This window comes from Marivita sp. (genome assembly GCF_965656765.1).
GTDB lineage: Bacteria > Pseudomonadota > Alphaproteobacteria > Rhodobacterales > Rhodobacteraceae > Marivita.
Genome location: NZ_CBFHLV010000018.1, coordinates 1 through 48,544 on the forward strand (window position 1 = coordinate 1; position 48,544 = coordinate 48,544).

Genomic DNA, 48,544 nt, shown 5'->3' on the forward strand with positions numbered 1-48,544 from the left:
TAGAAGGTGGCCAATTGCAGGCTTTCGAACCAGTTCCAGGCAAAGCCAAAAAGCCATGCGAGGGTCGGGATCAGAAGCGTGATGGCGATGGTCGGCAGCAGCAATTTCGCGTGTTCTCGAAACAGGTCGCGCCACGCTGACATCGGCATCAACCAAAGTGCGCCGCCGATCATCGCGCAAAGTCCACCAACGGCCAGAGTGGCAAGAAATACCGGTGCGTAAAGCACAAGCTCATCGGCCGACAGAGATACGTTCGGGGCGGCGATCAGCGCCAAGCCTGCAAAGTGGACAGCGCCCCAGAGCTTGGTTTGGTGCGCCGTGTTCGACGAATGTGCGACAAAATCCGCGCGCAGGGCTGGTCGAAAGAACAGCAAAAGTGCAATCCCGGTCGCAAGGCACAAGCCCAACACCATACCAAGGCGCAGCCCACGGCACAGAAAGAACAGGTCGGTCTGCCGGCATTCAAATGTGCTGAACACCTGATAAATCGCGACAATCGCGATGGCCTCGACCAGAAAGATGACAAGAGAAAAGCTAAGCCGGGACATGATCACATTTTGCACTTCACGTATGGAACGGCGCAATCAGTGATTGTTTTAGGAGGCGGTTTTGTGACCGCGCTGTGAAAAAACGCGGCCTTTCTGGGTCAGGCGGCTTCTTCTTCCTGCATTTGCCGGTTCCAAAGCGTCGCATAACGTCCGTGGCTGGCCAGAAGGTCATCATGTGTGCCCTCTTCGACGACAAGCCCGTTCTCCAGCACGACAATCCGATCCGCATCAGCGATGGTCGATAGACGGTGTGCGATGGTGATCACCGTGCGCCCTTCGCCTGCCATTTTCAGCGCGTCCTGAATAGATGCCTCGGTTTCGGAGTCCAGCGCCGATGTTGCCTCATCCAGAATAAGGATTGGTGGGTTCTTGAGAAGAGTACGCGCGATGCCAACACGTTGTTTTTCGCCACCCGACAGTTTGAGCCCGCGTTCACCGACCATCGTGTCATACCCTTCGGGCAAGGACAGAATAAAGTCGTGGATCTGGGCCGAACGTGCCGCGGCGATGATGTCTTCCTCGGTAGCGTTGGCGCGCCCGTAAGCGATGTTGTAACGGATGGAGTCGTTGAACAGCACAGTGTCCTGCGGCACCACACCGATGGCATCATGCAGGCTGTCTTGCGTCACATCGCGCACGTCTTGCCCATCAATCCTGATTGATCCATCCACCACATCATAAAAGCGGAACAGCAGCCGTCCGATGGTAGATTTGCCCGACCCCGACGGGCCGACCAGAGCCACGTTTTCACCAGACCGGACCTCAAGAGAAACGCCCTTGAGGATCGGACGTGCCGGATCATAACCGAATTTCACCTGATCGAAATGAACCGCACCTTTAGAGACCTGGAGATCGGGCGCCCCGGGTTTGTCCGATACCTCTTGTGGTTGCTCAAGCAGATCGAACATTTCGCCCATGTCCACAAGCGATTGACGGATTTCGCGGTAAACAGTTCCAAGGAAGTTCAATGGCATGGTGATCTGGATCATATATGCATTCACCATGACGAAATCGCCGACGGACAACGTGCCGTTTTGCACGCCAAGCGCTGCCATCACCATAACAGTGACCAGGCCACCTGTAATGATAAGGCTCTGCCCAAAATTGAGCATGGCAAGCGACGTCGCGGTTTTTACTGCCGCACCTTCATAGGCTTGCATAGAAGTGTCATAGCGATCAGCCTCTCGGCTTTCCGCCCCGAAGTACTTTACCGTCTCAAAATTGAGCAGGCTGTCTATCGCCTTTTGGTTCGCGTCCGTGTCCTGATCGTTCATCTCGCGCCGCAGACGAACACGCCATTCCGTGACCTTGAACGTGAACCAAACGTAAATCACGATGGTCACCATGACCACGCCCATGTAGCGCACATCAAGAAGAAACCACAGAAAGCCCATCACCAACAGCAGTTCAAGGATCAGTGGACCAACGCTGAACAACATAAAGCGCAACAGGAAATCGACGCCTTTGACCCCACGTTCGATTATTCGGCTCAGCCCACCTGTCTTACGCGTGATGTGATAGCGCATCGATAGACGGTGAATATGGGTAAACGTCTCAAGCGCCAATGTCCGAAGTGCTCTTTGACCAACTTTGGCAAAGACGCCATCACGCAACTGCTGGAAACCCACGTTCATCAATCGCGCCATGCCATAGGCAAGCGTCAGGCCAATGCCGCCCAACAATAGATCAGACGCCTCACCGCTCAGCGCGTCTACTGCGCTGCCGAAAAGATACGGGGCCAGCACGTTGACGATCTTGGCGGTGATCAAACAGGCAATCGCAATAACGACACGCCGTTTGACCCAAGGCTTGTCATCAGGCCATAGGTACGGGCCCACTTTGCGGATCGTGCGCACGCCCGAGCGGCGTTCGTCCGCTGCGATGTCGGCGTCTGTTTTTGTATCGGTGGGCATGGGTCGGCTTTCGTTCTGACTTGATCCGGACACTTAGCCCGCGCGCCCCGAAAGGACCAGTGCTCAGCGCGCTTTGAAGAGACCACCAAGAATACCGCGCACGATGCGGCGACCGGTTGTGCCTTTCAATTCCTTGACCACGACACTGGCGATCGCCTCACCCAAGCTTTCGGTTTTCCGAGATTTACGTGTCGGCTTCGAGGTCGATCGCCCCACTCGCGTGCCTGTGTAACGACGCCCGGCTTTGTATTCCCGCATCGCTGCGTCAAGATCTGCCTCGTTCTTTTCGGCCTCTTCTGCAGCCTCTGCCGCGTCTTTGGTACGTTGCGCCAGAATTTCATAGGCCGATTGCCGGTCAAGCCGTTGGGTGTACTTCGCCCCCAGATCGCTGGCGCCCATGACACCACCGCGTTCGGCAGGTGTGATCGGGCCAAGCTGTGATGACGGCGGGCGGATCAAAGTGCGCTCGACCACGCCAGGGATGCCCTTGCGCTCCAGCATTGACGTCACGGCTTCGCCAACGCCGACCTCTCGGATTGCCTGCTCTGTGTCAAAGGCTGGATTTTCCCGATAAGTCTCAGCTGCCATGCGCAACGCCTTGCGGTCACGGGCCGTAAAGGCGCGCAGCGCGTGCTGTACCCGGTTGCCCAGCTGGCCAAGGATGTCTTCGGGAATATCGTCGGGGTTCTGAGTGATAAAATACACTCCAACCCCTTTCGACCGGATCAGGCGTGCGACTTGTTCGACCTTATCCACCAACGCCTTGGGCGCATCATCGAACAGCAGGTGTGCCTCATCAAAGAAGAAAACCAGCCTGGGTTTGTCGGGGTCGCCCACCTCGGGCAGTTCTTCAAAGAGTTCGGATAAGAGCCACAAAAGGAACGTCGCATAAAGGCGCGGAGATCCCATCAACTTGTCAGCGGCAAGAATGTTGATCTGGCCCTGTCCGTTGGCGTCGGTGCGCATCAGATCACGAAGTTCAAGTGCGGGTTCCCCAAAGAAATCCGCCGCACCCTGATTTTCAAGCACCAACAGGCGCCGTTGGATCGCACCAACCGATTGCACAGCTATATTGCCATAGCGCAGCGATACTGTATCGCGATTTTCGCCCAGCCAAACCAGCATGGATTGCAAGTCTTTGAGGTCTAGCAACGGAAGACCTTCTTCGTCGGCCACCCGGAACGCAATATTGAGGATACCTTCCTGCGCCTCGGACAATTCCAAAAGGCGCGAAATCAGAAGTGGCCCCATTTCCGCGACAGTCGTGCGGATCGGGTGACCCTGATCCCCGAACAGATCCCAGAAAGTAACGGGAAAGGAAGAGTAAGCATAATCGTCAAAGCCGATGGTTTGCGCCCGATCCGTGAAAGGTTGGTGAAGTTTAAAATCAGCGCTTCCGGGTTTCGACAGGCCCGACAGATCGCCTTTGACATCAGCCATGAAAACCGGAACGCCGTGTGCCGAAAATCCTTCTGCAAGGATTTGAAGTGTCACGGTTTTCCCGGTGCCTGTTGCTCCTGCCACCAGCCCGTGCCTGTTGGCGTAATCCAGTCGCAACCATTGCTTGACGCTGTAGCCTTCACCACCGCCACCGACAAAGACACCGTTTTCCATACGTTTTCCCCAACACATTTTTCAGAGACCGAACATACAAACTTAACCTTTTGCCGCCAGCCTGTTTTTGCTCGACCCGTTTTGATCCTCCTGACGGTTCCGGCAATCTTCCCTGTTGGACTGGCCGCGTCGTTGGGCGCGGCCTTTTTTGTGATTTGAGGATTGAATTTTGCCTGTTGACGCTTCTGATTTCATTTCGTAGCGTTCGGGCAATAATAGTCGGCCGGTCCGACAGGGAGCACAAGAGGGGAGATGTGGTGACACATCTTCCCTTTGTATTTCAGGGGCTTCTCGCACAACCTTCGCTCATCGCATTAAGATAGTGATCGTAAGTACCCCTTTCCAAAAGGCGCAAGAATCCGCCGCTTTGCTGGTCAACTTTTTGCGTTTTGGCCTGACACTGTTGCCAGCCCATGATAACGCACCACCAAATATGACAGATGCTTCGGAGAGGACTTTATGACCAAACCCCTTTTTCTTCTGACCACGATTGCTGGCCTTGCCTTGGGCGGCTTTGCGATGGCGCAAGAGAATACCGCAACCGAAGAGGCTGAGGCCCCAACCGGTAATGCGGATCTGTCAGTTCTGGATACCGGCGAGCCGGTCAACGACGCCGCGGCAGACGACAATACATATGTCAAAACCACTCATGGCGATTGGGCCGTGCAGTGTCTGCGCGTACAGGAAGGGCCCGAACCTTGCCAGATGTATCAGCTTCTCAAGGACGACAACGGTGGGAATGTGGCTGAGGTCAGCATCTTTCGTCTGACCAATGGCGGTCAGGTTGAGGCAGGCGGTACATTTGTTGTGCCATTGGAAACGCTGCTCACGGAGAAACTGAACGTCCGCGTCGATTCTGGTCAGGCCAAGCGGTACGACTTTTCGTTCTGCACCACAGTCGGGTGTTATGCCCGCGTTGGCTTCACGGCCGAAGACGTGGCATCTTTCCGGCGTGGCAATGCGGCAAACGTGACAATCGTTCCGGCGCTTGCGCCGGACCAGCGTGTCAACGTGATCATGTCCCTATCCGGGTTTACTGCGGCGTACGACGAAATCACCGCTTTGGAACAACAGCGCTAATCGGCAACGTAGCCAATCTGGGAAACGGGGGCGACCTAACTGGGTTAGCCCCCGTTTTCGTTCACCCCATCCAGAACCGCCAAAGCCGCGCGTTCTCCGGGGGCCAAGCCACCCTGCCCCAACCGCTCCATCGTTAACGCCATTGCGGCGATCTGTTTGTCAGGAGCCGCCAGAGTACCAAGAACCGCCTCTGCAATCGGTTTTGGCTGGCAATCATCTCCAATGCATTCCGGCACAACCCGCGTATCGGCCACCAAGTTGACCAAAGTCACCGTGTCGATCAGCAACATCCGTCCGATGATCTGCCGCGACAACCAATTCATGTCATATGCAATCACCATTGGCGTGCCCGACGCTGCAAGCTCAAGCGACACGGTTCCGGACGCAGCAATCGCGACATCAGCGGCCCCAAACGCGGCTTGTTTGGTCTCTGCACCGTCCTCTGCCGGGTTTATGACAATCGGCTTCACCGACCACGTTGCAATCGCGTCATGAACCAACGCCGCCACGTTCGGCGCAGCAGGCAGGACGAACTTAAGATCGGGTCGCTTGAGCTCCAGTTCTGCAACCACGTCCTTAAAGATTGGCAGAAGGCGCGACACCTCACTCCGGCGGGATCCCGGTAGAATCAGGGCAAACGGTGCCCCGTTGATCCGGTAGGTTTTGCGGAATTTGGCCATATCGTCCTGCGATGCAACCGGGTCGGTCACCACAGGATGCCCCACGAAGTCACAGCGCATGCCAGCGGCTTCCATGTACGGCGGCTCAAACGGCAAGAGAGCCAAGACTTGATCAATGTGGCGCGCCATCTTCTTGGCCCGTCCCGGACGCCAGGCCCAGACTGTTGGGGCCACATAGTGCACCGTGCGAATTTCGCTGCGCTCTTTGACCAGTTTGGCGACACGCAAGCCGAATTCAGGAAGGTCGATTGTGATCAACACATCGGGTTTGGCTGCCAGCACTGCATCAGCTGTTTCGCGGATACGCGCCTTGAGGTGCCAATACTGCGACAGAATCTCGGTGATCCCCATGATCGAGATCTCATCCATCGGAAACAGACTCTGAAGCCCTTGTGCAATCATCCGATCGCCACCAATCCCCTCAAACTGCACGTCTGATATATGAGTACGCAGACCCGCCATCAGAGCCGCGCCCAGTTTATCCCCGGACGCTTCACCAGCGACGACAAAGACCCGCATCAGATGCCCTTTTCCCGAACCCAGAGGAATAAGCCAAGCGTATCACATCGCACGACGGTCTTTGCGCGATCAAGAATCATCACGCCCCCCGCCTCGATCACGATCCCAGCCAAGCCCGCGGCAGCGACTGAATCCGGTGTGCTTGCGCCGATCACCGGCAGGTCCGCACGACGGTCTTGGCCCGGTTTGGGCGCTTTGAACAGGATGCCGCCTTCTGAGGCAGATTCACCACCCGTCAACCAGTCGGTCGCATCTCCGAGCAAACCGCCAAACATGTCACTGGCCGTGTTGATCGGGTTGGTCAGGAAATCGCCATTGCCTGTGGCCGCGTCGCGCGCCAAGCGTCTGAGCATCGCATCGGTGCCGGCGGCGTCTTCGCGGGCCAACACGCTGTCACCACGCACCACACAGGCTTGCCCCGCATCGCGCACCCCCATCGCGGCAACGGTACGTTCGCCAAGCCGCGCCTCAACTGTGTTTTGAGGAGCATAGGTTTTAAGCGATAACACACCTTCGACTGGCACTAAATCGGGGACGAGATCGTCCACAGAGGCAATCGACAACCCAGCTTCGTGGAACAGGTCCATTACGATCCGTAACGCGCCATCATCGCCAGAGGTCAACGCAGCTTGCAGACGTGGAACCAAGGGTGCGGTTTTTGCATCAAGTCGCGCCGGGTCAATCGGTGGGCGGCGAATGGCGCCGCACAAACATACCCGAGTGACGCCGCGCGCCTTGAGCGTTTCGAGCAATGTCCCAAGGGTTTCAAGGTGGAAGGTAAGATCAGCTGTCAGACCATCGGGCTCAAACCCATTCAGCACGCAGATCAAAGGCCGCTGGTCCTGAGCATCGGCCACGATACGCGGCAGACGCCCCTGACCACAGATCAGAGCAAGCGTCATCGCTTAACCCGGTGTGAGGAACGACCGATCCGTGTCGCCCAGAATGAAATCGACGATGTGGTGCACGTATTCACTGTCGGTTTCGTCGCCCAACCGCTTTGCCCGTTCTTGAAACGCGCCCTCGCCCTGTGCCAGCATCTGGAACGCAGCCCGGAGTGCCGTGATGTCCGAACGGCTTACGCCTTTGCGCTTGAGCCCGACAAGGTTCAATCCGTCCAACCGCCCGCGATCCGCCTGCACAAGACCATAAGGGATCACGTCATTGGTCACCATTGTGACCGCACCAATGATGGCGCCGCGGCCAATTCTTACAAACTGGTGCACCCCAGAAAGGCCACCGACGATCACATCGTCTTCGAGCACACAATGACCAGCCAAAGCAGCGCTGTTGACTACAATCACACGGTTGCCGACCTGTACGTCATGCGCGACGTGACAGCCTGCCATAAACAGATTGTCGTCACCAACGCGAGTGACGCCACCCCCACCTTTGGTGCCCGTGTTCATCGTTACATGTTCGCGGATTCGATTGCGCGCACCGATGACAAGCTTGGTTTTTTCCCCATCGAACTTGAGGTCTTGCGGAATCTCTCCGATCACTGAAAAGGAATACACCTCGGTGCTATCCCCGATCGACGTATGCCCTGTAATCACCACATGGCTTTTCAGCACCACGTTATCGGCCAAAGTGACCTCTGGGCCAACATGGCAAAACGGCCCGATGACGCAACCATCACCGATCTGCGCCCCGTCTTCGATCACAGCACTGGGGTGGATCTGCGCTGTCACGCGGGCAGGTCCATCATGGCCGAAAATTCACATTCTGCTGCCATTTCACCGTCGACCGTTGCCACACCCCCAAATTTCCAAACCTTGCCGCCCGGCTTGCCGCGCAAGGTGGTCAACCGCATCTCAAGCTGATCACCGGGGATCACCTTGCGGCGAAATTTGCATTTGTCGATGGCCATGAAGTAAATCAGCATTTCCTTGTCCGCGAGATCGAGCGCGGTGCCCACCATCACCGCTGCTGTCTGTGCCATCGCCTCGATGATCGTGACGCCAGGCATGATCGGCGTGCCGGGAAAATGGCCCTGAAAGTGCGGCTCGTTCATGGTGACGTTCTTAATGCCAAGCGCCGATTGCGTGCCGTTAATCTCTTCCACGCGGTCCACAAGCAGGAACGGATAGCGGTGTGGCAGGATGCGCTGGATCAGCTGGATGTCTGCACGAAGAAGCGTGTCGCTCATGGGGCGTCCTTTTTGATCTTGTTGGGCTGTGAGTACCAATCCCGATGCCGGGGGGCAAGGTTTCAGGGGCGCAGCGGCAGGATCTCTGCACCTTCACCGAATTCTGTATTGACCCGAAGGATGGCCTGTTCGGTGATATCGACCGAGTCCACACTGAGCAGAACCACACGGCGGTCTAGAACAGCGACAGCCCCGCTTTCGACCATCAACTGAAGCAGAACCGGCTGCGCTGCGGTCAATAGTGCGCGGCGCGCCTCTTCGCTGCGGGCACCGAGAGCACGAGCCTTTTCGTCTTGTTCACGACGTAGACGTTGGACTTTTTCGTCAAAAGCTTCTGCTCGCGCGCGGAAATCGGCGGGCGGCAAGCTTTCCCGCAATTCGGTCAGTTCGCGTTCTTCGGCAGTCAGGTCTGCCTCGATGCGGCGGTTGTCAGCAGCGATTTCAAGACTTTCCGCTTCGATTTCACGAGAAATCCGTTTGCCAAATTCGCTTTGCGTATAAAGCGCCTCAGGCGCGACTGTCAGGATCAGACTTTGCACCACGCCGACATTTGACAAACCACCATCTTGCTGTGCTTGGGTGGACGTCGGCCCCGAAACCAAGCAAAGAAGCGCTCCGAAGAGCGCTCCTGTCCATGTGCGACAATGATCCGACATTTAGAACTGCGTTGAGATTGTCAGATCGAAGGATTGCACTTCGTCGAACTGTTCCTTGCTCAGCGCTTCACTGAAGTTAAAGCGCAGCGGACCAAGCGGCGTGGTCCAGAAGACCGATACACCGACCACGTGACGGGCGGTGAAGTCGTCGTACAGGACATTTGCATTTGTTTCCTCTAGGCCCCAAAGGCTACCAACGTCATAAAACACGCCGCCAGAGATGCCGTATTCTTCGGGCAAGGGCAGCGGGAATTCGGCCTCGAACCGGGCCACTGCGAAGTAGTTGCCCCCCAACGGATCATTCACATCGCCTGGCCCAACTTCACGTGGACCAATGCCGCCGCCTTCGAAGCCCCGCATTAGGTTCGATCCCAAAGAAAAACGGTCAGTGACGCGCGACGAACCTTCGGAATAGCTCAGGGCACCAGCTTGCAACGTGGCGCGCAATGTCACGTCATCGTTCAGGATTTTGGTCTGAGCCACTGCACGGAGGTTGGATTCCACATAGGTGCTATCACCCCCGAGGCCGCCAAAATCCTGACCGAATTCAAAAAGCACACCGGCATTCGGGTTCAACCCTGTCCGGCGCGTGTCATAGCTGTAGCGATACCCGACAAAGCTGTCCCATACCTCACCGCGGGCCGCTTCAGCATTGATGATCGACCCAACCGAGGCGTTCAGATTGGTAATCTCGGAATAACGTGCGCCGTAACGCAGATTCAGGCGACCATTTTCGGACACAGGGAACGTAAACCCGGTAGAGAAATTGCCGATCGCCGTGTCATATTCAGCCGATGCGTTGTCCGTCTCAAGGTAGTTGACGCTGAAGTTATACGCGACATCACGGCCCAAGAACGCAGGTTCGGTGAACGAGAAACTGTAGTTCGACGAATCCACGCCCGTCGTCACGCCCAAGGCAAGCTGCTGACCGCGACCCAGGAAGTTTCGTTCGCTAAATGTGATCGCCGCGCCAAACCCGCTGCTGGTCGAGTATGACCCACCAAAGCTAAGCGCGCCAGTTGGGCGTTCTTCGACATCAACGTCGATCACGACCTGCTGAGGTGTGGAACCTTCGCGCGCCTCAACATTGGATTCGTTAAAGAAACCAAGCGCGCGAACACGTTCGGCACTCTCGCGAATTTCACGCGGATTGAAAGGGTCGCCTTCGACAATGCGAAACTGACGACGAACAACACGGTCCAATGTGGTCGTGTTGCCTTCGATGTCGATGCGTTCCACAAACACCCGCTCGCCCCGGGTCAGTAGAAATTCAACATCCAGCGTAAGGTCTCGATCATTACGTGTGACGCGCGGTTCTACGCGCACAAAGTTCAGGCCCTCGCGGATCGCAAGGCGTTCCAGGCGCGCAATCTCGGTCTCAACCGCTGTTGGCGAATATGTGCGACCACTGCGCAAACGGATCGCCCTCTGGAAGACGTCAGGGTCTACTTCGGCCAGATCAGATGTGGCAGTGACTTCGCCAAAATTGAACTGCTGACCCTCTTCGACATTGAACGTGATGAAATAGGCGTCACGCTCTTCGCTGAGTTCGGCATTCACGCCGGTGGTGCGGAAATCGACATAGCCGCGAGATTGGTAGAAATCACGCAGAACCTGACGGTCGAATTCGATCCGGTCTTCGATAAAGGTGTCTGATTGGACAAGGGCACGAAACAGACCGGCTTGTTTGGTTTCAAGAACACGGCGCAGACGGCGGTCGCTGAACACTTGGTTGCCGGCAAAACCGATACGCTCAACCTCTGATACACCGCCTTCGAAAACTTCGAACACCAGATCAATACGGTTATCAGACCGGCGAATGACCTTGGGCTGAACCCGGGCAGCAATCCGGCCCTGCTGAGAATAGGCTTCGGTGATACGTGCCGCGTCTGCCTCGGCGGTAGAGGGGCTGAACACACGGCGCGATTCCGACTGGACGATGCTTGACAGTGTTTCGTCGTCGACGCGTGCGTTCCCTTCGAATGTGATGCGGTTCACAGTCGGATATTCAACGACCCGTACAACAAGCGTGTTTCCACGTGGTTCAATCTCGACGCTCTCAAAGAGGCCAGAGGCAAGAACCCGCTGATAACCGTCATTCAGTTCAGCAGCTGATACGGTTTCGCCGCGCGCAACTCCTAGAAAGCTTGCAATTGTGCCTGCCTCGATCCGTTGATTGCCTTCAACCGAAATCGCGTTGAAGCGGAAATCCTGCGCCATCGCCATATCCGGCGTGGACAGAACACCAACGCCAAGCGCGACCGATGCAGCAATAAGAAATGGACGGACCGACGATTTACGCGATGATTTCCGCGTTACCTGCTCGCCTGTTTTTTGTGTCATTGTTGGCAACCTACTCAGACATCCCTTTTAGGACGTGAGTACCCAGATTGCCTTAGCTTGTCAAAAGCGCAGAGGCCGTGTCGATCAATAGCGGACCGGGTGTGTCATCACGTCAATCATGAGCGAACCAAGATAGGCGCCCAGAAACAACGATGCCGCAATCGCAAAGACGTAAATCAGCCGGTCCCAATTGATGGAAAGCAGTAGGCTAAAGGAGCGGTAGCTGTCTTGGATCGTTTGCATGGCAGACCTCGGATACGTAATTGCAGGTCTGGAAATGCCGGTAGAATGTGTCAGCAATCAGGCACAAAGGGGGACGATTCTGTGAAATCGTTCCCCTTTGTGGCGGCTGTCCTGTGATGAGTTTCAGCCGGTATCAGGGGCAAAACAGATCGTTTGAGAGGGCGAACAACATCAGCGACAGCAACATGGTCAAGCCGATGGCCATCAACACGCGCAAGGCCTTGTCGCTGGGCGGACGGCCCGTGACGGCCTCGTAGGCGTGAAACACCAAGTGACCACCGTCCAAAACGGGAATCGGGAACAGGTTCAAAAGGCCAACTGCAGTGCTCAGAACCGCGATGAACCAGATAAAGCTTGTCGTTCCTTGCGACGCCATTGATCCGGATGTTTCCGCAATTCCAATCGGTCCGGACAGATTACACGTGCTAATCGCGCCGGTGATCATCGACCACAGCCCCGTCAGCGACCCGTCGACGATCCGGCCGGTTTGCTGGATACCCGACACAAACGCGTCGATAGCACCCCGCATCTCGGTCGCAGGCTCAAAAAACATGCCGCCCACAATTCCGATACGATAATTGGTTTCGAATGTCCCGTCGCGCTGCGGTTCGTCTGTGCTGCGCGGGGTGAGTTGCAAATCGCGAATGTCGCCGCCGCGCCAAACCTCAAGATTTAGAGTGGCCCCTTCCGACCCCTCAACCGCTTCGCGCAATTGCTCGAACGCATAAATGTTCGATCCATCAACAGAAATGATGATGTCGCCCGCCTGGAACCCAGCATCGTCCGCAGCCGAGCGCGGAATAATCTGCGTGGCAACGGGCGGATACACATAGGGCCCCTGCACCACCAGTTGGTCATCGCCGCGTTGCACGGTGTAGTCCAGATGTTCTTGCTGCGGCAGGTCATCAAGGAATGACTGAAAGCTGGAGGATTCGCTGTAGGCAGGCAGGTCGACACCTTCGATTTCGATCAGAACATCACCAACTTGAAGCTCGTTCTGGGCCGGAACTGCACGTAACTCACCAACTTTGACCGGGTCGGTCACATCGCCACGCAGCATGAATATGCCTGTGAAAATCAGAATCGACAGGGCGAAATTAAACACGGGGCCGGCCGCGACAGTGGCAGCCCGCGCCCACAAAGGTGCGCCATTCATTGTGCGCCGACGTTCGCTTTCCGATAGCACGGCCATGGCCTCGTCGTCTTTGCCACCAGAGGCGTTGCTATCGCCTTTGAATTTGACATAGCCGCCCAAAGGCAGCAGCGCGAATTGCCATTTCGTGCCGCGTTTATCCACCCGCGAAAACAGGACTGGACCAAAGCCCAGCGAGAAAACATCGGCATCAATTCCAGACCAACGGCCAACGATGTAATGCCCGTATTCGTGAATTGCCACGATCACCGACAGGGCGATCACAAAGGCAAGGAGGGTCCAAATCAAACTACCAAACTGCGGCAGCAGCGCTGCTATATCCAAAGCTCAACCCTCTAATTCGTTCATGATTTCATCTGCCCGTACACGTGCGAGATGGTCTAACTGGTCGACGTTATCAAGGGTGATGGCGGCATCAATATGTCCCGGATGAGCCGATATTCTGGACAAGGTCTCTTCGACAACCAACGCAATCTGTTGAAATCCGATGCGTTTCGCGATGAACCCATCCAGCGCGCGTTCCTTAGCCGCATTAAACACAGCGCCTGACAAACCGCCCGTCGCCATCACCTCGCGCGCCAGCCGAAGCGCGGGCCAACGCGTTTCATCTGCGGGTCGAAACGTCAACTGCCCCAGCTTGACCAAATCAAGCCTTTCAACCGGCAATGCCTTGCGATCCGGGTAATTCAAGGCAAAACCGATAGCGTGACGCATATCCGGCGGGCCAACATGCGCCATCAACGCACCATCATTAAAGCCGACAAGCGCGTGGATCATCGATTCCGGATGAACTACTGCTTCGATTTGCGACGGATCAATCTGGAAAAACTCACGTGTTTCAATTAGTTCCAGAGCTTTGTTGAACATCGATGCGCTATCGATCGTAATGCGTTGTCCCATGTCCCAATTCGGGTGCTGCGCAGCTTGCTCCGGGGTGGCTTTCGCCAAGTCTTCTATCGGCCAGTCTCGGAATGCGCCGCCAGATGCGGTGATGATCACACGTTCCACTGCACTGAGGTCCTCGCCGATGAGTGCCTGAAACACAGCCGAATGTTCGCTATCCACGGGCAAGATCGACGCGCCATGCGCTTTCGCCGTCGACAGCATCAGAGGGCCCGCGCAAACCATGCTTTCCTTGTTCGCAAGAGCAAGGCTTGCCCCCTGTTCGAGCGCACGTAGGCCCGGTGCCAACCCAGCCGATCCGACGATGGATGACATAACCCAATCGGCGGGACGGCTTGCCGCCTCGATCAAAGCTGCAGGACCAGCCGCCGCTTCGATACCTGTGCCAGACAGCGCCGCGCGCAGGTCGTTCAAACGCGTGGGATCGGCAGTGATCGCAATTTCCGCATCAAACAGAATAGCATCCCCGGCCAGCTGGGCGATGTTCTGATCCCCGGTCAGGGCAACCACCTGATAGGCGTCGCGCTCTCGCGCGATCAAATCAAGCGTGTTCTGCCCGATCGAGCCTGTAGCCCCGAAAATCGTTATGCGCCTCATGGAGACCCCGGTGGAAAACCGACAAGTTGTCCGGCGATCACGATAAACAACGCAGCGCCCAGCATGCCGTCAAACCGATCAAGCAAACCACCGTGGCCTGGGATCAGGTGTGAACTGTCTTTGACCCCTGCCCGACGTTTGATCGCGCTTTCTGCGATATCCCCGATCTGGCTTGCCATGCTGACCGCGATGCTGACACCGATCAACCCAATACCGGCTGTTGTTCCGCTTGCAAACAAAAGCGCAACCACAGCCGATCCGGCCCAACCGGCCACGGTCCCGGACCATGTTTTCTTGGGACTGACCCGCGGCCAAAGCTTGGGCCCGCCAATCAGGCGCCCTGCAAAATACCCTGCGATGTCGGTAACAACGACAACCAATAAAAGCCAAACCATCCATGTCAGGCCGAAGTCGTCGCGCAACGTCATCAGACCGTAGCCCGCCAGCAAGATGAAAGCGGTAAAGACCGCGTAGGTCACGCCGCCCCGCTCCATCCGACCAAGGCCGAGCATCGACGGCATCAACAGTAATGGCAGCGCAAAAGATGCTGGAATTTCAACGGCGATCATTGACACAAGGGCCGATACGACTGCTAGGATCAAAGGCGATTTGCTGCGGGCGGTGTCCAGCATGGTCACCAATTCCCAGACCATCAGTCCAACGACAATTGAGATCAGACCGTGAAACCAAAGGCCACCCAACCAAACACCGAGTGCGCCAATAGCCACCATCGCCACGGCGGAAAACAGCCGCGGTGCAAGGTCGTCCCACTTGCCTGAGCTCATGCCACCACTGCGCCGAAACGGCGTTCACGGGAACCGAAACCACCGACAACCTTTTGGAATTCCCCAGCGGTGAAGTCTGGCCAGAGCGTGTCGATGAATTCGTATTCCGAGTATGCACTTTGCCATAACAGAAAATTTGAGATCCGCGCTTCGCCACTTGTTCGTATCACCAAATCAGGATCCGGCAAAACACATGTATCTAAATACTTTGGAAGCGTTTCTTCATCCACTGCATTAGGATCAAGTTTGCCACTCGCAACATCTTGAGCAAGGCGTTTGGTCGCGCGGGCGACCTCGTCCCGGCCACCATAATTAATGGCGATGGTCAGGTTCACGGTCTGACAATTGGCCGTCAACGCCTCAAGCTCGTCCATCATCGCGACCAGCTTTTTGTCCAGCCGAACCCGGTCACCAATAAACCGCACGCAGACATCATTGTCTTTGAGCGCCTTGGCCTCGCGGGTAATGTAGCGGCGAAATAGACTCATGAGCCCGGCAACTTCGGATTGCGTCCGCTTCCAGTTTTCGGTCGAGAACGCAAAAACCGTCAGGTAATCGACCCCAAGGTCAGGGCACGCTTCGACAATTTCGCGCACGCGACGTGCACCGGCCTGATGCCCAAACAGACGTGGACGGCCCTGCTGAGTCGCCCAGCGACCGTTGCCATCCATGATGATCGCCACATGGCGTGGACCGTCATCTTTTGTTGTGGGCCTAGCCTGAGCCATGGTGCCGAGATCCTTTCTTTGCAGTCTCAGACCTGCATGATCTCTTCTTGCTTTGTTTCCAAAGCAGCGTCGATCTTTTTGATGTAGGCGTCAGTCATTTCCTGCACCTCGGCCTCCCAGAACTTCTGGTCGTCCTCAGACAGGCCGTCCGACTTGGCCTTTTTGATCTGGTCCATCCCGTCGCGGCGAATGTTGCGGACCGAAACACGTGCGTGTTCAGCATATTGTCCGGCAACCTTGCCCAATTCGCGGCGGCGCTCTTCGTTCAATTCAGGGATCGGCAACATGATAATCGTGCCATTCAACTGCGGATTGATGCCCAAGCCGCTTTCCCGGATCGCTTTTTCAACCTTACCGACCAGACCTTTGTCCCACACGTTGACGGTGACCATACGAGGTTCTGGCACGTTGACGGTGCCGACCTGGTTGATCGGGGTCATGCTGCCATAGGCGTCCACCATAACCGGTTCCAGCATCGATGCACTGGCACGCCCGGTGCGCAACGACGCGAATTCGGTCCGCAAGTTGGTCATCGCGCCATCCATACGGCGGGTAAGATCATCGGTATCTAGTAGAAAATCGTCTGCCATGTGGCCCTCAAGAGCGGTTTTTGTGCTTTGATTTGGGTTCTAAGCGACACGTGCCCGAAAGTATAGCACCTTGCGTCGCCCTGCCGATTTCGAAACTCGGTTTGTGACGCTTTGGTACGAGAGCGTCGCCCTAACCCGACTTGGTGCTGCCACCATATACCTTGGTGTATGTGCCTTTACCTGCCAGAATTCCGCGGAAGCCACCGGGTTCATCCAGTGGGAACACGATAATTGGCAGATTGTTGTCACGAGCCAGCGCGATGGCCGATGCATCCATGACCTTTAGGTTCTTTTGCAGCACCTCATCATAGCTGACGGCGTCATAGCGTTTGGCATCTGCATGTTCGCGAGGGTCTTTGTCGTAGATGCCGTCGACCCCATTCTTGCCCATAAAGATTGCTTCGCAGTTCATTTCGTTGGCGCGAAGCGCAGCGGCCGTATCGGTGGTGAAATACGGGTTGCCTGTGCCGCCCGCGAATACGCAGACACGCTTTTTTTCAAGATGGCGCACGGCGCGGCGTCGAATATACGGTTCAGCCACTTCGTCCATGCGGATGGCAGAAATCACCCGCGTGAAAACGTTTTGTTCTTCGAGCGCCGATTGCATCGCCAAAGCATTCATCACCGTGGCCAGCATACCCATGTAGTCTGCGGTTGTCCGCTCCATGCCTTGCGCACTGCCCTGAAGGCCACGGAACACATTACCGCCGCCGATGACCATGCAAATCTCAACACCAAGATCGTGCACCGACTTCACTTCTTGTGCGATGCGCTGCACGGTTGGCGGGTGAAGTCCGAACCCCTGATCCCCCATCAACGCCTCGCCCGATATCTTGAGCATGACGCGTTTGTATTTCGGATTAGGGGTTTGAGTGTCCGCCATGTTGCGCTCCGTTTCAACGAGAGTCTAAAGTTGCGTGCAACCTGTCGGAAATCCCGGCTAGGAGCAAGGCGAAGTCGCGATGCGCGGTTAACAGGTCGCAGCAACAGAAAACCTCAAGGGAGCTACCCGCGTGGCGCAAAGCCTCTCAGAACGGATCGCGGCGCTTGATCCGCACAAACCTGTCTTGATTGCTGGCCCAACAGCGAGCGGGAAATCTGAATTGGCATTGCGGGTTGCCGAAACTCAGGGCGGCGTTGTGATCAATGCCGATGCGATACAAGTCTATTCTGACTGGCGTGTTTTGACCGCGCGCCCGTCGCCCGAAGACGAGGAGCGCGCCCCGCATGCGCTATATGGGCATATACCGGGGGATGTGCCGTACTCTGTCGGGGATTGGCTACGCAATCTGGAACCGTATCTGTCAAGCGATCTGCGCCCAATTATCGTGGGCGGCACAGGCCTTTATTTTACAGCGCTAACTGAAGGATTGGCGCAGATCCCGGCGACGCCGGATGACATCCGCGCAACAGCGATAGAGCGGATTGAAACTGAGGGTCATGTCGCGCTGGTCGCCGAGTTGGACAGCGAGACGCGCAACCGGATCGACACAGCCAATCCGATGCGAGTGCAGCGCGCGTGGGAGGTTTTGACAAACACTGGGACAGGGCTGGCCGCGTGGCAAGACGCGACTGATCCGCCACGCCTGCCCCTCTCGGATGCTGCTGCTTGGGTGGTCCATGCTGACAAGGACTGGCTGACACCCCGGATTGAGACGCGCTTTGACATGATGCTTCAAACCGGCGCTATGGAAGAAGCATTAGCCAACCACCCGACATGGTCCCCTGATCTGCCATCTGCCAAGGCCATCGGCGCGACCGAGTTGATGGCAGTGATTGACGGTACAATGACACTGGAGGCCGCCTGCGACCGGGCAACAGTCCTGACCCGCCAATTTGCCAAGAGACAGCGCACTTGGTTCCGGGCCCGAATGCGCAACTGGGAATTGATTGACCTAGCGGCACCCTGAAAGAAAACTGCAGATAGACATATCGCAGCGGAACTAAATGTCGCAATGTGACAAGCCAAGTGTCGCAATCAAACCTCAAAAGGTCTAGTCTGGCAATTGACGATGCCTTGGCGATCGGGCGCAATGTCGCAAAACACTGCACGCCGCCGAAACATCAGGGCAAAACCGCCATATAACGGCGCAAAAAATAACGTGTCACAGGGAGAAACAGATGACGCAAACCACTCAGACCGAAACACTGCATCCAGCGGCCAAGCTTTATGCAAAGGAATACAAAGCGGGCCAGATGGACCGTCGCGAATTCCTGACACGGGCCACAGGACTTGGTGTCAGCGCAGCTGCCGCATACGGCATGATCGGCCTGTCCCAGCCCGCAATGGCGCAGACAGAGAATATCCAGGAAGGCGGGACGCTGCGCATCCAAACGCTTGTCAAAGCCATGAAAGACCCACGCGCCTATGATTGGGGCGAAGTCGGCAACCAGTCCCGTGGCTTCCTCGAATATCTTGTTGAATACCAGCATGATGGCACCTTCCGCGGCATGCTGCTTGAAAGCTGGGAAGTGAATGACGACGCAACGGTCTACACTTTGAATGTCCGTCCGGGTGTGACCTGGAACAACGGTGATGCATTCACTGCCGAAGACGTGGCGCGCAACATCACTGGCTGGTGCGAATCAGCCATGGAAGGCAACTCGATGTCCGCACGCATGGGCGGCCTGATTGATCCGGAAACCGGCATTGCCCGCGACGGTGCCATCGAAGTTGTTGATGATCTGACCGTTCGCCTTAACCTGTCGGCCCCTGACATCGCCATCGTTGCAAACATGTCGGATTACCCGGCAGCGATCGTACATTCCAGCTATGACGGTGGGGACGTATACGAGCACGGTATCGGTACGGGCCCGTTCCGTCCCGTTTCCATTGAGGTCGGCGTGAAGGCCGTTATCGAGCGGGCTCCTGACCACACGTGGTGGGGCACCGAGGCTTGGGGCGGACCGTACCTGGACCGGATCGAGTTTATTGACTACGGCAGCGACCCTGCGTCTTGGCTGTCGGCCGCCGAATCTGGCGAAGTCGATATGCTATACGAGTCGGTTGGTGATTTCATCGATATCCTCGATGCCATCGGCTGGACCAAGACCGAGACAGTTACGGCGGCAACCCTGGTTCTTCGCTTCAACCAGCAGACAGATGTCGACAGCGTCGTACCATATGCCGGCCGCGACGTGCGCAAAGCGTTGACGATGATGGTCGACAACTCGGTCTGTCTTGAGCTGGGCTATAACGGCCGTGGGCGGGTTGCTGAAAACCACCACGTATGTCCGATCCACCCCGCCTATGCGGATATCGGGCCAGCAGAATTTGATCCAGCAGCCGGTAAGGCCATGCTGGATGCGACCGAGTTCGCAGATTACGAGCACGAGTTGATCACGGTTGATGATGACTGGGAACGCAACACCGGGGCATCCGTTGCAGCACAAATCTCGGATGCTGGTGTGAACATCAAACACACCGTTCTGCCCGGATCGACCTTCTGGAACGACTGGACGAAGTATCCGTTCAGCGCCACGGCATGGAACCATCGCCCTCTCGAAGTTCAGGTTCTGTCCTTGGCCTACCGCTCTGGCGAAGCCTGGAATGAAAGTGCGTATGCCAATCCGGAATTCGATGCCCTGATGGCCGAAGCCCTGTCGATGGCCGATGCGGACACGCGGCGCGAAGTGATGGCCAAGGTCGAAACAACGCTGCGCGATGATGGCGTCATTATCCAGCCGTACTGGAGGTCGCTCTACAACCACCACAACGGCAACGTGGTGAATGCAGAAAAGCACCCGTCGCACGAGTTCCGGCTCTACAAATTAGGCTTCGCAGCCTGATCAAGACAACTGGTTCCGTCCCTTGCCACAGCATGGGGGCGGAGCCATCGCCAAGACTCCACGCTCTGCGCGCTTGGGCGCGGACATGACGAGGGAGACCCATCCGACATGGCTTTGTTCCTGCTTCGCCGCATCTTCACGATGCTGCTCACTGCGCTTTGCCTCACGTTTATCGTTTTCTGGCTGACCAACCTCGCGCCCAACCTCGAAAAGCTTGCAAAGACCCAAGGCAGTGTCCGCATGAGCGACGAGCAGGTCGACAGCTATCTGCGCGACCGTGGCTATACACAGGCCCTGCCTCTCAAATACGCCCAATGGCTTGGCGTCGCCCCCGGTTGGGTGATTGAAGGGCGTGACGGCACAACCCGTTCGCGCTGCAATGGTGTGCTTGAAGACGGTGTTTTTCCTGAAGACGGACGTAGTTTCTGCGGGGTGCTTCAGGGCGATTGGGGGCATTCGACAGTTTTCAAAGATGATGTCGGTTCAATCATTGCTACAAGGCTTGGCCTGACCGGCAAGCTGATGTTCTGGGTCATGATGGTTATGGTGCCCGGCGCGCTTATCATCGGCGTGCTTGCGGGCATGCGCGAAGGCAGCCGCACCGACAGGTCTTTGTCGACAGTTTCGATCATCACCACAGCGACACCGGAATACGTATCTGGCGTGGTATTTATCGCCGTCTTTGCATCAACCGCCTTTGGCCTACGCTGGTTCAACGGATCAGCTACCAGTGCGATGGAAGACGCCACGTTTGAGAACTTTACCCTGCCTGTGATGACCATCGCGCTTTATGGCATGGGGTATATTGCCCGTATGACCCGCGCCTCCATGGCCGAAGTCATGACCGCGCAATATATCCGCACCGCGCGACTGAAGGGTGTCAGTTTCCCGAACATCGTTCTGAAACACGCGTTGCGAAACGCTTTGATCGCGCCTTTCACAGTGATCATGCTGCAATTCCCATGGCTGCTGAACGGTGTCGTCATTGTCGAGACCCTGTTCAACTACAAAGGCTTTGGCTGGACGCTGGTGCAGGCGGCGGGGAACAACGACATCGAATTGCTGCTTGGTGTGTCGGTTGTATCAGTCTTTGTGGTCCTGATCACTCAGCTGATCTCGGACATTGGCTACGTTTATCTTAACCCACGCATCAGCGTGTCCTGAGCGGAAGGAAAAGCACTATGGAACCGCTCGGTTGGTTTGACATCATCACCCGCGTTTTGATCCAGTTTATGCCTGTCTGGGTGTGCCTGATCGCGCTATTCACCCTGTCCATCGTCTATAAACGCAGGCTGGGTCTTTACGGAAAACTGTTCGACAGCACGATTGGCATGGTCGGCTTTGCTCTTGTGATGTTCTGGGTTTTCACCGGTATCTTTGGGGCGTTCGACCTGATCATAACGCATGATCCGCTCGCTCAGGTATCCAGTATGAAGAACAAGCCCCCCGGAACGCCAATCGCGGGCGCAGAGGATGGGCAATACGCCTATTACCTCTTCGGTGGTGACAACCTGGCCCGAGACGTGTTCAGCCGGATGGTCAAAGGCGCATGGGTCGTGGTGCAGATTGCGCCATTGGCAACGCTATTCGCGTTCATGGTCGGGATCACGCTCGGCCTGCCCGCTGGGTACTATGGCGGACGGCTCGATACGTTCCTTAGCTTTCTGGCAAACCTCATCCTCGCCTTCCCGGTGATCTTGTTGTTCTACCTGCTGGTCACCCCGGAAATCGTGGATACTGGCATCCCGAACTATATGGCGATGGTCCTGTTCATTTTCCCCATTATCTTTGTCGCTGTCCTTTTGAATTCACGCTACCGGACTCAGCCAAAGGTCCGCACACCGATGTTGATTGCGGTCCTTGGCGTCATGGGATGGTTGTACCTGTCTCTGATCTCGCAACCGGGAACGCCAATGGTGGTCCTGCCCGATGCAATTGACCTCTTCAACCTGCAAGGCGGTATTTTGGTGGTGTTCGTGTCGGTGGTATTCGTCAATTCGCCCACCGTCTTCAGGATCGTTCGCGGACTGGCGATGGACATCAAAACCCGTGACTACGTGGCCGCCGCACAGACCCGTGGTGAACGCCCGTGGTATATTATGCTATGGGAGATCCTTCCCAACGCACGCGGACCGTTGATTGTCGATTTCTGTCTGCGCATTGGTTACACCACAATCCTTTTGGGCACCTTGGGCTTCTTCGGCCTTGGACTGCCGCCCGAAAGCCCGGATTGGGGCACGACCATCAATGACGGGCGGCGTTTGCTGCAAATCTACCTGCACCCTGCGATGGTGCCGGCCTTCGCGCTTCTCAGCATGGTGCTGGGGCTGAATTTGTTGGCCGATGGATTGAGAGAAGAAAGCTTGCGCGATTGATTGAGGGCGGAACTGGGGGCCAGCCCCCAGACCCCCGGAGTTTACTTGGCAAGATGAAGAGGGACGCAAGTCTCCAGCTCCGACAGGGAGAGACGACATGAAAGACAGCTACGACGGCCCGATCCTCGAAATCGACACGCTATCGATTTCCTTTTTTACGCGTTTGCGGGAAATCCCGGCGGTTATGGATTTTTCGGTCAATGTCATGCCCGGCGAAGCGGTTGGCCTGGTGGGCGAGTCCGGGTGCGGAAAATCCACAGTGGCGCTTGGCGTGATGCAAGACCTGGGTAAAAATGGAGAAATCGTTGGCGGGTCGATCAAGTTCAAGGGTCAGGATCTGGGCGCGATGAGCCAGGACGAGCTGCGCAAGATCCGCGGCTCTGAGATCGCGATGATTTATCAGGAACCGATGGCGTCGCTCAATCCGGCAATGAAGATCGGCAAACAATTGATGGAAGTGCCAATGATCCATCGTGGCGCATCCGAAAAAGAGGCCTATGACCGCGCGCTTCAGGTGGTGACGGATGTCAAATTACCCGACCCCAAACGCATTCTGGACGCCTATCCGCACCAGCTTTCGGGTGGACAACAGCAACGCATCGTAATCGCGATGGCGCTCATGGCTGAACCATCCCTTCTCATTCTCGACGAGCCGACAACTGCGCTGGATGTGACTGTCGAGGCCGCAGTGGTCGAACTGGTCAAGGAACTGGGCAAGAAATACGGCACCTCTATGTTGTTCATCAGCCACAACCTGGGTCTGGTCCTGGAGACCTGCGACCGCATCTGCGTGATGTATTCCGGCGAAGCAGTGGAACGCGGGTCAATTAAAGACGTGTTCGACGAGATGCAGCACCCATACACACAGGCGCTGTTCCGGTCGATCCCACTGCCCGGTGCCGACAAGAACGCCCGCCCGTTGCGCGCGATCCCGGGTAATTTCCCCCTGCCCCATGAGCGTCCGCAGGGCTGTAACTTTGGCCCACGCTGCGATTATTTCCAGGCCGGTCGCTGTGATGCACAAGATATCAAAATGGCCGATGTGCCGGGCAACGAACGCCACGCCACGCGGTGTCTGCGGTTTCAGGAAATCGACTGGCATGCGCCGATGGAACTTGGCGACAGCACGCAAAAATCTGAACCCGGTCGCGTCGTGCTCAAGATGGACAACCTCAAGAAATACTACGAGGTGGCCGCAAATGCGCTGTTTGGCAAACGCGGCGACACCAAGGTGGTCAAAGCCAATGAAACTCTGAGTTTTGAAGCCCGCGAATCCGAGACGTTGGCCATCGTGGGCGAATCCGGCTGTGGCAAATCCACCTTTGCCAAGGTTCTGATGGGTTTGGAGACCGCGACGGACGGGCAAATCTTACTCGACAATCACAATATCGAAGCCACCCCAATTGAGTCGCGCGATACACAGACCATCGCTGATGTGCAGATGGTGTTCCAAAACCCGTTCGATACGCTGAACCCTTCAATGACAGTGGGACGGCAAATCATCCGCGCGCTTGAAGTGTTCGGCATCGGCACCAATGACGGCGAACGCCGTGAAAGGATGTTGCAACTGCTGGATTTGGTAAAGCTGCCACGCGCCTTTGCCGACCGAATGCCGCGTCAGTTGTCAGGCGGTCAGAAACAGCGCGTCGGCATTGCCCGCGCCTTTGCGGGGAACGCCCGGATCGTGGTTGCAGATGAACCTGTATCCGCGCTCGATGTGTCGGTTCAAGCGGCAGTCACGGACCTTTTGATGGAGATTCAGCGTGAACAGAAAACAACGCTTCTCTTCATCAGTCATGACTTGAGTATCGTCCGCTATCTGTCTGATCGTGTTATGGTAATGTACCTTGGGCATGTGGTTGAGCTGGGCACAACCGATCAGGTCTTCGCACCGCCTTACCACCCCTACACAGAGGCATTGCTGTCGGCGGTCCCAATTGCGGATACGAGCGTGACAAAGAAGAACATCGTGCTTGAAGGTGACATCCCTTCAGCCATGAACCCACCGTCGGGCTGCCCTTTCCAGACGCGCTGCCGTTGGAAATCGCAGGTGCCTGGTGGTCTGTGCGAAAAAGAGGTGCCACCGATGCGTCAGCTGGGAGACGGTCATCAGGTCAAATGTCATCTGTCAGATGCGCAATTGGCTGAGATGGATCCTGTCATTCAGATCGCGGCCGAGTGAACGGCCGCAGATCACAGTTTCATTCCGAAATCACCTCCGTCCCATTTGCACCCAAAACTTGGATCGCATGGGCAGTGTGACGGAGCCGATGACATCAGTTTGTTAGAAAGTCCTCTGCGGTCAGCACGGCCGCACCAGTTGCGTTGGTCACCGCTTGGGTGTTCTCAGCCAGAGCCGCATAGGTCAGCACTGCCATTCCGACAACTGCTGCTGTCAGAACCACCCAATCGACGGTTACCGCACCGTCTTCGTCGGCTCGAAAGCTCTTGATGAAGTCAATCATGCCACTCTCCAATCTTCGAGGATCAATCGCTTTGGTTCAGTTTCCTGAACCCTAAGCACACGATCTCAATACCATTTGTTTGTTTCGCTACGGTTGGTTTTGGTCGCAGATTGGGGCAGTAGTTTGACGGGAATATAGCAGATTTAAAATCAATAACGAAAAGAAAGTGGCGGACAAAGCCACAGGATCGGAATGTTCGACCGCATTTTTACACGTCGGAACGCGGTACACCAAACCATTGGAAAGCAACGCTTTAGCGGCCCCAGATCTTTTTCACATAGTTGCGTGTTTCGCGGTAGGGCGGGATGCCTTTGTGTTTTTCGACGGCACCCGGGCCTGCGTTATAGGCCGCCAAGGCCAACGGCCATTGCCCGAACTTGTGGTACTGTTCTTTGAGGTAGCGCGCGCCCCCTTCAAGGTTTTCGGCCGGATCGTTTGGGTTCACGCGCAAGTATTGCGCCGTGCCAGGCATCAACTGCGCCAAACCAATCGCACCTTTGTGTGACCGCGCGTTGGGATTGAAGTTCGATTCCTGCTGAACCAATCGCAAGAACAGGTCTTCAGGGATACCATGGCGTCTGGCCGCATCTCGGGCCATACCAGCGTAGACACCCGAATATCTGCCACGGTATTTTGCAACTGTGCCGTCTGCGCCCGCGTCGCCCCACTTGGTTGGGGTCACAACTTTGGGGGGCTGCAATCGCACCGAATTTTTGTATTGCTGCGCCGCGCGCGAGTCCAAGACCTTGGTTTTGCTCGAAAAGAGCGCCACACGGCTCTTGGTGGATAACACCTCTGCGCTGACCGCGCCTGAACTCATCATTGCGGCAACACTCAGCACCGCAACAAATCTCTGTCTTGTTGTTCGCATCACTGCTCACGCCCCACGCTGAGATTTTGCAGAGGTATAGTCCGGATTCGCATTCCATACCAGCCTTGGTTGCTCACCATTTGTTAACCACAAGCTGATGGAATGGCGCGGACGGCTTTTGCCAATCGCTGATGGCAATCCGGCCGAACGCTGGTGTAGGGTCAAACAAACGGCGCGCGGCGTCATAGATTCGAATTCAAGATGGGGGAAACATGGCCGGTTCAGTTAATAAGGTCATCATCGTCGGCAATCTCGGCCGCGATCCGGAAGTGCGAACTTTCCAGAACGGCGGCAAGGTCTGCAACCTGCGGATCGCTACGTCAGAGAACTGGAAAGACCGCAACACTGGTGAACGCAAGGAACGGACCGAATGGCACAGTGTCGCCATTTTCAACGAAAATCTTGCGCGCTTGGCCGAGCAATATCTGCGCAAAGGCTCCAAGGTGTATATCGAAGGCAAGCTGGAAACCCGCAAATGGCAGGACCAGTCCGGTCAGGACCGGTATAGCACAGAAGTTGTGTTGCGGCCGTACGCGGGTGAACTGACATTCCTCGACAGCCGTGATGGTGCTGGCGGTGGCGGCGGTGGTTACGGCGGCGGAAGCAGCGGCGGTGATTATGGTGGCGACTACGGCGGTGGCGGTGATTACGGCGGATCGAGCGGCGGAGGTGGCGGCCCTGCCCGTGCGCCCGCCCGGGACATAGACGACGAAATCCCATTCTAAATTGAAAAGGCGCCCTTTGAGGCGCCTTTTTCTATCTCTCTGACAACGCATCCTGCAAAAGCTGCAGCACCCTGTCCGATGGCACGTCTGAGGTCACAAACGCGTCACCAATGCCACGCGCCAGAATAAAGCGAAGTTGACCGTCGATGACCTTTTTGTCTTGTCCCATCAGGTCAAGCAGCGCCTGAGCGTCCGGCAAATCGCCGTCGATATCGGCTAAGCTCACCTTCATGCCCATTTCGGACAGCATCTGACTCACGCGGCTTGGGTCTTCTTGTGAACATAGGCCGAGGCGCGCGGACAGATCGAATCCAAGTGCACAGCCAATTGCAACACCTTCGCCGTGCAACAGCCGATCCGAATAGCCCGTTGCCGCCTCGAGGGCATGGCAGAACGTATGGCCAAGATTCAGAAGCGCGCGATCCCCTTGCTCGGTCTCGTCCCGAACAACAATCTCGGCCTTCATCTCTACCGAACGTTTGACCGCATAGGCCAGCGCGTCAGGGTCGCGTTCGCTGATGCGACCCGCGTTCTGTTCTTGCCAATCGAAAAACGCGGCGTCCCCCAGTAGTCCGTACTTGACGACCTCGCCATAGCCAGCAAGGAAATCCCGCTTGGGCAGCGAATTGAGAACCGATATATCCGCAAGCACCAACGCAGGCTGATGAAATGCGCCGATCAGGTTCTTGCCCTGCGGTGCGTTGATCCCGGTTTTGCCGCCGACCGAACTGTCGACCTGCGCCAAAAGCGATGTGGGGATCTGGACGAACCGAACACCACGACGCAACACAGCGGCAGCAAAGCCCACCAGATCGCCGATCACCCCACCGCCAAGAGCGATGACCACATCACGGCGTTCGATCTTCTGATCAAGCAACCATTCAACAGTGCGCTCAAACTGAGGCCATCCCTTGGTGGACTCCCCAGCGGGCAAGGTCAGGCTGACCGACGTAATCCCTTCGGCAGACAGCGCAGTTTCCAAAGCCTCAAGATGAATGTCTGCCACATGCGTGTCCGTGACGATCGCCACACGCGGACGTTTGAGCAGAGGTGTAATCTCGACCCCTGCACGGGAAAGCAGGTCTGGTCCGATGCGCACGTCGTAGGCGCGGCCCTCGAGCGGGACGTGAACGGTTTCAATCACTCTTGAACCTCCAATACATCAGGGCGGGTCTTGAGTGCTTCGACCACGCGTGATGCCATATCATCTATCGAAAGCCCCGGTTCGGACCGGACGGCCAGATCGGCTTTGGCATAAATCGGAACCCGTTCATTGTAGAGCTTTGACAACGCGCCGTGCGGATCGGGCACCCGCAACAAGGGCCGCGTGTCTTTGTGTTTCACCCGGCTCCACAACAGGTCAAGGTCAGCATTCAGCCAAACCGCGACCCCTTTTTCCGAAATGATCTCACGGTTTTCAGTGGACATGTAAGCGCCGCCGCCAGTCGATAAGATACCCTGTTGCCGGTCGAGCAGGCGCGAGATCACCTGACGTTCCTTCAAGCGAAAGAATGGCTCTCCGTCGCGTTCGAAAATCTCGGGGATGGTCATATTGGCGGCTTTTTCGATCTCAGCGTCCGAATCGAGAAAAGGCGCGCGCAGCATTGCAGAGACCGCTTTGCCAACTGCGGTTTTACCGGCACCCATCATGCCGACCAATACCACCGTTTTCTTGAGTCTTGCCTGCATTGTCCCCGACGCTGCCCTTGTATCTCGGCCAAGTGCCGCCAATTTTTTGACATCGGACGCTGAATGACGTGATCTTAGGCAAAAGGCCAGTTATAACTTGGAAAAAATCATCGAGGCAGGGCAAGGATCGTCATGGGACGTATCATAAAATGGCTGATCTATTTGGTGATCATCGGTGCTGTGGCGCTGGTGGCATATGCCTATGTGGGCCCTTTTTTCGGCGCTGATTTTTCGCCACCACAAACTGAAGTCAGACAACCAGTGACGCTGGATGCAGATTAAACGACCTCTTTTGATCTTAGCCTGCGCCGCTTTGCCTGCTTGGGCGCAGGAAGCGCCGCTATCGGCCATTGATTGGCTGGCCGTTCAGCGAAACGCGCCGTCCGTTGTCACCGTACCGCCAGAAAGCCCCGTCGCCCAAAGTGCAGCTGTGCCCGATGTCGAGGTGCAGTCGCTGGACGCACCAAGCGTTGGAGGCGTAGGCCTGTTGCCGACATCTGTAACTGGCCTGCCCCCAACGCTCTGGAAAGGCAGTTCCGAGGCTGATCTGATTGCAGCCATCAACCGTTACCAAGCCCGGCGTCCGTCGATACCCGCCCTCAACGCGTTGCTTCATATTCTGATGCTGGCTGAAGCAGAGACGCCGAGCGCCAGCAAAGGTGAGGCGCTTTTACACGCACGGGCCGCGCTTTTGTCTCGTCATGGTATGGTCTTGCCGGCCGAAGCATTGATGGAGCGAGTGGGCGATCTGACGCCGCAGTTGTTTGATCTGTCCTTCGACCTGGCTTTGCTGACCGGAACTGACGAAGCGCTCTGTCGGGTACTGGACGACACTCCGAGCCTGAGCAACGACTTACCGACCCGCATCTGGTGCGCCACACGGAGCGGTGACTTCCCGCGCGCCATGACGATTTACCAGACAGCTTCGGCGCTTGGCCAACTGTCGGACCTGGACGAAGCTTTGTTGCTGCGCTTTCTTGATCCAGAATACGCAGAAAACGCCACGCCACTCAGACCACTTGTCAGACCAACTCCGTTGCAATTCCGCTTGTTCGAAGCCATCGGAGAGGCATTGCCGACAACACCTTTGCCCCTTCCGTTCGCAGTGGTTGAACTGTCCGGTGATTCCGGCTGGCGGGCGCAATTGCAAGCGGCAGAACGGTTGGCGCGCGCAGGTGCTATAGACGGCAACCAGCTTTTGGGCGTCTACACCACACAAAAGCGCGCAGCCTCCGGCGGGATCTGGGACCGGGTCGAGGCGTTGCAACGCTTTGACACGGCATTGACCACGCGTGACCCTGGTGCGGTGTCATCCGCATTGGAAAAAGTCTGGCCCCAGATGCGCAGTGCCGGGCTTTTGGTGCCGTTTTCCAATCTCTTCGCTACGCAGCTTGATGGCCTACCCTTGTCGGCAAGATCCAAAGACATTGCTGCGCTTGCTGGATTGCTGTCCGACGATTACGAAACCACAGCGGCGGCCCTTTCCGATAGCAGCGATCCCCAGCACAAATTCCTTGCCTCCATCGCAATGGGACAGGCTCCGAGTGCCATCCCGTCGGATGTTCCTCACGCCGCTGCCTTGGCTGCCCCTTGGTCGTCCCCAACCCAAGCACCAAATGAACTGGCAAACCTGCCCGGCCAAAACCGTTTGGGCGAAGCATTGCTGTCGGCCATCGATAGGTTCGAAAGCGGCGCTAATGGCAATGATGATGTTGCGGAAGCACTTAGCACCCTGCGCGCCTTTGGACTGGAAGACACTGCCCGCCGCGCAGCGCTGCAACTGGCGATACTTGAAATGGAAGGCGCACGGCGATGAGTGACCGGCACTGGATCGCGGCATTTCTGGATGCTCAAGCCGCCGAACGCGGGGCCGCTACCAACACGCAGTTGGCCTATGCCCGCGACCTGGCGGACTTTACCGACTGGCTGAGCAGTCAAGGGTCGTCCTTGACCGACGCACGAAAAGTGGACGTCGAGAACTACCTGATCCATTGCGACACACAAGGCTTGGCGAAATCCACGCGCGCACGGCGATTGTCTGCCATCAAACAGCTGTACCGCTTTTGCTTTGAAGAAGGATTTCGGGCCGACAATCCAGCAGTGCAGATCAGTGGACCGGGCCGCGACAAACGCCTGCCCAAGACACTATCCACCGAAGAGGTGGACCGCCTGCTTGACGCCGCCACAGCGCATGGGCGCAGTCCAGCGGAAAAGGAACGCAACACCTGCCTGATGCAACTGCTATACGCGACAGGCATGCGGGTCAGCGAACTGGTCTCGCTGCCGCTCTCGTCTGCCAAGGGTGATCCGCGTATGCTCTTGATCCGTGGCAAAGGCGACAAGGAACGCATGGTGCCGCTGTCACCACCTGCCCGCGCAGCCTTGCGTGATTGGTTGAAAACCCGCGAAGAAATGGAGGACGCCGCCCGCACCGATGGCAAGCCCGCGTCGGCCTTTTTGTTCCCATCGCGTGGCAAGTCGGGGCATCTGACGCGGCATGCGTTCTACATCCTAATCAAGGAACTGGCTGTCGAAGGCGGCGTATCACCATCCAAGGTCACGCCCCATACGCTGCGCCACGCCTTTGCCACACATCTTCTGGCCAATGGCGCCGATCTGCGGGCGATCCAGACGTTTCTGGGCCATGCCGATGTCTCTACCACCGAAATCTACACCCATGTTCTGGAAGAACGTCTGAAAGAGTTGGTGCTGGATCACCACCCAATGGCGCGCGACTAGACCACGGCTCTTGAACGCGCCGGACGCTGACCCCATAACCTTGTCAAGTTTTCAAAACGTTGGATCTCATGGAACCCGCAATACCCGCGGCTGACGCCGCTTTCTGGATCACGTCCTCGGCCATCATTGGCTTGCTTGTGCTGTCGGCTTTCTTCAGCGGCTCGGAAACCGCATTGACCGCCGCATCGCGTGGCAAGTTGCGGTCAATGTCCGACAAAGGCTCCAAAGGGGCGGACCGCGCGCTTGATATCACCGAAGACAACGAACGGCTTATTGGGTCGGTCCTGCTGGGCAACAACCTTGTCAACATCCTCGCCACATCGCTGGCCACCGCGTTATTCACCCGACTTTTTGGCGAATCCGGCGTGGCGCTTGCCACGTTGGTGATGACTGTGCTGGTGCTGGTCTTTGCCGAAGTGCTGCCCAAAACCTATGCCATCACAAACCCCGAAACCGCCGCGAGCCGCGTATCACCGGTGATTGCCTTGGTGATCAAGGTCTTTTCCCCAATCGTTGGCGCGGTCCGGGTGTTGGTGCGCGGTGTACTGAGTGTCTTTGGGGTCAAGACCGACCCCGACAGCCATATCCTGGCCGTGCGCGAAGAGATCGCGGGCGCACTGCAATTGGGCCATTCCGAAGGAGTTGTCGAAAAAGAGGACCGAGACCGCATCCTGGGCGCGCTTGATCTGAGCGATCGCACGGTCGAAGAGATCATGTTGCACCGTTCAGGCATCGAGATGATCGACGCTGACAACGATCCACAGGACATTTTGCGCCAGTGCCTTGAATCAAATCACACCCGCCTGCCCGTCTTTCGCGGTGATCCCGAGAACATCATCGGTGTGGTGCACGCCAAAGACCTGTTCCGCGCGATGTATCAGTTCATGCAGGAAAGCGACAAACCAGCCGAAGCGATGAGCAGCTTCAAATTCGCGGATGTGTCGATGAAGCCGTACTTCATCCCTGACAGCACCTCACTTGACGATCAGATGCGTCAATTCCTGCGTCGTCGCACCCACTTTGCTTTGGTTGTGGATGAATACGGTGCGTTGCAGGGATTGATCACACTTGAGGATATACTTGAAGAGATCGTCGGCGAGATCACCGATGAATTTGACCCCGATGGCGATCACGCAGTCAAGCGCGGTGAAGACGGGAATTACTGGATCGACGGCGCAATGACGATCCGCGATCTCAACCGGGCACTTGACTGGTCCTTGCCCGACGAAGAGGCCAACACTGTCGCCGGTCTGGTGATCCACGAGGCGCAAATGATCCCGACCACAGGTCAGTGTTTCAGCTTCCACGGGTTCCGCTTTGAAGTCGTCTCACGGGATAACAACCGTATCACCGCGCTCAAGATCCGACCGTTGGCGGCCGAGTGATCAAGCAGCGGGCACACCGACACTTATGCACGTAGGCGTGTACCATCGGGGTCAAATGGCGGCTTACCAAGGATCGTCGCTCGGTGCGGACGGCCCAGCACCATAACCTCGACCTCATCACCGGCTTGGGCGTTTTTGATATATCCCAGCGCCAAAGACAGCCCGACATGGTAGCCGTAGGCACCCGAACTGACCCGTCCGATACCGATACCGTCTTTGAAAATCGGTTCTCCACCCGTGGCATCTGCGTTTGACGCATTTGCATCATCGCGATTCAGCGCAAGCAGCACCATCCGTTCACGCGGTGGTTTTTCCATGTTGGCCAACACTGCATCACGGTTCAAATACGGCTTGTCGGTTCGGCACAACCGGTCGAGCCCACATTCCTGCGGCCAGTATTCCGGGCTGTATTCCCGGCCCCATGATCCGTAACCCTTTTCTATACGCAGGCTCATGAGCGCACGGCTGCCCACCGGTACAGCTCCGACTTCTTTCCCAGCCTCTAAAAGCGCTGTGTAAAGCGCCACCTGATCCTCAGCGCGGCAATGCAGTTCCCACCCCAGATCTCCGGTGAAGGACACGCGCAGGGCCATTACATCAACACCCGCGATGTCGATCCATTTGGAGCGCATGAAGGGCCAATCAGATGTGTCGAGCGAAGTGTTGGTTAGCCGTTGCAACAGTACACGGGACTGCGGCCCGGCCACGTTGAAGCCGCACCACGTGGTGGTGAGCGACTCGAATGTCGTGCCGTCTGGCAACGGCACCGCATCGTAGAAACGTTTCTGATATCGCTCGGCCATGCCTGAACTCACGATCCAGAATTCATCCTTGGCCAACCGCGTGACCGTTGCATCGCCGGCAATGCCACCACGCTTGCCAATCAGCGGCGTCAGGCAGGACCGCCCAACCTCGCTTGGCATGCGGTTGGCGAAAACGGCGTTCAGCCAATCTTCGGCCCCCGGCCCTGTCACGCGGTATTTGGCAAAGTTTGAGATGTCGATGATGCCGGCAGCATCGCGTAAGGTGCAGGCCTCATGACCAACAACGTCCCACCACGGCTGACGGGTGAAACCCGCAGTCTCGGACACATCGCTAGAGAAATAGAGCGGATGTTCCCATCCGTAGTTCAGACCAAAGACCGCTCCCATGTCTTTTTGCATCTCGTAGACCGGGCGTGTGCGCACGGGGCGACCTGCCTCGCGTTCCTCATTGGGGAAATGAATCTTGAAACGATGGGCGTATTGGTCGCCAACCCGCGCTTTGGTGAATGCTGCATCTGCCCAGTCCCCGAACCGCGCCACGTCCCAGGCGAACATGTCGTACTGCATCTCACCTTCGATGATCCATTGCGCCACCATCAAGCCCATACCGCCGGATTGCGAAAAGCCGGGAATGATGCCGTTGCAGCAGAAATAGCCCTGTTTCTCGGGCACCGGCCCAAGCAGTACGTTGCTGTCAGGTGACCAGATCATCGGGCCGTTGATCACACGTTTGATTCCAGCCTCGCCCACTGCAGGCACGCGGTCGATGGCACGCATCATGTTGTCTTCAATGCGTTCAAGATCATCGGCGAAAAGCTCGTGGCCAAATCCTTGCGGCGTGCCGTCTTCGGCCCAGAAGCGCACGTCTTTTTCATAAGCACCGACCAGCAGGCCTTTGCCCTCTTGTCGTAGATAGTATTCGCCATCTCTGTCGGCGACCGACGGCAGGCGGCGATCCATCGCGTCAATCTCGGCAATGGTCTCGGTCACGAAGTACTGGTGCTCAGTTGGCAGCAGCGGCAGTTTGATCCCCGCCAAGGCCGCCACCTCGCGCCCCCAAAGGCCGGCGGCATTGACCACCCATTGGGTGTGTATATCGCCATTTGGAGTACGCACAATCCATGTGCCATCGGGTTGTTGGTCGGTTGCCGTCACAGGTGTGAAGCGATGGATCTCGGCCCCTTTTTGTCGCGCACCTGCAGCGTAGGCCGCTGTCACGCCAGATGGGTCAACATTACCGCCATCGGGTTCATACATGATGCAGCGAATGCCGTCGAAATTCACCAATGGATGGAGAACCTCAGCCTCGGCGCGGCTGACTTCGTGGAAGTTCATGCCATACAGCTTGGCCTTGGCCGCCTGCAGACGAAGCTGATGTTCGCGGGCTTCGGTTTGTGCAAGATAAAGCGACCCGGGCTGAAACACGCCGCAGCTTTGGCCGGTCTCGGCCTCGAGCTGGTTGTAGAGGTTCATCGTGTAATGCTGGATGCGGCTGATATTGGTGCTGTCGTGAAGGCCGTGGATATTGGCCGCAGCGTGCCATGTTGACCCGCTGGTAAGCTCGTCGCGTTCCAAAAGGACAACATCGGTCCAGCCCAATTTTACCAAATGGTATAGAATCGAACAGCCGATAACACCGCCTCCGATGACAACAGCTTGGGCGTGAGTTTTCATGGCTGGCGACTCCGTTCGATTTGGCCCCACACTTGCGATCCGAAGAGATAAGTGGTTGCCACAAGCCGACACGGGATGTCGTTTTCCGGCAGGACGCAACAGGAAACGCGGCCACAAGGTCGGCACAGAAGATCAGGGAGAGATCGCATGAAAACGCAGGCACGGGTGGTGGTTATTGGCGGCGGCGTCGTCGGTGTGTCGGTACTTTATCACCTGACCAAGCTTGGCTGGTCGGACGTGATGCTGGTCGAACGCTCGGAACTGACCAGCGGCTCGACCTGGCACGCGGCAGGTGGGTTTCATACGCTGAATGGCGACACAAATATGGCCGCCCTGCAGGGCTACACGATCCGGCTTTACAAGGAACTCGAAGAGATCACGGGCATGTCCTGCGGGCTGCACCATGTGGGTGGCATTACGCTTGCCGACAACCGCGACAGGTTCGATATGCTTTTAGCGGAACGCGCTAAGCATCGTTACATGGGGCTGGACACACAGATCGTCGGACCCGAAGAGATCGCCAAAATCGCGCCAATCACCAACACCGAAGGCATCCTTGGTGCGCTGTACGACCCATTGGACGGGCACCTTGATCCATCGGGCACCACCCATGCCTATGCCAAAGCGGCCCGGATGGGCGGGGCCACGATTGAAACCCATGTGATGGTGCAAGAAACCATGCAGCGGCCTGATGGGACGTGGAACGTAGTAACTGACAAAGGCACGATCCACGCGGAACATGTGGTTAACGCAGGTGGTCTTTGGGCACGAGAAGTCGGCGCGATGGCAGGGGTTTACCTGCCGCTGCACCCGATGGAACATCAGTATATCGTCACGGATGAAACCCCCGAGATCTACGAACGTGAGACCGAGCACCCGCATGTGATGGACCCGGCAGGCGAAAGCTATCTGCGGCAGGAAGGGCGCGGGCTGTGTATCGGTTTCTACGAACAGCCCTGCCGCCCTTGGGCCGTCAATGGAACACCGTGGACTTTTGGGCATGAACTTTTGCCAGATGACTTTGACAAGATCGAGGAAAGCATTGAATTCGCTTACAAACGCTTTCCTGTCTTGGAACGCGCGGGCGTCAAATCGGTGATTCATGGACCCTTTACCTTTGCACCCGACGGCAACCCGCTGGTCGGCCCGGTACCAGGCTTGCGCAACTACTGGTCAGCCTGTGGCGTGATGGCCGGGTTCAGTCAGGGCGGCGGTGTTGGTCTGATGCTGGCGCAATGGATGATCGAGGGCGAATGCGAACGGGATGTATCAGCGATGGACGTCGCCCGGTATGGCCGCTGGATCACGCCGGGTTACACGCTGCCCAAAGTGATTGAGAACTACCAAAAACGCTTTTCCGTTAGCTACCCAAATGAAGAACTACCCGCCGCGCGGCCCCTGCGCATGACACCGATGTATGATGTTTTTGACAACATGGGCGCGGTTTGGGGCGCGCAATATGGATTGGAGGTCGTGAACTATTTCGCAGCGCCCGATGAGCCGCGCTATGAGACCCCCAGTTTCCGCCGATCCAACGCGTGGGTTGCGACCGCGCGCGAGGTGAAAGCCGTCCGCGAAGCTGTTGGAATCAATGAAGTTCAGAACTTTGGCAAGTATGACGTACAAGGCCCCGGCGCGCGCTCTTGGCTGGATCGGATTATGGCAGGCCGGATACCGCAAAATGGTCGTATCTCATTGACGCCGATGCTGTCCCCACAGGGACGTCTGATCGGGGACTTCACCGTATCATGCCTCTCAGCAGAACACTTCCAGATCACCGGGTCCTACGGCGCGCAAGCCTACCACATGCGCTGGTTCCAGTCGCACCCTCCCCACGAGGCCGAAGGCGATGTAACAGTCGACAATATCTCAGACCCGCGCACAGGGTTTCAGATCGCAGGGCCCCGAGCACGGAATCTGCTACAGGCCGTGGCCCGTGAAGATATCTCGGACATGCGTTTTCTTGACGTGCGGCAGCTGACCATCGGCCTGTCCACCGCCATCGTGCAACGGGTCAGTTATACCGGTGGTCTAGGATACGAGATCTATGTCGATGCCATGGAACAGCGCGCGCTTTGGGATGTTTTGTGGCAAGCAGGGCAGCCGATGGGGATAACGCCTTTCGGGATGCGCGCGATGATGTCACTCCGGCTGGATAAGTTCTTTGGCTCGTGGCTGTCCGAGTTTTCACCAGACTATACCCCTGCAGAAACAGGCATGGACCGGTTCATTGCGTGGTCCAAGAACACCGATTTCATTGGACGCGCCGCGGCAGAGGCAGAACGCGCCACGCCCCCTGACCGAATTCTGTGCGCATTCGACGTTGCGGCGAAAGACGCCGATGTGCAGGCTTACGAGCCGATATGGATCGACGGTGCTGTACAAGGCTTCTGCACCTCGGGCGGCTTTTCGCATCATGCCGGTAAATCCATTGCACTTGGCCTGATCCCGCGCACCCACGCGCAGGAGGGCCAAAAGGCGCAAATCGAGATTTTGGGCGAGATGTGTGATGCCACGCTGATCACAACACCGCTCTACGACGCAGACGGGGAGCAGATGCGCAGCTAAACTTTGGTATGAGCCAAATATCCATCGTGATTCCCGCCGCCGGGGCCAGTCGTCGGATGGGCGACCGGGACAAGTTGCTTGAGCTTGTGGACGGGGTGCCCCTGCTACGGAGCGTAGCGGAACGTGCCTTGACGGTGAGCAACACTGTGGTGGTCACCCTACCCGTTGAGGCCATGGCACGCGCTGAAACCCTGGTCGATCTGCCGGTACTTCAAGTTCCGGTGCCGGATGCCGCTGACGGGATGTCCGCCTCATTGCGGCGTGCAGCGCAGGCAGTGCCAAAGACTTGTGACGGAATGATGATCCTACCTGCGGATATGCCCGACCTGACAACAGATGATCTGCGCCAAATTGTAAGTGCGTTTGACGATGCCAGCGGCGAGTTTCTGGTCCAGGCAACCAGCTCGGCCGGACATCCGGGGCATCCAGTCATTTTTCCGCGGGATCTGATCTCGCAATTTCGGACTCTGACAGGTGACGCAGGGGCCAAGACAATTCTGCAGGCCAATCGCTCTCGTATTATTCGGGTCCCCCTGCCCGCCGAACACGCGCTGACCGATCTCGACACGCCAGACGCATGGACATTGTGGCGGGCCAACAACCCCGACAGGTAAATGTGGATAAGTTTGCGGATAAAAAAATGGGACGGCTCTCCCCTACCGTCCCATTTCCTTTCGATTGCTGCCTCAAAAGGGCGCAATCGACTGTATAACTGCTGCGACTTTCGTCGGTAGCGGATACACTACTCAAGAAACACTTCAAAGCAAGACAAAAATGCCTGTTTTGTGATCAGGTCCATCTTTGAAATCAAGAAAAGTGACCCTACGGAACGCGCCACTCTCCGGCCCAGCCCGCAGAAGCCTTAAAAACAGCGCGCCTGTGCGGATCGACGAGCTGCATCAGCTCAATCGATTCGATTCGGCAGGTCAGGACAGTGAACCAATCAAGGCTGGCAAGCTTGGTGTACGAAGCGGCAGATGGAATCGGTGTTCCCGGCTTTGGCGATGCACCATAGGCGATGCGCGAACCGTCCGGCACGTTTTGCCATCGGTCGACAACGGCGTTGCCGTGCGAGATGTCAACGGATGTGGACAACCTGATTTGCAACTTGGCCTTTTCATCCCAAATCATCAGTTGCGCCAGCGGGTTGGCGCGCAGAGACATGACCTTGTCCGACCCGCCATCAGTATGCACCTCGACTGTGCCGTCTGCCCGGCTGGCTCCGCGCAGAACGACCGTCCGCGCCTCGGGCGCGCCTTCCGGGGAAACCGTGGCAAATACGGGATGCCGCGCAGCGGCACGGCGATCGGCGACACCACGCGTCAGGCGCTGCCATCCAAGGTCAAGAAAGGCGCCCAGATCGTTGTGGTCACTCATAGCCTGTCATCTCCAAGTATCCGCGACCGCTGTGCGATCCGGTCACGGTGACCGGCCCTTCCCAATAGGGAATGGACACCGCCATCCACGCGTTCGGATTAAGAGCGGAGACCGTCACGTCGATGTCTTTATCCGGCAATTGTACCGCCCATTCGGTTGGCACAGCGCGCCCGGCCACATCATTACTTCCTAATGGTTGCGCACGGAACGCGCCATCGGGATAGGCCGTGGTTGTGCCATCCGGCGCAATCCATGTGGCCGACGAGAAGGACGAGCCATCGTCCTCGCGCAGTAGAAAACCCATCAGTTTGTCGCCGCTGTCGAAGGAGAGGGAAAACCAGTCCCAGCCTGATTGCGTTTCAGCCAATGGCTGCGACGACCATTCCCGGTCGAGCCAAGCTGAGCCAGTGACCTCGATCTCACCATCAGGCAGGGTCAGCCTTCCCGTCACATCATAGGCCGGCTGAGAATAGTAGTAGCTCGCCTGCCCTTGCGCCGATTTTACCGAGAACCCGTCTTGCCCATGAAAGACCAAGGGGCCGTTGGCGCTTAGGTCAAGGGTGTAGAGGAAGTCGGCCCCTCGCGCCGTGAGTGTCAGATCTTCAAAGGACGGTCCCGCCATTTGCCAATCGTCGATCCATGCATCAAAGGGCTCAACGATCACACCGGCTTGCCCGATCCCGCCGCGCGCTATGCGTTCCGCAACGAAGTGTTTTTTGGGCGTTGTAACGGCCGCATGCGCGAACCAAACCTGTGGGTCAGTCCAACCATTGCGGGTTTCAGGCGCCAGCGCGGATCGAAACAGTGTCCATTGCACACCGTATGCGGTGCCATCCGGATCAGTCAGGTTGGCGGTCAGATACCACCATTCGATACGATAATCAGGATGCGCGCCGTGATCCTGCGGGAAATCAAATTGCGGGTTGGGCATGGGCACAGCAAAGCCATCGGCGTCGGTTCCCAACCCGGCAAACCCCTGCGCAATGGCCTGAAAGGGCAAGAAAAGAAAAACGATCAACGCTCTAACGATCATTGGCGAACACCTTGAGCAGATCGGACGGCGGCGTATGAGCAAGCCGAAGCGCGGGCCATAAAGCCGCCAACGCTGCCGCCAATAGCGCGAAAAGCGTCAGCAGCGTATAGTGGCCGGGAAAGAGATACATGGGCAGTTTCCAACCGAATGCCTCGACATTCACATAGGACAACAGCACCCACGCCAACAGCAATCCCAGCGGGATTGCCAGAACGGTGGTTACCATCGCCAAGATAACCGCGCGGAGCAATTCCAATCGTCCCAATGTGCGCCGCGTGAGACCAAGCGCCCATGCAGGGGCAAGTTGCGGAACACGGATTGCGGCCAAGGTCAGCAAGCTCATCAAGATCGCAAAAGCCGCCACAGCCAACGTCAGGACGTTCAATGCCCCGGTGACGGTGAAAGTGCGTTCAAATACATCAAGCGAGAACGCTTTGATCCGCGCCTGATCCGTGATCGCCGCCTCTGGTAGGCCGTAGTCTTGGGTTAGTTGATCCCGCATCGCGGCAGGTGTGTCGCTGCGCACACCGAACGTCATGGGCACCATATCCGGATAAAGGTCACGGAAAACCGGTTCCGCAATCAACGCTTGCCCCAACGGATTGCCGTAATCCGCGACGATCGCAGCGATGGGAAGTGTCAGACCCTCGGCCACTGTGAGCGTGTCGCCAGTCCACACGCCGGCCCGGCGGGCAAGTTGTTCGCTGATCACAGTCGCGTCGCCTTGTTGGACGCGGTCCCAGACATCTGCCGTTTGTGCCAGAAACAACCAGTTATCGCGATAGGTTGGGCCAACCCGAACGCCGAACAGGTCGGTGGGCACTCCTGCGATGTCTGTTTCGACCGACAAGAGCGGCAGAACCTCGCGTGCGTTCGCGATCAAATAAGCCTCAAGATCAGGGCTTTGCGCCTCGTCCTGAATGCGAATAAACAGTTCTGGCCCAAGCCTTTGATCCAGGAAATCCACAAAGGTCACACGAAAGCTCGACACCATGGTCGACACGCCCACATTCGCTGCTGTGGCCAGCAAGAGCGCCATTAACGCGAGGCTCATACCCGGCACCTGTTGCCGCGTATCCGCCCAAAACCACTGCCACACAGCGCTTTGCGACAGCGTGTCCGCAAGCGTCACCGCACCTCGCAGCACCAGCGGAAGGATCAGCGCCGCACCAATCAGAATACAGGCCAAGAGCACGAACCCGAATGCTAATCCCTGTCCCCAGATGGCAACGCCAGCGCCAACCAGAAATAATGCACCGGCGATGGCCCCCAAACGCCAAGCCGTTGTCCCCGATGCAACGGCCCAAGCGCGTGGTCGGGCACTGGACAAGAGTGGCATCTTCGCAATCTTCCAAAGCGCTCCGGAAGCAGCCAGTCCAGTGCCAAGCACAGCAATCGCCAGTCCCGAAAGCCACCACTCCGGCCGAAGTTGCAGCGTGCCAGCGACGGTCGCGCCATATAACCCCTGAAGTGTCGCTGCAACATTCGGCAAGAGAACCGCGGCGATCACGTAGCCCAAGGCGACACCAAGTCCGCCTGCGACTAGGGCGAACAGAAACAATTCGACAATAATCAACACAATCAATGCCTTGAGTGGCACGCCTAGTGCACGTAGCGTACGCACCATGCTGCGGCGTTGTTCGAACGCGAGGCTGATCGTGCCATGGACAATAAAGATGCCGACGGCGAAACTCAGTAGACCAAAGGCTGTCAGGTTGAGATGAAAACTGTCCGTCAACCGATCCGCTCCGGCGTCTTGCGCGGGCTGCCGAACCAGATCACGCGCGATAGACGCAATGTCTGGCAATCCCACTGGTTGCGCGCGGTCAATGATCAAACGGCTTAACTTTTGCTCAGCCGCCAATACATCCTGCGCCACACCAATATCTGTCAGTGCCACACCGGGCGCCACGGACGGGTCTGCGATCACCCTTTGCGCCACATAACCATCCAAGCGGTCCGCAATATCTGGGGACGCAAACATCACCCCACGCGTTAGGAAATCTTCAAGGTTCCCCCCCTCTTGCATACCGACTGGCGCAATCGTTCCCGGCGCGGTCAAGGGATCAAGCCCAATGATCCGCACCGGCCCTGCATCGGTTGCCAATCTCCCCTCAAGCACGGGCGACACCTGCCATCCGGCGCGGCGCAGAGCGATATAGGTTGCTTGGTTGATCACATCACCAGAGCGCGGCAAAAGCTGATCGAACTGGCCCTCACCCAAAGTGGCCGCTGCCGCGTCATAGCTTGCCCGCGCCTCGGCGTTGATAGCCTGAACGCCGGACCAAAGTGCCGTTGCCAACGCAAGACCACTAATCAGCGCAAAAAACTGCACTCCGTTGCGCCGCCAATGCGACAAAAGAGCTGTCAATACCGTCCAGATCACACCACATGCCCTTGGCTGAGATGAACGTGTCGCCCCATCCGACGGGCAACGGTTTGGGAATGGGTCACCATAAGCAGCGCCGCGCCTGTTTCGCGCACAAGCGCCAGCATCTGGTCAAGCACATCCGCCGCCGTTGACTCGTCAAGGTTCCCAGTCGGTTCGTCCGCCAACACCAGCTTGGGCCGCGCGGCCAACGTTCGGGCGATGGCGACACGTTGTTGTTGCCCGCCCGACAACGCTTCAGGGTATTTGGACGAGTGATCGGTCAGGCCCAATGCCTGTGACAAACGGGCCGTGTGATCCGCATCAAACGTCCCAGCCAGCCGAGCCTGAAACGCGATATTGGCTTGAACTGTCAAGGATGGGATCAGGTTGAACTGCTGAAAAATCACCCCGACATCCGACCGCCGCAACGCCGCGCGGTCCGTGTCGCGTAGGGTGGTAATCTCTCGCCCGCCGATGAAGATCGACCCAGCGTCAACCGTGTCCAGCCCGCCGATAAGGTGCAACAGCGTGCTTTTGCCCGAACCGGATTCGCCGGTTAGCGCCAGCGTCTCGCCCCGGTCAAGCGACAGCGAAACACCGCGCAGCACGGGCACATCACCATCAGCGCCCGAGTAGGATTTGGTCACGTCCTGAACAGTCAACACCATGCGCCTGAGCTATCACGCAATGCGACAATGGAAAGCCCGGTTGCGTAAAAAGAACCGTCGCACTTTGCCGCGTGGCCGCGCGGTGCTAACTCGCATGGCATGAGTGTATTCGTGTTGTCCCCAGATACGGTTTGGAACCCCAAAGCGCTCGAGACCGGATCGGTCCCGCGTAAAGTCCTGCACCGCATTGCCTTGCTGCCCAAGGGCGGTGGGTTTGGCCTGATTGCGCGTGTGATCATGGAGAACGAACCGCTCCGTTATTTTATTGCGTTGTCACCCTTTGTGGCCGCAATGTTCATCTGGCGCGATCTGGCTTTGCCGATTTCGCAAGCACCCGTGGCGATGATCATTGTGATCGGATTCTTTGAAATGAAAGTCCTGCGTATCTCGGCTGACAAACGCGAAGCTCTTGTGGCCGAGGACGACGCGGAGCGCGTTCTGGACACGCTCAATTACCGCGCCCGGCGACTGTTGACCAAACTTGCCGCGCATCGTGGCCAGACCAGCGGCACCTTTATGCTTGTGGTCGAACAATCGGAATTGGCGCACGTGACGCCCCTGACCCTGGTTTCAGTGCAAACAAGCGATGGCAAGCCGCGTGTCTTGCCGCTGGATGCAATCGAACGCGATCTGATCCGGGCAGAGCTGTTTGATGCCGATTTTACCGAACGCGCCCTACACAACGCTAATTTGCGAGAGGATGTCTACCTGCGGTCGGCCACATTCGACGCGCGAGGTGTGTCAGGGCACGCCCGTCTGGCGGCCCTGCTGAATACACCCACTGCGCACGAGGCCTCCGCATGAGCGTCAACGCACAGTCAGTCTCGGCCGGGGACGCGCTGGATGTTCTGCGCGTAGCATGGGACGCGCAAGACAACGGGTCTTTGACCACATCATGGATGCTACATGGCAAACCGGGCGTTGGGAAAACGCAATTGGTTCAAACGCTTGCGAACCAGATCGGCGCTGACCTCTACGATATTCGCCTGACCACGATCGAGCCGCAGGATCTGCGCGGCTTGCCGTATTACGACCACGAAACACAGAAAACGCTGTGGTATCGGCCCGAAGATTTGCCCGACAACACCGACAAACCCGCCGTTTTGTTCCTTGACGAGCTCACCGCGGCGTCGCCTTATTTGCAACCAACGGTCTATGGCCTGTTGCAGGAACGTCGTGTCGGGCGACACACCCTGCCCGACAGCGTGTTTGTCGTCGCAGCTGGCAACACGGTCGAGGATGGCGCGGTCGCCTACGAGATGGGCACCGCCCTATCGGACCGGCTGGTGCATCTTCATGTGACCGCGAATGCCAAGGACTGGCTGGAACGGTATGCGGTGGACCAATCGCTTCACCCGGCAGTGACAGCATTTCTACGGTCGCGGCCTGACCTGCTGGACACCACCGAAGATAGCCTGCGCCGTGGCGAGATGATCGCCTGTACGCCACGGTCTTGGGACCGGGTTAGCCAGATCATGCACGCTGTGACTAACCGGCGCATCCGCGATACAATGGTCGCTGGAACCATTGGTGTCGCCCCGGCTTCCGATTTCGCACGGGTTGCAGATGAACTCGACGCCATGGTGACAGTGCAAGACATGCTGGCCACGCCCCGTGCGCAACGGGCTGATCTGTATCCCGATACGTTGAATGGTTTGGTCGGGTTGATCTATGGTTTGGTGGCGCAAACCGATGCGGAAACAATCCCCGATGTGATCGACGTGATGGCGGATCTGCGCACACTCAAATCCGAACAGGTACAATCGTTGCCCTTGGGCGAACTGACCAGCTTTGGTTTTGAGCTTTTGATCCGAAAGGCCCTGGCTCAAGGTCTGCAAGAGGCGTTTCGTGACTCGGCGGCCTATGTCGATTACGCGAACGAGCGAACCGAGGCAGGCGCGCTGTGATCTATGTCAGGACTTCATAGTCGCCGTGTCCGGGCCGCCCTTGCGCAGATGGGCGATGTTGACCCGGCCATTGCCGCGCTGGCGCTGTGGTGCACCCACCGCGACCATGACGGGCAGACAGAAACCACCGGCGATACAATACTTTACGGCCCGTCCTTCACAGATCTGTCTATCCCGGAACAGGTCGGACTGACAGCGCATCACGTGATGCACGTGGCTCTACGGCACAGTGCACGACAGGCCGAGATGGCCAGCCGCCTGGGGCGTCAGTTCAAACCCAAGCTGTACGCATTGGCCGCCGACGCGATCATAAACGAAGCCTTGATTGCTGGGGGACATGCCCTGCCACGCCCTACGGTTCGCGCGAAAGAGGTGATCGAGCTGTTGCCGGGCCTCGATACAATCGCCCCGAATATTCTTGCCGATTGGGACACTGACCGCCTTTATCACGCTTTGGCGGCACCGCTTGAGGGTGATCCGTCCCAGACCAATCCCAGCATCGATGACTATATGATGAAACGCCGCTTTGCCCCGGATTTGAGCAGCAGAGGTCAGTTCGAAACCCAAAGCGACATTTGGTCCAACCGCGTCGATCAAGCTTTGGACTTGGGGCGTTCGGCAGGCGTCGGCATCGGCCCGGCGCTGATCCGCTTTGGCGATCTGCCGCATGCAACTATCCCGTGGGAACAACGCCTGCGCCGGTTAATGGCAAAAGCGGTCAGCGATGTACTGCGCCTGTCACACAAACGCCCCGCCTCCCGCTGGATCGCGCAAGAGGCACAAGCACAGATCACCGACTCAACTGCACCCGCATTTCAACCCGGCCTTGCCCGGGATTTGCAACGCCCGCGTATTGTCATTGCCGTAGACACCTCGAGTTCGGTCACGGACACCCAGCTTGAATTGTTTGCCGCCGAAGCAATGGGCATCCAACGGCGCAGCGGGGCCGAATGTCATCTATTCGGGTTTGACACTGACATCCACAGCCAGACACGGCTCGACAGCTTGGAGAGTTTGAAGCAGTTGGACATGCGGCGTGGTGGCGGCACTGATCTAGCACCTGTCTTTGCGACCGGACGACGGCTTGACCCGTCGGTGTTGATCATCCTGACGGACCTTGATGCGCCACTGCCGCCCATACCCCGCTACGATGTGATCTGGGCCGTCCCGTCCCCTGTTCGGCAGGCTCCGTCCTTTGGGACGTTGCTTGTGATGGACCGCTAATCACGTCCCATCGCCGCAATTCCTTTGCCGTAGCGCCATTCAAAGCATAGCATTCGTGCATTCCACCCTGCCAAAGGAATGCGCTCATGACTCTGCACAGACACCTTCTTCGGGCCAGCCTGCTGGTCCCGCTCCTCGCGCCACCACTGGCCGCACAGGATGGCAACGTAAAAATGGGACAGCAGATCGCCGCCGAATATTGCTCGGCCTGTCACGCCATCGATCCGGGTGGTGCCTTCAAGCAAGACCCACCTAGCTTTGCTGCAATCGCCGTCTACCGGTCCCCCGAGCAAATCCGGCAACGCATCGTGACGCCGATTCATGCCGATATGCCGCGTTATTCCGAGTATATGATCGGCGGAAACATCGACGACATGGTCGCGTATATCGCGTCCTTGGAGGAGTAATCGCTGCCACCGGTCGCGTGCTGCAGCCGACGCACCGCGGCCGCTGTTTCCGGACGAATGGAATGGTTATCTGGTAAAAGGTTAGGTGGTGCCCAAGGCGAGACTCGAACTCGCACGCCCGTGAAGGCGGGGGATTTTGAATCCCCAAGCACGATTTTTCGCCGAAACGAAGAACAACTGAAAAATAAGGGAAAATATATTATTTACAATTATTTAGCTCATCGTCTTCGCCCTGCCTCACTCCGCAAAAGCAAGTATGCTTGAACCAAATCTTGCGACCAAAAACACAAAATACGCACAAAACCATCTTCACCTCAGACCAATGAGCCAAGTCAAGTTGTGAAGATGACGAATGTGGAAACATCGCAACGCTTGCACCTACCGAACCAGCACAGTTTGCAGACACGGGGATGAACAACCAGCATCCCGCGCAACCAAACCCGTTCAAAGTGCAGACGCAAAAAAACCACGCAGCTAATCGCGCCGCACAAAAATCAACAGCGACCGCCAATCATACATCCGAGCTGATGCTTTTGTTCGCGCCTGCGGACACACCGACTATGCAAACCAGCAGGCAAGATGAAATCTATCAGATGAAGAAACAGGTTTGGTTCAAAATCAGCAGCTTTGCAGGCAAATATTTTTCAAAATACCCCCTCATCTTGGAGCCATCATCACCAGACAATTTTCAAAATTCTACCATCTCGTCGCATTGCTTTTACAAAAGCCAAGCATAGCTACCCTCCAACCAAAATTGCGAGGGAACTATGACGAAATGGGAAAGCACCTTTGAGCAGTATCAAGACACACCAGATGCAGAATCCATTCAACATCTGATGAAGTACTTTGCACGGAATCTTTCCAATAGAGTGCGATGCATATTTTTTTCAGACGCGCTGGGAGTGAAGTATGTGACAGCACCAGCACTGAAACGCCAAGTGTGGAACGCCGTTCTTGGAGTAACAGATGAAATTCAGGACATACCACAGTTTCGCCAAAAACTACTGACACAATCCAATCGCCAACTGCTGCAAGATGCATATGGCACTGTGCCAAATGGTTTTCGTTTAGCACTGAGGAAAACTGGCCCGTTTGCGCAAGATGCAGACTACTATGTTCGGTTGCACCAGCATCTAATCAACAATCCAGACGACCATCGCTTTCTGAATGGTTACACGCAGATTGATGAGCGGCTGATTGATATCTTGCATACACTGCCTACACCACTGAACAGTTTTCGCTACGCACAGCATTTTTCAAGCCCAAGAGGTGTTCATCAGTTCAAAAATGCTTGGATTCTTTTGAACCATAGTGAGCACAAAGATCCCCGAATTTGGACGGATGCAGCCAAGCAGTTTGACCGAGGATTTTCAGCCCAACGAATAATTCAGAACAAGTTCAACAAAGCGTGGTTTCCAGAACCTGTAGTGAGCCATCCTCACCTCAGACATATTGCAACAGTAGGTGAGCTAAAAAATGCTGCCAAACGGTTCAAGAACTGCCTGATGGATTACACAGGCAACGCACTGCGCAATGACCTACAGTTCTATGAATACCTGTGTGACCAAGACCCCTGTATCATCAGCATCAAGAACGATGCGCCCTATGGATACATCCAATGGGCGTTGTTGCAAAAGTCTGACGACGAAGGATTCACTTCGCGAATCCATGGCGTTAGACGCGGTGCATGAGCAAGCCATCTCCCGCCCGCTATTGCACGACGAACTGGTCCAGCTACAACGCGTCGCTCAGGAAGCGGGGGTCTCTGCTCATCTGGGTCGACAAGGACATGACCTGGCACGCGCCGCGTGACGGTCGACCCGGACGTCCGGCGGTGTTTTCCGATGCGGCCATACAGTTCTGCTTATCGATCAAAGTCCTGTTCAAGTTGCCGTTGCGCCAGACCGCCGGAATGGTGGCCAGCCTGCTGCGACTGGCCGGCCTGGACTGGCCCGTGCCGGACTTTTCCACGCTGTGCCGCAGGCAAAAGACCTTGGCCGTCCAGGTCCCGT

44 protein-coding genes and 1 pseudogene are annotated in these 48,544 nt (G+C 57.0%); 20 read left to right on the forward strand and 25 right to left on the reverse strand.

The window, feature by feature from the left end; all coding sequences use genetic code 11:
* The 3 genes and pseudogenes from ACTG4M_RS07235 to ACTG4M_RS07245 form a co-directional block, all read right to left on the reverse strand.
* Positions 1 to 548 (reverse strand): annotated as a pseudogene (locus ACTG4M_RS07235) (hypothetical protein); the annotation flags it as partial.
* Positions 549 to 646: 98 nt separating this feature from the next.
* Positions 647 to 2,461: an ABCB family ABC transporter ATP-binding protein/permease gene (locus ACTG4M_RS07240; RefSeq protein ID WP_439122979.1), complete on the reverse strand. Its 1,815-nt coding sequence runs from the start codon at positions 2,459 to 2,461 to the stop codon at positions 647 to 649.
* A 63-nt stretch (positions 2,462 to 2,524) separates the two neighbouring features.
* Positions 2,525 to 4,075 carry a helicase HerA-like domain-containing protein gene (locus tag ACTG4M_RS07245; protein ID WP_439122980.1) on the reverse strand — a complete coding sequence of 517 codons (1,551 nt, stop codon included), beginning with the start codon at positions 4,073 to 4,075 and terminating at the stop codon, positions 2,525 to 2,527.
* Between the two features lie 459 nt (positions 4,076 to 4,534).
* Here ACTG4M_RS07245 and ACTG4M_RS07250 point away from each other — a divergent pair, with 459 nt between their 5' ends.
* Positions 4,535 to 5,155: an invasion associated locus B family protein gene (locus tag ACTG4M_RS07250; protein ID WP_439122981.1), complete on the forward strand. Its 621-nt coding sequence runs from the start codon at positions 4,535 to 4,537 to the stop codon at positions 5,153 to 5,155.
* Between the two features lie 44 nt (positions 5,156 to 5,199).
* Here the strand turns inward: ACTG4M_RS07250 and lpxB are convergent, their stop codons facing one another.
* The 13 genes from lpxB to pyrH form a co-directional block, all read right to left on the reverse strand.
* The gene (gene lpxB / locus ACTG4M_RS07255; protein WP_439122982.1) at positions 5,200 to 6,354 is read right to left on the reverse strand and encodes a lipid-A-disaccharide synthase; all 1,155 of its coding nucleotides are present in this window, start codon (positions 6,352 to 6,354) and stop codon (positions 5,200 to 5,202) included.
* A complete protein-coding gene (locus ACTG4M_RS07260; RefSeq protein WP_439122983.1) occupies positions 6,354 to 7,256 on the reverse strand; it encodes an LpxI family protein in 903 nt (300 codons plus the stop codon). The genes lpxB and ACTG4M_RS07260 overlap by 1 nt, the downstream gene beginning before the upstream one ends.
* A 3-nt stretch (positions 7,257 to 7,259) precedes the next feature.
* Positions 7,260 to 8,045 (reverse strand): acyl-ACP--UDP-N-acetylglucosamine O-acyltransferase, encoded by a 786-nt coding sequence (gene lpxA, locus ACTG4M_RS07265; protein WP_439122984.1) that lies wholly within the window; start codon positions 8,043 to 8,045, stop codon positions 7,260 to 7,262.
* Positions 8,042 to 8,503 carry a 3-hydroxyacyl-ACP dehydratase FabZ gene (gene fabZ / locus ACTG4M_RS07270; protein ID WP_439122985.1) on the reverse strand — a complete coding sequence of 154 codons (462 nt, stop codon included), beginning with the start codon at positions 8,501 to 8,503 and terminating at the stop codon, positions 8,042 to 8,044. The genes lpxA and fabZ overlap by 4 nt, the downstream gene beginning before the upstream one ends.
* 62 nt (positions 8,504 to 8,565) lie before the next feature.
* The gene (locus tag ACTG4M_RS07275) at positions 8,566 to 9,159 is read right to left on the reverse strand and encodes an OmpH family outer membrane protein (RefSeq protein ID WP_439122986.1); all 594 of its coding nucleotides are present in this window, start codon (positions 9,157 to 9,159) and stop codon (positions 8,566 to 8,568) included.
* On the reverse strand, positions 9,160 to 11,502 hold the full coding sequence (gene bamA / locus ACTG4M_RS07280; protein WP_439122987.1) for an outer membrane protein assembly factor BamA: 2,343 nt from the start codon (positions 11,500 to 11,502) through the stop codon (positions 9,160 to 9,162). It abuts the gene before it with no gap.
* 84 nt (positions 11,503 to 11,586) lie between these two features.
* On the reverse strand, positions 11,587 to 11,745 hold the full coding sequence (locus ACTG4M_RS07285; RefSeq protein WP_439122988.1) for a hypothetical protein: 159 nt from the start codon (positions 11,743 to 11,745) through the stop codon (positions 11,587 to 11,589).
* 133 nt (positions 11,746 to 11,878) lie between these two features.
* A complete protein-coding gene (rseP, locus tag ACTG4M_RS07290) occupies positions 11,879 to 13,222 on the reverse strand; it encodes an RIP metalloprotease RseP (RefSeq protein WP_439122989.1) in 1,344 nt (447 codons plus the stop codon).
* A gap of 3 nt (positions 13,223 to 13,225) precedes the next feature.
* Positions 13,226 to 14,398, reverse strand: a complete 1,173-nt coding sequence (dxr, locus tag ACTG4M_RS07295) for a 1-deoxy-D-xylulose-5-phosphate reductoisomerase (protein WP_439122990.1) — start codon at positions 14,396 to 14,398, stop codon at positions 13,226 to 13,228.
* Entirely contained in the window at positions 14,395 to 15,183 is a 789-nt protein-coding gene (locus ACTG4M_RS07300) for a phosphatidate cytidylyltransferase (protein ID WP_439122991.1), read from the reverse strand. Before ACTG4M_RS07300 ends, dxr begins: the two co-directional genes overlap by 4 nt.
* A complete protein-coding gene (gene uppS, locus ACTG4M_RS07305; RefSeq protein WP_439122992.1) occupies positions 15,180 to 15,911 on the reverse strand; it encodes a polyprenyl diphosphate synthase in 732 nt (243 codons plus the stop codon). Before uppS ends, ACTG4M_RS07300 begins: the two co-directional genes overlap by 4 nt.
* A gap of 26 nt (positions 15,912 to 15,937) precedes the next feature.
* The gene (gene frr, locus ACTG4M_RS07310; protein ID WP_439122993.1) at positions 15,938 to 16,501 is read right to left on the reverse strand and encodes a ribosome recycling factor; all 564 of its coding nucleotides are present in this window, start codon (positions 16,499 to 16,501) and stop codon (positions 15,938 to 15,940) included.
* 130 nt (positions 16,502 to 16,631) lie between these two features.
* A complete protein-coding gene (pyrH, locus tag ACTG4M_RS07315) occupies positions 16,632 to 17,384 on the reverse strand; it encodes a UMP kinase (RefSeq protein ID WP_439122994.1) in 753 nt (250 codons plus the stop codon).
* Positions 17,385 to 17,514: 130 nt separating this feature from the next.
* On the opposite strand from pyrH, the gene miaA reads away from it, so the two are divergent.
* The 5 genes from miaA (at position 17,515) to ACTG4M_RS07340 (ending at position 24,847) form a co-directional block, all read left to right on the forward strand.
* Positions 17,515 to 18,411 carry a tRNA (adenosine(37)-N6)-dimethylallyltransferase MiaA gene (miaA, locus tag ACTG4M_RS07320; protein WP_439122995.1) on the forward strand — a complete coding sequence of 299 codons (897 nt, stop codon included), beginning with the start codon at positions 17,515 to 17,517 and terminating at the stop codon, positions 18,409 to 18,411.
* A 211-nt stretch (positions 18,412 to 18,622) separates the two neighbouring features.
* Positions 18,623 to 20,290, forward strand: a complete 1,668-nt coding sequence (locus ACTG4M_RS07325) for an ABC transporter substrate-binding protein (RefSeq protein ID WP_439122996.1) — start codon at positions 18,623 to 18,625, stop codon at positions 20,288 to 20,290.
* 108 nt (positions 20,291 to 20,398) lie between these two features.
* Positions 20,399 to 21,454: an ABC transporter permease gene (locus ACTG4M_RS07330; protein WP_439122997.1), complete on the forward strand. Its 1,056-nt coding sequence runs from the start codon at positions 20,399 to 20,401 to the stop codon at positions 21,452 to 21,454.
* Between the two features lie 17 nt (positions 21,455 to 21,471).
* Complete coding sequence (locus tag ACTG4M_RS07335; RefSeq protein ID WP_439122998.1) at positions 21,472 to 22,665, forward strand: ABC transporter permease; 1,194 nt, start codon at positions 21,472 to 21,474, stop codon at positions 22,663 to 22,665.
* A gap of 97 nt (positions 22,666 to 22,762) precedes the next feature.
* Positions 22,763 to 24,847, forward strand: coding sequence for a dipeptide ABC transporter ATP-binding protein (locus ACTG4M_RS07340; protein ID WP_439122999.1), 2,085 nt, complete (start codon positions 22,763 to 22,765; stop codon positions 24,845 to 24,847).
* 94 nt (positions 24,848 to 24,941) lie between these two features.
* Here the strand turns inward: ACTG4M_RS07340 and ACTG4M_RS07345 are convergent, their stop codons facing one another.
* Together ACTG4M_RS07345 and ACTG4M_RS07350 are read right to left on the reverse strand one after the other, a co-directional pair.
* Positions 24,942 to 25,130 (reverse strand): hypothetical protein, encoded by a 189-nt coding sequence (locus tag ACTG4M_RS07345; protein WP_439123000.1) that lies wholly within the window; start codon positions 25,128 to 25,130, stop codon positions 24,942 to 24,944.
* 253 nt (positions 25,131 to 25,383) lie between these two features.
* Positions 25,384 to 25,950, reverse strand: a complete 567-nt coding sequence (locus tag ACTG4M_RS07350; protein WP_439123022.1) for a lytic transglycosylase domain-containing protein — start codon at positions 25,948 to 25,950, stop codon at positions 25,384 to 25,386.
* Between the two features lie 263 nt (positions 25,951 to 26,213).
* Between ACTG4M_RS07350 and ssb the strand changes: the two genes are divergently transcribed.
* A complete protein-coding gene (gene ssb / locus ACTG4M_RS07355; RefSeq protein WP_439123001.1) occupies positions 26,214 to 26,726 on the forward strand; it encodes a single-stranded DNA-binding protein in 513 nt (170 codons plus the stop codon).
* Positions 26,727 to 26,757: 31 nt separating this feature from the next.
* Here the strand turns inward: ssb and aroB are convergent, their stop codons facing one another.
* Both aroB and ACTG4M_RS07365 read right to left on the reverse strand, forming a co-directional pair.
* Complete coding sequence (gene aroB / locus ACTG4M_RS07360) at positions 26,758 to 27,870, reverse strand: 3-dehydroquinate synthase (RefSeq protein WP_439123002.1); 1,113 nt, start codon at positions 27,868 to 27,870, stop codon at positions 26,758 to 26,760.
* Positions 27,867 to 28,457 (reverse strand): shikimate kinase, encoded by a 591-nt coding sequence (locus tag ACTG4M_RS07365; protein ID WP_439123003.1) that lies wholly within the window; start codon positions 28,455 to 28,457, stop codon positions 27,867 to 27,869. The genes aroB and ACTG4M_RS07365 overlap by 4 nt, the downstream gene beginning before the upstream one ends.
* 90 nt (positions 28,458 to 28,547) lie before the next feature.
* Here ACTG4M_RS07365 and ACTG4M_RS07370 point away from each other — a divergent pair, with 90 nt between their 5' ends.
* From ACTG4M_RS07370 to ACTG4M_RS07385, 4 genes are all read left to right on the forward strand, one after another.
* Entirely contained in the window at positions 28,548 to 28,697 is a 150-nt protein-coding gene (locus ACTG4M_RS07370) for a hypothetical protein (protein ID WP_439123004.1), read from the forward strand.
* A complete protein-coding gene (locus ACTG4M_RS07375) occupies positions 28,687 to 30,231 on the forward strand; it encodes a hypothetical protein (RefSeq protein WP_439123005.1) in 1,545 nt (514 codons plus the stop codon). The genes ACTG4M_RS07370 and ACTG4M_RS07375 overlap by 11 nt, the downstream gene beginning before the upstream one ends.
* Positions 30,228 to 31,154 (forward strand): site-specific tyrosine recombinase XerD, encoded by a 927-nt coding sequence (locus ACTG4M_RS07380; protein ID WP_439123006.1) that lies wholly within the window; start codon positions 30,228 to 30,230, stop codon positions 31,152 to 31,154. The genes ACTG4M_RS07375 and ACTG4M_RS07380 overlap by 4 nt, the downstream gene beginning before the upstream one ends.
* A gap of 68 nt (positions 31,155 to 31,222) precedes the next feature.
* A complete protein-coding gene (locus ACTG4M_RS07385; protein WP_439123007.1) occupies positions 31,223 to 32,539 on the forward strand; it encodes an HlyC/CorC family transporter in 1,317 nt (438 codons plus the stop codon).
* 23 nt (positions 32,540 to 32,562) lie between these two features.
* On the opposite strand, the gene ACTG4M_RS07390 is transcribed toward ACTG4M_RS07385, so the two are convergent.
* Positions 32,563 to 34,977 (reverse strand): GcvT family protein, encoded by a 2,415-nt coding sequence (locus ACTG4M_RS07390; RefSeq protein ID WP_439123008.1) that lies wholly within the window; start codon positions 34,975 to 34,977, stop codon positions 32,563 to 32,565.
* Between the two features lie 147 nt (positions 34,978 to 35,124).
* On the opposite strand from ACTG4M_RS07390, the gene ACTG4M_RS07395 reads away from it, so the two are divergent.
* Together ACTG4M_RS07395 and ACTG4M_RS07400 are read left to right on the forward strand one after the other, a co-directional pair.
* Positions 35,125 to 37,545, forward strand: a complete 2,421-nt coding sequence (locus tag ACTG4M_RS07395; RefSeq protein WP_439123009.1) for a GcvT family protein — start codon at positions 35,125 to 35,127, stop codon at positions 37,543 to 37,545.
* Positions 37,546 to 37,553: 8 nt separating this feature from the next.
* Complete coding sequence (locus ACTG4M_RS07400) at positions 37,554 to 38,159, forward strand: nucleotidyltransferase family protein (protein ID WP_439123010.1); 606 nt, start codon at positions 37,554 to 37,556, stop codon at positions 38,157 to 38,159.
* A gap of 208 nt (positions 38,160 to 38,367) precedes the next feature.
* Here ACTG4M_RS07400 and ACTG4M_RS07405 read toward each other — a convergent pair whose 3' ends face one another.
* Genes ACTG4M_RS07405 through ACTG4M_RS07420 form a run of 4 tightly spaced genes read right to left on the reverse strand, consistent with a single transcriptional unit; the run spans position 38,368 to position 42,994 of the window.
* Complete coding sequence (locus ACTG4M_RS07405) at positions 38,368 to 38,922, reverse strand: pyridoxamine 5'-phosphate oxidase family protein (RefSeq protein WP_439123011.1); 555 nt, start codon at positions 38,920 to 38,922, stop codon at positions 38,368 to 38,370.
* Positions 38,915 to 39,955: a lipocalin-like domain-containing protein gene (locus ACTG4M_RS07410; protein ID WP_439123012.1), complete on the reverse strand. Its 1,041-nt coding sequence runs from the start codon at positions 39,953 to 39,955 to the stop codon at positions 38,915 to 38,917. Before ACTG4M_RS07410 ends, ACTG4M_RS07405 begins: the two co-directional genes overlap by 8 nt.
* Positions 39,945 to 42,341 (reverse strand): FtsX-like permease family protein, encoded by a 2,397-nt coding sequence (locus tag ACTG4M_RS07415; RefSeq protein WP_439123013.1) that lies wholly within the window; start codon positions 42,339 to 42,341, stop codon positions 39,945 to 39,947. Before ACTG4M_RS07415 ends, ACTG4M_RS07410 begins: the two co-directional genes overlap by 11 nt.
* Positions 42,338 to 42,994, reverse strand: a complete 657-nt coding sequence (locus ACTG4M_RS07420) for an ABC transporter ATP-binding protein (RefSeq protein ID WP_439123014.1) — start codon at positions 42,992 to 42,994, stop codon at positions 42,338 to 42,340. Before ACTG4M_RS07420 ends, ACTG4M_RS07415 begins: the two co-directional genes overlap by 4 nt.
* Before the next feature lie 99 nt (positions 42,995 to 43,093).
* Between ACTG4M_RS07420 and ACTG4M_RS07425 the strand changes: the two genes are divergently transcribed.
* The 7 genes from ACTG4M_RS07425 to ACTG4M_RS07455 form a co-directional block, all read left to right on the forward strand.
* Positions 43,094 to 43,798 carry a hypothetical protein gene (locus tag ACTG4M_RS07425; protein WP_439123015.1) on the forward strand — a complete coding sequence of 235 codons (705 nt, stop codon included), beginning with the start codon at positions 43,094 to 43,096 and terminating at the stop codon, positions 43,796 to 43,798.
* Positions 43,795 to 44,901, forward strand: a complete 1,107-nt coding sequence (locus tag ACTG4M_RS07430; RefSeq protein WP_439123016.1) for an AAA family ATPase — start codon at positions 43,795 to 43,797, stop codon at positions 44,899 to 44,901. Before ACTG4M_RS07425 ends, ACTG4M_RS07430 begins: the two co-directional genes overlap by 4 nt.
* A gap of 3 nt (positions 44,902 to 44,904) precedes the next feature.
* Positions 44,905 to 46,125, forward strand: a complete 1,221-nt coding sequence (locus ACTG4M_RS07435; protein ID WP_439123017.1) for a vWA domain-containing protein — start codon at positions 44,905 to 44,907, stop codon at positions 46,123 to 46,125.
* 86 nt (positions 46,126 to 46,211) lie between these two features.
* Positions 46,212 to 46,532 carry a c-type cytochrome gene (locus ACTG4M_RS07440; RefSeq protein WP_439123018.1) on the forward strand — a complete coding sequence of 107 codons (321 nt, stop codon included), beginning with the start codon at positions 46,212 to 46,214 and terminating at the stop codon, positions 46,530 to 46,532.
* A 410-nt stretch (positions 46,533 to 46,942) separates the two neighbouring features.
* Positions 46,943 to 47,269, forward strand: a complete 327-nt coding sequence (locus ACTG4M_RS07445) for a hypothetical protein (RefSeq protein WP_439123019.1) — start codon at positions 46,943 to 46,945, stop codon at positions 47,267 to 47,269.
* Positions 47,270 to 47,299: 30 nt separating this feature from the next.
* Positions 47,300 to 48,223, forward strand: a complete 924-nt coding sequence (locus tag ACTG4M_RS07450; protein WP_439123020.1) for a hypothetical protein — start codon at positions 47,300 to 47,302, stop codon at positions 48,221 to 48,223.
* A partial coding sequence (locus tag ACTG4M_RS07455) for a transposase (protein ID WP_439123021.1) occupies positions 48,220 to 48,544 on the forward strand: 325 nt, incomplete at its 3' end. The genes ACTG4M_RS07450 and ACTG4M_RS07455, both read left to right, overlap by 4 nt.

What these genes read in the sequence shown, in the direction of transcription:
- ACTG4M_RS07240 (WP_439122979.1), bottom strand. Translation starts at nt 2,461, where the DNA reads ATGCCCACCGATACAAAAACAGACGCCGACATCGCAGCGGACGAACGC.
- ACTG4M_RS07245 (WP_439122980.1), bottom strand. Translation starts at nt 4,075, where the DNA reads ATGGAAAACGGTGTCTTTGTCGGTGGCGGTGGTGAAGGCTACAGCGTC.
- ACTG4M_RS07250 (WP_439122981.1), top strand. Translation starts at nt 4,535, where the DNA reads ATGACCAAACCCCTTTTTCTTCTGACCACGATTGCTGGCCTTGCCTTG.
- lpxB (WP_439122982.1), bottom strand. Translation starts at nt 6,354, where the DNA reads ATGCGGGTCTTTGTCGTCGCTGGTGAAGCGTCCGGGGATAAACTGGGC.
- ACTG4M_RS07260 (WP_439122983.1), bottom strand. Translation starts at nt 7,256, where the DNA reads ATGACGCTTGCTCTGATCTGTGGTCAGGGGCGTCTGCCGCGTATCGTG.
- fabZ (WP_439122985.1), bottom strand. Translation starts at nt 8,503, where the DNA reads ATGAGCGACACGCTTCTTCGTGCAGACATCCAGCTGATCCAGCGCATC.
- ACTG4M_RS07275 (WP_439122986.1), bottom strand. Translation starts at nt 9,159, where the DNA reads ATGTCGGATCATTGTCGCACATGGACAGGAGCGCTCTTCGGAGCGCTT.
- bamA (WP_439122987.1), bottom strand. Translation starts at nt 11,502, where the DNA reads ATGACACAAAAAACAGGCGAGCAGGTAACGCGGAAATCATCGCGTAAA.
- ACTG4M_RS07285 (WP_439122988.1), bottom strand. Translation starts at nt 11,745, where the DNA reads ATGCAAACGATCCAAGACAGCTACCGCTCCTTTAGCCTACTGCTTTCC.
- dxr (WP_439122990.1), bottom strand. Translation starts at nt 14,398, where the DNA reads ATGAGGCGCATAACGATTTTCGGGGCTACAGGCTCGATCGGGCAGAAC.
- ACTG4M_RS07300 (WP_439122991.1), bottom strand. Translation starts at nt 15,183, where the DNA reads ATGAGCTCAGGCAAGTGGGACGACCTTGCACCGCGGCTGTTTTCCGCC.
- uppS (WP_439122992.1), bottom strand. Translation starts at nt 15,911, where the DNA reads ATGGCTCAGGCTAGGCCCACAACAAAAGATGACGGTCCACGCCATGTG.
- frr (WP_439122993.1), bottom strand. Translation starts at nt 16,501, where the DNA reads ATGGCAGACGATTTTCTACTAGATACCGATGATCTTACCCGCCGTATG.
- pyrH (WP_439122994.1), bottom strand. Translation starts at nt 17,384, where the DNA reads ATGGCGGACACTCAAACCCCTAATCCGAAATACAAACGCGTCATGCTC.
- ACTG4M_RS07325 (WP_439122996.1), top strand. Translation starts at nt 18,623, where the DNA reads ATGACGCAAACCACTCAGACCGAAACACTGCATCCAGCGGCCAAGCTT.
- ACTG4M_RS07330 (WP_439122997.1), top strand. Translation starts at nt 20,399, where the DNA reads ATGGCTTTGTTCCTGCTTCGCCGCATCTTCACGATGCTGCTCACTGCG.
- ACTG4M_RS07335 (WP_439122998.1), top strand. Translation starts at nt 21,472, where the DNA reads ATGGAACCGCTCGGTTGGTTTGACATCATCACCCGCGTTTTGATCCAG.
- ACTG4M_RS07340 (WP_439122999.1), top strand. Translation starts at nt 22,763, where the DNA reads ATGAAAGACAGCTACGACGGCCCGATCCTCGAAATCGACACGCTATCG.
- ACTG4M_RS07345 (WP_439123000.1), bottom strand. Translation starts at nt 25,130, where the DNA reads ATGATTGACTTCATCAAGAGCTTTCGAGCCGACGAAGACGGTGCGGTA.
- ACTG4M_RS07350 (WP_439123022.1), bottom strand. Translation starts at nt 25,950, where the DNA reads ATGAGTTCAGGCGCGGTCAGCGCAGAGGTGTTATCCACCAAGAGCCGT.
- ssb (WP_439123001.1), top strand. Translation starts at nt 26,214, where the DNA reads ATGGCCGGTTCAGTTAATAAGGTCATCATCGTCGGCAATCTCGGCCGC.
- ACTG4M_RS07370 (WP_439123004.1), top strand. Translation starts at nt 28,548, where the DNA reads ATGGGACGTATCATAAAATGGCTGATCTATTTGGTGATCATCGGTGCT.
- ACTG4M_RS07375 (WP_439123005.1), top strand. Translation starts at nt 28,687, where the DNA reads ATGCAGATTAAACGACCTCTTTTGATCTTAGCCTGCGCCGCTTTGCCT.
- ACTG4M_RS07380 (WP_439123006.1), top strand. Translation starts at nt 30,228, where the DNA reads ATGAGTGACCGGCACTGGATCGCGGCATTTCTGGATGCTCAAGCCGCC.
- ACTG4M_RS07385 (WP_439123007.1), top strand. Translation starts at nt 31,223, where the DNA reads ATGGAACCCGCAATACCCGCGGCTGACGCCGCTTTCTGGATCACGTCC.
- ACTG4M_RS07390 (WP_439123008.1), bottom strand. Translation starts at nt 34,977, where the DNA reads ATGAAAACTCACGCCCAAGCTGTTGTCATCGGAGGCGGTGTTATCGGC.
- ACTG4M_RS07395 (WP_439123009.1), top strand. Translation starts at nt 35,125, where the DNA reads ATGAAAACGCAGGCACGGGTGGTGGTTATTGGCGGCGGCGTCGTCGGT.
- ACTG4M_RS07400 (WP_439123010.1), top strand. Translation starts at nt 37,554, where the DNA reads ATGAGCCAAATATCCATCGTGATTCCCGCCGCCGGGGCCAGTCGTCGG.
- ACTG4M_RS07405 (WP_439123011.1), bottom strand. Translation starts at nt 38,922, where the DNA reads ATGAGTGACCACAACGATCTGGGCGCCTTTCTTGACCTTGGATGGCAG.
- ACTG4M_RS07410 (WP_439123012.1), bottom strand. Translation starts at nt 39,955, where the DNA reads ATGATCGTTAGAGCGTTGATCGTTTTTCTTTTCTTGCCCTTTCAGGCC.
- ACTG4M_RS07420 (WP_439123014.1), bottom strand. Translation starts at nt 42,994, where the DNA reads ATGGTGTTGACTGTTCAGGACGTGACCAAATCCTACTCGGGCGCTGAT.
- ACTG4M_RS07425 (WP_439123015.1), top strand. Translation starts at nt 43,094, where the DNA reads ATGAGTGTATTCGTGTTGTCCCCAGATACGGTTTGGAACCCCAAAGCG.
- ACTG4M_RS07430 (WP_439123016.1), top strand. Translation starts at nt 43,795, where the DNA reads ATGAGCGTCAACGCACAGTCAGTCTCGGCCGGGGACGCGCTGGATGTT.
- ACTG4M_RS07435 (WP_439123017.1), top strand. Translation starts at nt 44,905, where the DNA reads ATGTCAGGACTTCATAGTCGCCGTGTCCGGGCCGCCCTTGCGCAGATG.
- ACTG4M_RS07440 (WP_439123018.1), top strand. Translation starts at nt 46,212, where the DNA reads ATGACTCTGCACAGACACCTTCTTCGGGCCAGCCTGCTGGTCCCGCTC.
- ACTG4M_RS07445 (WP_439123019.1), top strand. Translation starts at nt 46,943, where the DNA reads ATGAACAACCAGCATCCCGCGCAACCAAACCCGTTCAAAGTGCAGACG.
- ACTG4M_RS07450 (WP_439123020.1), top strand. Translation starts at nt 47,300, where the DNA reads ATGACGAAATGGGAAAGCACCTTTGAGCAGTATCAAGACACACCAGAT.